Below are 57,671 nucleotides of genomic sequence, written 5' to 3' on the forward strand. Positions count from 1 at the left end.
TTCGCGGTCGAGACCCCGACAGGCCGGCCCTTCGCGAGCAAGCTCGCTCCTACGGCAGGGGCGTGCGGGCCGTGCTAGTCCAGCAGCGCCTTGAGCTCGGCGTAGAGCGCATCCGGGATTTCCACGCCGTCGCGTTGGGTGCGCTCGCGGGCTTCGTAGCGGCGCTGTGACGGCAGCCGCGCGCCCTGGCCCTGGATCGCTTCGAACAGGGCCTCGGCGCGCGCCAGGTGCTGGTCGGCGTCGGGCCCGAGGATGCGTCCGGGGTCGATGGCGATGATCAGCTCGCCGCCAAAGGGCGCCGATTTGGTGCCGGCGTCGAAGGCGATGGACTCGGCGCTGGTCATGTCGCCGATCAGCGGCCCGGCGAGCAGTTCGACCATGGCCGCCAGCGCCGAGCCCTTGTGCCCGCCGAAGGTCAGCATGGCGCCGTTCAGTGCCTCTTCGGCGCAGGTGGTCGGCCGGCCCTCGGCGTCGATGCCCCAGCCTTCCGGAATCGCCTTGCCGGCGCGCCGGTGCAGCTCGATCTCGCCGCGCGCCACGGCGCTGGTGGCGAAGTCGAAGATGAACGGCAGCCCGTCCGGGCGCGGCCAGCCGAAGGCGATCGGGTTGGTGCCGAACACCGGCTTGCGGCCGCCGGCCGGCGCCACCCAGGCGTGGCTTGGGGTGCAGGCGAGCGCCACCAGGCCCTCGGCGGTCAGCGCCTCCATCTCCGCCCAGAGCGCGGAAAAATGCACGCAGTTGTTGATCGCCAGGATGGCGATGCCCTGCTGCCGCGCCTTCTTCACCAGCAGAGGCAACCCGGCGCGGAACGGCACCTGGGCGAAGCCGCCGCCGGCGTCGACGCGCACCACCGAAGGCGCCTGATCGACCACTTGCGGCTCCGCGTCCGCCGACACCTTGCCGGCCTTCAGCGTGGCGATGCAGCCGAGCAGCCGGTAGATGCCGTGGGAGGCGCACTCGTCGCGCTCGCCGGCGACCATGGTCTCGGCTATGGCTTGCACGTAGGGCTCGGAAAAGCCGTGCCGGCGCAGCACGCGCTGGGCCAGGTCACGGACGTCTTGCAGGCTCAATCGGGCCATGCTGTTGCTCCTGTCTGAGGTTCAGGCGAGGGCTTCGCGTGTGCTGCGGCCGTCCACCAGCCGCGCGATGCCCAGCGGGTTGGCATTCTTCAGTGCGTCGGGCAGCAGGGCGTCGGGCATGTTCTGGTAGCACACCGGACGCAGGAAGCGCTCGATCGCCAGGGTCCCGACCGAGCTGCCGCGCGGATCGGAGGTGGCCGGGTAGGGGCCGCCGTGGACCATGGCGTCGCACACCTCGACGCCGGTGGGGTAGCCGTTGACCAGCAGCCGCCCGGCCTTCTGCTCGAGCTGGGCGACCAGCCCGGCGCACCCGCGCAGGTCTTCGGGCTCGGCGATCAGGGTGGCGGTGAGCTGCCCGTGCAGGATCGCCAGCGCGCGCTGCAGCTCGGCCTCGTCGGCCAGCTCGACGACGATCGTGGTCGGGCCGAAGACCTCCTCCTGCAGCAGCGGGTCGCCTTCGAGCAGCAGGCTCGCCTGTGCCTGGAACAGCTGCGGTTCGGCCTGCCCGCCCTGCTGCGGGCGCCCGGCCAGGCGGGTGACGCCCGGGTGTTCGGCCAGCCGCGCGACGCCCTCGGCGTAGTGCCTGAGCGTGCCGGCGTTGAGCATGGTCTGCGCCGGCTGCTCGCCCATCAGCCGGGTCAGGGCCTGCAGGAAACGGCCGAACGCCGGCGAACGCACGCCGAGCACCAGGCCGGGGTTGGTGCAGAACTGGCCGCAGCCGAGCGTCACCGAGGCGGTCAGCTCGTTGGCGATGTTCTCGCCGCGGGTCTCCAGCGCCTGCGGCAGCAGGATCACCGGGTTGATGCTGGACATCTCGGCGAACACCGGGATCGGCTGCGGCCGTGCCGCGGCCAGGTCGCACAGCGCGCGGCCGCCGCGCAGCGAACCGGTGAAGCCGACCGCCTGGATCGCCGGGTGCCTGACCAGGTCCTGGCCGACCCAGTCGCCATAGACCAGATTGAACACCCCGGCCGGCATGACGGTCTTCTCGGCGGCGCGCAGAATGGCGTCGGCCACGCACTCGGCGGTCGCCAGGTGCCCGCCGTGGGCCTTGAACACCACGGGGCAGCCGGCCGCCAGCGCCGCGGCGGTGTCGCCGCCGGCGGCGGAGAAGGCCAGCGGGAAGTTGCTGGCGCCGAATACCGCCACCGGGCCGAGGCCGATGCGGCACTGGCGCAGGTCCGGGCGCGGCAGCGGCTTGCGCTCGGGCAGCGCGCGGTCGATGCGCGCGCCATGGAAATCGCCGCGCCGCAGCACCTCGGCGAACAGCCGCATCTGCCCGCTGGTGCGCGCCCGCTCGCCCTGGATGCGCCCGGCCGGCAGCGCGGTCTCGCGGCAGACCAGGGCGACGAAGTCTTCGCCGAGCGCGTCCAGTTCGGCCGCGATGGCGTCGAGAAATTGCGCCCGGCGCTCGGCCGGCAGGTTGCGGTACGCCGGGTAGGCCGCCGCGGCGGCCTCGGCGGCGGCGCCAACTTCTTCCGGGGTGGCCTCGAGGAACGAATAGGGCAGAGCCTCGCCGCTGGCGGCGTCGAGGCTCTGCAGGGTGACCGTGCTGCGGCCGCTGCGCGCGCCGCCGATGTAGTTGTGGCCGAGGATGTCGGGCATGTCGGTGTCCTCTTTCTTGTCGGTTTCAGAACAGCTGCCGCGGCAGCCAGGTGGCGAGGTCGGGCCAGGCCAGGATGATCGCGAACAGCAGCAGTTGGATGGCGATGAAGGGCAGCACCCCCTTGTACATGTCACCGTATCCCATGTCCGGCGGGGCGATCGACTTCAGGTAGAAGATCGAGGGCGCCAGCGGCGGCGTCAGGTAGGACGTCTGCACCACCACCATGAACATGACCGCGAACCAGATCGGGTCGATCCCGGCCGCCTTGACCAGCGGCATGAAGATCGGCACGAAGATCAGCACGATGGAGATCCAGTCCAGCACCATGCCGGCCAGCAGTACGATCAGCATCAGTGCCAGGATCAGCCAGTAGGGGCCGAGGGCCAGGTCGCGCATGAAGTCGGCGAGCAGCCAGCCGCCGCCGGCGGCGGCGAAGATGCCGGTGAACATGGTGCCGCCGGCGACGATGAGCATGATCATCGCGGTGATGCGGATGGTCGCCACCAGTGCCTCGGCCAGCCGCGCCAGGCTCAGCTCGCGGAAGCACAGCGCCAGCAGCGCGGCGCCGAAGGCACCGACCGCCGCCGATTCGGTGGGCGAGGCGATCCCGGCGAGCATCGAGCCGAGCACGGCGAAGATCAGCAGGAACGGCGGCAGCAGCGCCTGCAGGGTGACCTTCAGCTTCTCGGCCAGCGGCACGGCTTGCAGCTCCGGCACCGGCGGTGCCAGGCTCGGGGTGATCAGGCAGCGCACACCGATGTAGACCAGGAACAGCACCAACATCAGCAGGCCGGGGAACAGGGTCGCGGCGAACAGCTGGCCGATGGAGAGCTGCGCCATCGAGGCGTAGACCACCACGATCACCGACGGCGGGATGATGGTGCCCAGCGAGCCGCCGGCGCAGATGGTGCCGGCGCTCAGCGAGCGGTCGTAGCCGTACTTGGCCATGGCCGGGATCGCCATCATGCCGACCACGATCTCCACCGCGCCGACGATGCCGGAGCTGGCGGCGAAGATGCCGCACATCAGCATGGTGGACACCGCCAGGCCACCGGGGAAACCGCCCAGCCACAGCTGCAGCGCCTGGTACAGCCGGCGCGCCAGGCCGCTGCGCTCGAGAATCGCGCCCATCAGCACGAACAGCGGGATGGCCGACAGGGTGAAGTTGGTCGAGGCCTGCAGCAGCGCGCCGAACATCTGCTGGAAGATGTTCTCGCCGAACAGCAGCAGGCCGAACAGCGCCGAGACGCTGATCAGCGAAAAGGACACCGGGATGCCCAGGAAGATGAACAGGAACAGCAGGGCGAACATCAGCAGCGGCAGGAAATCGCTCATTCCGCTTCTCCCGCGCCGGGCTGCTTGCTGCCGGCGATGAAGTGGCAGGCGTCGATCAGCACCTGCAGCGTCAGCGCCGCCAGGCCGATCGCCAGGGCGCTGTAGAACGGCCACATGACCGGGGCCCAGGGGCTGACATGCTCCACTTCGCCGCTGACGAAGGCATGCCAGGTGCGCTTGCCGGCGACCCAGGTCAGCGCGCCGAGGATGGGCGCCAGCAGCAACAGGTAGAAGGCGGCGTTGATCCCGCGCTGCAGTGCCGGCTTCAGCCGCGTGGCGAGAAAGTCGATGCGCACGTGCGCCTCCACCTTCAGCGCGTAGGCGCAGCCGAGGATGAACATCGCGCCGTTGAGCATGTAGGACACGTCGAACGCCCAGAGCGTGGGGGCATTGAGCACGTAGCGGGAGAACACCTCGTACATCATCGCCAGCACCAGCAGCGCGGCCATCAGCGCCGCGACCCAGAGCAGGGCCGTGGCCGGCCAGTCGAAACAGTCGCGCTTCATGACTCCTCCGTGCCGGCCACCGCTACCGGTGGCCGGGCAATACGGTCAGTGGCGGTAGAGGTAGGACGAGTTCTCGGACCAGCGCTGCATGTAGCCGCGGTAGTCATCGAAGATCGCCTTGGCGTCGGTCTTGCCCTGCGGGCGCGCCTCGATCTGCGCGGCGACCAGCTCGTTGCCGCGGCGCGCCAGCTCCTCGATGACTTCAGGCTGCAGGCGGACGATCTCCACGCCGGCGTCCTTGTAGGTCTGCATGGCCTTCATGTCGGCGTCGAGGAAGTGGATGTAGCTCTGCAGCGTGGTCAGCTTGGCCGCCGCCTCGAGCTTGGCCTGCACGTCCTCGTCGAGCGCGTCCCAGGTCTTCTGCGCCATGAAGAATTCCCAGACGAAGGACGGCTGGTGCACGCCGGGGGTGAGGATGTAGGGCGCCACCTCGTGGAAGCCCTCGGTCAGGTTGGCCCCCGGCGTCGCCCATTCCACCGCGTCCACGCCCTTGCGCTGCAGCAGGGTGTAGATCTCGCCCGGCGGCACCACCGTGGGCGCGCCGCCGACCTGCTTGACCACTTCGGCCCAGGCGCCGGCGGTGCGGTACTTCAGGCCCTTGAAGTCGTCCAGCGACTCGATCTTCTTGTTGGCGTGGGCGAGGATCTCGGTGCTGCCGACGCCGACCACCAGGGTGTGCAGGCCCATCTCCTTCTCGCGATGCTCCTGCAGGTACTTCAGGCCGTTGCCCTCGTACAGCCAGGACAGCGTCTCCTCGCCGGACATGCCGCCCGGGTAGCTGGCGAACACGCTGTTGAGCGGGTCCTGGTTGACCAGGAAGGTGGGCGTCGAATGCCCGGCCTTGAGCACGCCGTTCTGCACCGACTCGTAGACCTGCAGCGCCGGCACGATGACGCCGGCGCCGACCGGGCGGATCTTCACCTCGCCGTCGGTGAGCAGCTCGGCGTTCCTGGCGAAGCGCACCAGGAAGTTCTCGAAGAAGAAGCTGCCTTCCGGCACCGAGGTGGGCACCGTGTAGGTCTCGGCGGCCTGCGTGCCGGCGCAGGCCAGCGCCAGGCCCAGTGCCGCCAGCAGTTTGGTTTTTCTCGTACGCATGGGTGAAACCTCCCTTTGGGTTAGGCGCCTGCCGGCGACGGCCGGCAGGCGTGCAGGCGGGCGCTCAGAGGCCGACGTCGGGCAGCGCCGGGCGGTTGGCCATGGCCTTGGCCATGATCCGCTCGACGAACTGGCGGTCGGCGTCCGGCAGGGCCAGGCGCGGCGGGCGGGTCAGGGCGCTGCCGCGGCCGGCGATGGCTTCGCAGAGCTTGATGCACTGCACTAGGTCGGCGCGGGCGTCGAGGTGGAGGATCGGCATCAGCCATTCGTAGATCGGCATGGCCTCGGCGAAGCGCCCGGCCTTGGCCAGGCGGAAGATGGTCTCGCCTTCCTTGGGGAACACGTTGGACATGCCCGAGACCCAGCCCTCGGCGCCGACCGCGATGCTCTCGAGCACCACGTCGTCGAGCCCGGCGAACAGCACGAAGCGGTCGCCGACCTCGTTGCGCACGTCGATGAAGCGGCGGGTGTCGCCGGAGGAGTCCTTGAAGCAGACCACGTTGTCGCAGTCGGCCAGGGAGATGAGGATGTCCGGGGTGACGTCGTTCTTGTAGATCGGCGGGTTGTTGTAAACCATCAGCGGCACGTCGGCGTTCTTCGCCACGTAGCGGTAGTGCTCGGCGGTCTCGAACGGCTTGGAGCCGTACACCAGCGCCGGCATCAGCATCACGCCGTCGACCCCGGCCTTCTTCACCGCGTTGGCCACCTTGGCCGCCTGCACACTGGTGAACTCGGCGACGCCGCAGATCACCGGCACGCGCCCGGCCGCGGCATCCACCGCGACCTCGGTGACGGCGATCTTCTCTTCGGTGGTCAGCGAGGTGTTCTCGCCGACCGAGCCGCATACCACCAGCCCAGATACCCCGTCACGCACGACGTTGGAAATCACCTGATGGGTCTTTTCCAGGTTGACCGAAAAATCCTCGTTGAACTGGGTGGTCACCGCGGGGAACACGCCGCTCCAGCTTACCGGTCTGCTCATGATTCGTTCTCTCCAGATATAAGGTATTTCGTATACGCATCAATCGGGGCATAAGTGCCCTTGGGTCTTCGATGACGGCCGGCGGGTCGCCGGCCGGGTGGGCCCTCCGCTTGTGGCGGGTGGCCGCGAACTCAGGGTGAACTCAGCTGGCGCCCGCCATCGGCCAGGTGTCGGCGATGCGGTAGCCCTGCGGCCAGGGATCGTCCGGGTCGAGCAGCAGCTGGTGGGTGCCGGTGATCCAGGCGCGCCCGGAAATGCACGGGTAGATCGCCGGGCGGCCGGCCAGCTCGGTCAGCGAGTCGATGTGGCAGTGAAATTCCGAGCCGATGATTGAGCGCCCGACGAAGCGTTCGCCGACCGCCAGCTGGCCCCTGGCGTGCAGCACCGCCATGCGCGCCGAGCAGCCGGTACCGGTCGGCGAGCGGTCGATTTTGCCGGGGCGGATCACCACCGCGTTGGCGCCGGTGACCACGCCGTGCTCGCGCACCACCGGCGCGGCGATCTGGCAGAAGGAGATGTGCGCCCAGTCCGGGTTGGTCGGGTGCACGAAGCCGAGCTGCTCGTTGGCCGCGCGGGTGATCTTCATGCCGATGGCGACCAGGTCGGCGGCCTCGTCGGCGCGGATGGCGAAGCCCAGCGCCTGGGCGTCGGCGATGACGAAGCTGTCGCCGCCGTAGGCGGTGTCGACCTTCAGGGTGCCGAGCCCCTCGACCTCGACATGGGCGTCCAGCCGGTCGGCGAAGGACGGCACGTTGCGCACGGTGACCCGCTCGGTCTTGCCGGCGCGGCACTGGGCGACCACCTCGATCAGCCCGCCGGGCGCCTCCAGGGTCAGCCGGGTTTCCGGCTCGGTCATCGGCAGGATGCCGCTGTCCAGCAGCACGGTGGCCACGCACAGCGAGTTGGAGCCGGACATCGGCGGGGTGTCGGCCGGCTCCATGATGATCCAGGCCATCTGCGCGCGCGGATCCTTGGGCGGCACCAGCAGGTTGACGTGACGGAACACGCCGCCGCGCGGCTCGTTGAGTACGAAGTTGCGCAGCGTCTCGTCCTGCGCGATCCAGCGCGACTGTTCCCATACCGTATCGCCGGGCGGCGGGGCGACGCCACCGACGATGACGTCGCCGACCTCGCCCTCGGCGTGGCAGCTGACCACATGAACGACCTTGCTCGAGCGCACGGCAGTCTCCTAGATGACCGATTTGAGGAAGGCGGCGGTTTCCGGCTTCTGCGGGTTGCCGATAACCTGGTCCGGGGTGCCGATCTCGTGCACCACGCCGTCGCGGAAGAACGCCACGCGGTCGGACACCTCGCGGGCGAAGGGAATCTCGTGGGTCACCAGGACCATGGTCATGCCGTCCTCGGCGAGCATGCGCATGGTGTCCAGCACCTCGCCCACCAGCTGCGGATCGAGCGCCGAGGTGGCCTCGTCGAACAGCATGTAGTCGGGCGACATGGCCAGCGCGCGGGCGATCGCCATGCGCTGCTGCTGGCCGCCGGAGAGCTTGCCGGGAAACACCTTGAGCTTGTCGCCCAGGCCGACGCTCTCCAGCTGCCTGACCGCCATCGCCTCGGCCTCGGCCTTGGACTTGCCGAGCACCTTGCACGGCGCCAGCATCACGTTCTCCAGCACGGTGAGGTGCGGGAAGGCGTTCCACTGCTGGAAGACGATGCCGATCTTCTGCCGCAGCCTGTTGAGGTCGGTGCCGCGCGCATGCACCTCGGTGCCGTCGACGCGGATGCTGCCCTGCTGGATCGGCTCCAGGCCGTTGATGCACATCAGCAGGGTCGACTTGCCCGAGCCCGAGCCGCCGATGATCGACACCACCTCGCCCTTGTTCACCGTCAGGCTGACCCCCTTGACCACCTCGAGGTCGCCGAAGGATTTGTGCACGTTCTCGATCTCAATCATTTTGCTGCCACCTTTTTTCCAGCTGGACGCCCAGGCGCGACACCACCCAGCTCATGAGGTAATAGATCAGCCCGGCGATGCACAGCACCAGCAACGGCTCCTGGATGCGCGTGACGATGGTCTGCGAGGCGCGCAACAGCTCGACGATGCCGATCCACATCACCAGCGCGGTGTCCTTCATCACCGACAGCACCAGGTTCAGCCAGCCGGGGAAGGACACCCGGGTGGCGATCGGCAGCACCACATGACGCAGGTCCTGCCAGTAGCTCAGGCCCAGCGAGCGGCTGGCGCGGCGCAGGCTGAGCGGCACGGCGAGCACGCCGCTGCGCACGATCTCCGTGCAGTAGGCCGCGGCGTAGACGCCGAGCACCACGCAGCCGACGGTGAAGGCGCTCCAGTTCAGCCCGACGATGCTCTTGAGCGAATTGAACAGTACGAACTGGATCAGCAGCGGCACGCTGCGGAACACGTCCAGCAGCCAGGCCAGCGGGATGGTCGCGCGCGGCAGCAGGGCGCGCAGCACGCCGCAGATGACCCCGACCAGGGTGCCGAGCAGGATCGCCCAGAAGGTCAGCAGCAGGGTGACCCAGGCGCCTTCGAGCATGAAGCGCAGGTCGTTGAGGGTGAAGCCGGTGGAGAACATGCGCTTCCTCCTCAGTAGCGGAACAGGCGCCAGCCGAGCAGGCGGGCGGCGAGCACGATGGCCTTGGCGATCAGGTAGTACAGCACCGCGGCGATGGCGAAGTATTCGAAGGTGCGGAAAGTCTTGACGTTGTACGACTGGGTCACCCCCGTCAGGTCGTCGTTCAGTCCGACGATCACCCCCAGGCTGGTCATCAGCACGGCCCAGACCATCTGGTTGGTCAGCGGGTAGAAGACGATGCGCAGCAGCTGCGGCACCACGATCAGCCGGTAGGCCTGGAAGGCGTTCATGCCCAGCGAGCGGGCGGCGCGCATCTGGGTGTCGGGGATGGCCTTGAGGCCGCCGCGGAAGTTCTCCGCCAGGTAGCCGGCGTTGTTGAAGGTGATCCCGGCCAGCAGCGCGAACCAGGAACTGACGTGCAGGCCGAAGGAGCCGAGGCCGAAGTAGAGGATGTAGATCTGGAACAACGACGGGGTATTGCGCGCGATGGAGATCCAGGTGGAAGCGAAGCCGCGCGCCAGCGGGTTGTTCATCTGCCGCATGACCATCAGCAGCAGGGCGATGATGACCCCGAAGATCATCGACAGCGCCGCCGTCTCGAAGGTCACCCAGGCGCCGGAGAGCATGTCCGGCAGCGCCCTGAGCGCCGAACGCCAGCGGAAGGAATAGTCGATACCGAACATGGGTCAGCGATTCCCCTGTTGGAGGGCGATGGCCAGCCAGGCCGGCAGGCCGGCGTCGGCGCGCCCGCTGCAGGCGGCCTCGACGCAGGCGGCCAGGCTGCCGAAACGCACCCGCCGGCCGACCAGGCCCGGGGCGTAGTGGGCGTACTTGCCGGAGTTGGTCATCAGGGTGCGGGCGGTGGTCGGCACCACCGGCTCGGTGAGCATGCACCAGCAGGTGTCGGTGAGGACCTCGACGCCGAACGCCGAGAGTGTCTCCAGCAGCCCGGCCGCGCGCGCCTGGGCGTGGATCTCGCGGCCGCAGGTGACCACCAGGGCGACCTCCGGATGCCGCGAGCGACCGCGGCAGAGGCTGGCCAGGCGGGCCAGCTCGGTCAGCGAGAAGTGCGGATTGCCCAGCGCCACCAGGCCGACCTCGGGCTCCTCGGCGCTGTTCAGCTCCTCCCAGGCCGCCAGCAGCTGCGCCGCGTCGATGGTCACGCGCCGTTGCGGCGCCTGGCCGCCGAGGGCGCGTTCGAGGGTCGGCGCCTCCGGGGTGACGCCGAGGATGTGGAACATCGGCGTGGCCGAGGTGGTGGCGAAGGCGGCGCCGAAGGCCTTGAGGTCGTCGGGCGTCAGCGCCGCCGCTTCCAGCCCGCAGAGCACCGGGATGGCGCTGCCGCAGAGGGCGCCGGCCAGGTGGCCGAGCAGCGGGTAGAAGGCATCGTCGAGCGCGGCCAGCGGCGGCAGCTCGATGACCATGCTGGCGTGCCGCGCCTCGGCGCGGTGGCAGCCGGTGAACGGCGCGCGGCCGGTCAGGGCGATGCAGATGTCGAGGAAGTCCGGGTACTTCAGGGTCCGCGCGCCGAGCACGCTGTTGGCGTAGACCACCGCGTTGGACTCGGCCCAGACCACCTGCTCGCCGGCCGCCGGGGCGCTGTCGAGCAGGTAGGGCGCGCAGGTGAAGCTCGGCCGCGCGCCCATCTCCACATAGGCGTCGCCGAGCGCGCTGGCCGGCTCGCCGAGCGCCGGGGCGATGCCGAGCTGGCGCCAGCGGCGCTGGTCCACGGAAATCGAATTGAGGGTGGTCGGCACCTTCACCCGCGCGCCCCAGTCGCACAGCTGGCGGGCGAAGCGCAGGCTCGCCGGGCCGGTGTAGATGCAGCCGTCGATGTGCGCCTGGGTGATGTCGATCAGCTCGTCGGCGCCCTGCAGCTCGGCCATGCGCAGCAGGATCTGCATGCCGACCTGGGCCGCGCGGCCTTCGCCGCCTTCGAGCAGGCGCCGGTCGGCCGCGGTGAGGCGCACCGTGCTGGCGTCGGCGGCGGGCGGCGCCAGCGGTGGCGGCGCGTCGACGAAGGCAGTATCGGCGAGCGTCAGCCCGGCCTCGCCGATGCGGGCGTAGCGCGCGCCGCGCAGCGTGGCGAAGGCTTCGTGACCTACGCAGAGCACGGGTATCGAGCGGTCGAAGACCACCTCGGCGATCAGCACGCCGAGGGTGAGGATCTCGTCGGGTTCGGCCAGCACCAGCGCCGCCGGCGCATGACCGTTGAGGATGAGTTCGAGCAGCACGCTGCTGCCGGTGCAGGAGCCGCGCCCGCTGGGCAGGGCGAGCACCCGCCCGGCGACGATCTCGCCGCTGAGCGGGTGGTGGCGGTCGATCACCTCGCCGCTGGCCGGGTCGATCCCGCCCCAGAAGCTCAGGCCGGTGTCGCTGTGGAGCAGGGCGCCCTGTGCGGCGCCCCCCGCCAGGCGGCGGCCGGTCAGCTGGACTTCAGGCATCGGGACCCCCGCGTGGCCTATCGAAGCGATGGGTCATCGGTCAGTAGTAGACGCCGGGAACGGTCAGGTTGACCGGCGTGCCGCCGACCCACTTCTCGTACAGCTCGGCGTAGCGGCCGGTGCGCACCTGCTGGTTGACGAACAGGTTCAGGTAGTTGAGCAGGCCGTATTCGCTGCGGCCGGCGGCGAGCGACACGTAGTCGATCACGTAGGGCGCGTCGCCGGCGATCTTCAGGCCCTTGTACTTGCCGGACTTGAGGGTCGAGGCGGCCACGGTGTTGGTCACCACGGTGGCGTCGACGTGGCCCTGGGCGACGGCGAGGATGGTGTCGTTCTGGGTCTGGTAGGCGCGGAAGCTGCCTTCGCCCCACTTCTTCACGTCTTCTTCCAGGGCGATGGCTTCGTAGGTGCCGGTGGTGTTGCCGACCGGGCGGCCCTTGAGGTCGTCGTAGCTGTCGATGCCGGTGTCTTCGCGGGTCAGCACGACCATCTGGAAGGCGAAGTAGGGCACCGTCATGCCGACGGTCTTGGCCCGCTCGAGGGTGTCGGAGGTGGAGGCGACGATGACGTCGGCACGCCCGGAGACCAGCGCCGGGATGCGGTCGGGGAAGGGCGTTTCCACCACTTCGGCGTCGACGCCGAGGATTTTCGCCAGGTCGTTGCAGTAGTCGACGTCGAAGCCGGCGGGCTGGTTCTTGTCGTCACGGAAACCCATCGGCGGGAAGTCCAGGGTCACCGCGCAGCGCAGCTTGCCGGATTCGATGATGTCGTCGAGCTTGTCGGCGTGCGCCGGCAGCGCCGCGGTAGCCAGGAGAGCAGTGCTGAGAGCCAGGGCGTAGGATTTCTTCATACATTCCTCGGTCAGTTGCGTTCGTCGTCGGTGGACAGTTGGCATTTCGTATACGGTATTCGTTATGCAATGCCTGTGCCGCCCCTGGCGACGCTCCCGTGCGAGGGGCGGAAAACGCTCTGACTGGCCCGTTGGCACCGCGATTGGCGGGCTGCGCGCCGGCTGGCGTGGTGCTCGGCCGCGTGGCGGGCGCCGGGGTGGTGCTACAAAGCGGAGCACGCGAAGTTACCCTTGGTTACCGGCTGGCCATTCTGGTGCGCCTGGCGGTAGTCCGAGGGCGACAGCCCGGTGAGGCTCTTGAACTGGCGGCTGAAGGCGCTGTGATCAGCATAGCCGCAACGGTGGGCGATCTCGGTGATCGGGTGATCCTGCAGCAGCAGCCGCGAGGCCTCCTCGAGCCGCGCCTTGTGGATCAGCTGGCGCGGTGTCAGCCCGTAGATGCGCTTGCACAGCCGCTCCAGCTGGGCGGTCGAGAGGCCGGCCAGGGCGGTGAGTTCGGTGAGGGCGATCGGCCGCGAGAAATGTTCGCGGATGTGCGCGTCCACCGCCGCCAGCCGGTGGTAGGCCGGGTGCGAGGACTGTGCGGCCTGCAGGTCGAGCGATACGCCGGCCATGCCGATGATGCGCCCGGCGCGGTCGTACAGTGGCAGCTTGTGGGTCATGCACCAGCCGGGCTCGCGGCCGGGGTAGAGGTGCAGCTCGAGCTTGTCGCTGAGCCGGCGGCCCTGCAGCACCTCGCGGTCCTGCGCGGTGTACTGCGCGCCGAGCGGCGCCGGGAACACCTCCTCGGCGGTGCGCCCGCGCAGCGCCGTGGAATCCGCCAGCCCGCAGCGCTGCGCCAGGGTGCGGTTGGCCAGCAGGTAGCGGGCCGCGGCGTCCTTGACGAAGAAGGTCTGGTCGGCCATGGCATCGAGCAACGGCTGGATCAGCTGCAGGCTGCCGAGGAATTCGGCCAGGTCGCAGGGGGCGGTGAGTCGTTCGAACAGCATGCGCCCGTACTCGGCAGAGGCGGAGGAAGCGGTCTGCCGGTCGCGCGGCAGCCGCTTCACTCTACGGGTTCGCCGGTCGCGCTGGGAAGCGCCGTCTCCTCCAGGCACAGCAGGGTGTCGACCCGCGCCGGCGACAGCGGCAGGCGCGGCCGGGTCGGCGTCCAGCCGAACAGGTAGCCCGCCACGGCACCGCATACCCGGCCCTGGCAGGCGCCCATGCCGCAGCGGCTGGCGAGCTTGGCGCCGACCCAGCCGTCGTGCCCGGCCAGCGCCGAGTAGGGCACGTCCTCGCAGCGGCAGACCAGGGTGTCGGGGCGGGGCAGGTCCTTCAGCGCCGGATCGAGCGCGAAGCTGCGCGCCAGCTGTCGGGCGAATCGCCGCCAGCGCGCGCGTTCGGGCAGCAGCGCCTCGGCCCGGGCGGTCTGCCCGACCGCCGCGTGGCCGGCGATGGCGCCTTCCACCAGGGACAGCTCGGAACCGCCGAAGCCGGTGCACTCGCCGGCGGCGAAGACCTCGGCGAGGCGGGTGCGCTGCAGGTCGTCGACCGCCAGCGCGCCGGCGCGAACCTCGCAGCCCAGCGCCTCGCCGAGCTGGGTGTTGGGCACCAGGCCGAAGCCGCAGGCCAGGCGTTCGCAGGGCAGTTCCTCGCGCCGCCCGCCGCGCTGGATCAGCACCGCTTCCAGGCGCTCGCTGCCGAGCGCGGCGACCACCCGGGCGTTGCAGCGGTAGCCCGGCTGGTGCAGTCCGAGCGCCTGCACGGCCTTGCCCGGCCACTGCAGCAGGCGCGCGGCGAAACCGGCGACCGCGGCATGGGACGCCTGCTCGGCGACCCGCAGCACCTGCGCGCCGGCCTTCTGCGCGGTGGCGGCGCTGGCCAGCAGCAACGGGCCGCTGCCGGCGATCACCACGCGCTCGCCGCGCACCGGCAGCCCGCCCTTGATCAGCGCCTGCAGCCCGCCGGCGCCCGTCACCCCGGGCAGCGTCCAGCCGGGGAACGGCAGCAGCAGCTCGCGCGCGCCGGTGCACAGCAGCAGCTTGCGGTAGCCGATCAGCCGGCCGCTGTCGGCATCCTCCACCAGCAGCCGCCTGTCGTCGGCGCAGGCCACCACCCGCGTGCCGCTCAGCAGGGTGATGTTGGCGTGACGGGCCAGGGCCTCGCGCTGCCGCCGGGCCCGCGCCGGCAGCCGCACGCCCGGGCCATCGCGCCAGATCTGCCCGCCCGGGGCGGGGTTGTCGTCGATCAGCGCGATGGCGAGGCCGCTGTCGGCGGCGGCCAGCGCCGCGGCCAGGCCGGCCGGGCCGGCGCCGACGATGAGCAGGTCATAGCGTTCGCTCATGGCCGGGTCTCCACCTGCATGCCGGGGGCGCAGAGCGTCTGGCAGGCCAGCCGGCGCACGCCGTCGACCGTCACCCGGCATTCCTGGCAGATGCCCATGCCGCACAGCGGCGCGCGCCGGGCGCCGCCGACGGCGGTGCGGCTGGTGCCGTCGCCGCCGATCGCCAGCGCCGCGGCGACCGTGCTGCCGGCGGCCACCCGCACCGGGCGGCCGTCGAGTGTCAGGTCGATCATCGTCCGGCCTCCGAAGGGATGCTTGTCCGCTGCGCGTCGCGGGCCCCGAGAAAACGTTCCGGCAGGTAGGGCTCGGCGGCGAACGGCGGGGTTTCGCCGAACAGCTGCGCGGCCAGCAGCTCGGCGGTGCCCGGCGCGGTGGTGACGCCGAGGCCCTCGTGGCCGACCGCCAGCCACAACCCGGGCCGGCGCGGGTGCTCGCCGATCAGCGGCAGCCCGTCGGGGCTGGCGGCGCGGAAGCCGGTCCAGGCGCGAATGCCGTTGAGCTTGGCCAGGCCCGGCATGTAGTCCACCGCGCGGCGCAGCATGCGCGCCAGCATCGGCCCGTCGACCGCCGGGTCGCTGGTACCGAACTGCCGCGACGAGCCGATGAACAGCTGCCCGGTGGGCCGCGGCTGGATGTTGCAGGCCACCGAAGGCCCGCTGGCGTTGTGCGCGCTGGTGACGTAGCCGAGTTCGATCAGCGTGTGGCTGACCCGCCCCGGGTAGCGGTCGGTGATCAGCAGGTGGCCCTTCTTCGGCTCGATCGGCAGGTCCGGCGCCAGCTCCGGCGCGTGGATGCCGTTGGCCAGTACCACCACCGGGGCGCGCAGCCGCGTGCCGTCGTCGAGCCGCACCTCGTCGGCCTCGATCGCGGCCACCCGGCCCTGCCGCTCGGCGATGCGCCGGCCGCCGCGCGTCAGCAGCCAGCGCGCCGCATTGGGCGCGTAGAGGATGCCGTCGCCGGCGACCTTGAGCGCCCCGGGCAGGCCGTCGCGCAGCTCCGGTTCGGTGGCGCGCAGGGCCTCGGCACCGAGCAGTTCGCAGGCCATGCCGGCCTCGCGCAGGGTCTTCAGCTTGGCTTCGGCCACCGCCATCTCCTGCTCGTTGGCCGCCAGCCAGAGGCTGCCGTTGTTGCGATAGGCGCAGCCCTGGTCCATGTCCCGCGCCCATTCGCGCCAGCGGCCGATCGAGTGGTCGCTCAGCTTCAGCTCGGCGGGGTTGTCGTCCAGCGCCACCAGATGGCCCATGCCGGCCGCCGTGGCGCCGCCGCGCCGGTCGTCCAGCACCAGCACCTCGAGGCCGCGGCGCGCCAGCTCGTCGGCGCAGGCGGCACCGATGATGCCGGAGCCGACGATGATGACGTCGGCATTCACGGGCGGATGCCCCAGGCGAAGGGATCCTCGTCCTCGATCAGCAGGGTCGCTTCGGCGCTCAGGTGGGCGCTGCCGCGGATGGTTGGCACGATGCGTTCGCCGTCGCGCTCGTAGCTCGCCTCGAACTGGCTGCCGATCACGCTCGCCTGGCGCCAGCGCTCGCCGGGCTGCAGCTTGCCGTCGGCGGCCAGGCAGGCGAGCTTGGCGCTGGTGCCGGTGCCGCAGGGCGAGCGGTCGTAGGCCTTGCCCGGACAGAGCACGAAGTTGCGGCTGTCGGCTCGCAGCGAAGCTGCTGCGCTCGATGGGGCGTCGTTGGGAGCAGGCTCAGAATGCTCATTTACGCCATGTAAACTGCGCTTCTTCGTCTGTTCCTGCCTAGCCCCCTCTTCGCTCGCGACGCTTGGCTGCGAGCCTTGCGGCTCTTCGGCGAACAGCTCGATATGGTCTATCAGGCCACCGTCCTCGCCGCGGATGCCCTGCTGCTCCAGCGCCTTCTGGATCGCGCAGGTGAAGGCGGTGAGCGCTTCCAGGTTGTCGCCGGCGATGCGCAGGCCGTGCTCGGAGACGAGGAAGAACCAGTTGCCGCCCCAGGCGATGTCGCCGCTGACGCTGCCGTAGCCGGGCACCTCCACCGCGACCGCCTGGCGGTAGCGGTAGGCCGGCACGTTGCGCACGCTCACCGAGCGATCGGCGTGCAGGGTGGCTTCGACGGTGCCTACCGGCGTCTCGATGCGGTGGGTGCCGGGGCCGATGCGCCCCAGGTGCGCCAGCGACACCACCAGGCCGATGGTGCCGTGGCCGCACATGCCGAGGTAGCCGCTGTTGTTGAAGAAGATCACCCCGGCGCAGGCGGTCGGGTCGACCGGCTCGCAGAGCAGCGCGCCAACCAGCACGTCGCTGCCGCGCGGCTCCAGCACGCAGGCGGCGCGCCAGTCGTCGTGACGTTCGGCGAGCAGCCGGCGGCGCTCGGCCATGCTGCCGCGGCCGAGGTCGGGAAAGCCGTCGAGGACCAGGCGGGTCGGTTCGCCGCCGGTGTGGGTGTCGAGGATCTGGATGCGTTTCATGCCGGCCACCTGCATTCTGTAGGACCCGTGGGAGTGGTCTCGCCCGCGAACGCCTCCCACCCGATCGCGTAGGTTGGGTTGAGGCGCCGTGCGCCGAAGCCCAACGTGCATGCCGGAAGCATGGCCCGGACGGCACCCGCCCGCTTGAGCGTTTTCGCCTGGCGCGATGACGATTTCGGCACAATAGCCGACCGTCCCGTACGGTCCTAGCGGTGCGGCAGGTGGTCGAACAGCGCCTGGCAGACGCCGAGGATGTGCTGCTCGATCAGTCGCACCGAGCGCTCGACGTCGCCGCTGCGGCAGGCCGCGAGGATCTCCAGGTGCTCGAGATTGGCGTCGCGCTTGCCCTCATGGATGCTCATCTGCACCCGCAGGTAGCGCTCCACCTTGTCGTGGATCGAGCGGATCATCTGCAGCATGAACGGCCGCTGCGCCGGCGCATAGAGGCAGGCGTGGAACGCCCAGTTCAGCTCGGACCAGCGCGCGGCGTTGTCCTCGTGGACGAAAGCGGCACAGATGCGTTCGGCCTCGGCGAAGGTCTCCTCGCGCATGTTCGGCACCGCCAGGCGGGTGATCTGCGTCTCCAGCAGCACCCGGACCTCGAACATCTGCGCCAGCTCCGGCTCGGTCAGCACGGTCACCACGGCGCCCTTGTTGCGCTGGAAGAGCACCAGACCCTCGGCCTCGAGGCGCTTCAGGGCCTCGCGCACCGGGATCTTGCTGACGTTGAACAGCCCGGCGATGTCGTCCTGGCGGATCGGCTCGCCTTCGGCGAACTGCCCGGAGACGATGGCGTCGCGCAGGTGCTTGGCGATGACCTCCGAGGCGGTGGGGGTGATGCCCAGGTTGGGGGCGTTGAAGCGTGGTAGAGGCACGGTGTCGCACCGATGGCAAGGGAATGCCGTATATCTTATACGTTATCGCCGGCTCGCAGCAGCGTGCCGATGAACGTAGAGCTTTTGCCTCCGCGGCCCGCTTCGTTGCCCGATTCTGCGAACTTGTTGCCCGGTCCTGCCGATCTGCGCGCCCTGCCGCGACAGCCCGTTTCCCGCCCACTAGAGTGACGCGCCTGGCCTCGTGCGTGCGGGGCGAGCCCGGCAAGGCACGCCGGAATCCTCAGACACCATCAGAACAAGGTGGGCAGACCATGATTACCCTGAACCTCAATGGCAAGGACCATGAGCTGGACGTGGCCGACGACATGCCGCTGCTCTGGGCCCTGCGCGACGTCGCCAACCTCACCGGCACCAAGTACGGCTGCGGCATGGCCCTGTGCGGCGCCTGCACGGTGAACGTGGAGGGGCAGCCGACCCGCTCCTGCGTGACCCCGGTGTCGGCGGTGGCCGGCAAACGCATCACCACCATCGAGGCGATGGGCGAAGACCCCGTGGGCCGGGTGGTGCAGGACGCCTGGCGCCGGCTCGACGTGGTGCAGTGCGGCTATTGCCAGTCCGGCCAGATCATGGCCGCCACGGCGCTGCTCAGCAGCAACAAGGCGCCGACCGACGCCGACATCGACACGGCCATGAGCGGCAACATTTGCCGCTGCGCCACCTATGTGCGGATCCGTGCCGCCATTCACCAAGCCGCCGAGCAACTGGCCTGAGGAGGCGCATCAGCATGGGCAAGATCGAAACCCCCGACAGCGCCGCGCGCGGCATTCTCAACGTCAGCCGCCGCACGCTGCTCAAGGGCGCCGGCGGCCTGGCCCTGGGCATCTTCTTCGCGCCGCTGCTGCGCGGTGTCGATGCACTGGCCGCGAGCCAGCCATTCGGCCCCAACGCCTTCGTGCGCATCGACAGCGATGGCGTGGTGACCGTGCTGGCCAAGCACCTGGAGATGGGCCAGGGCAGCTACACCGGCCTCGCCACCCTGCTCGCCGAGGAGCTGGACGCCGACTGGGACAAGGTGCGCGTCGAAGGCGCGCCGGCCGACGCCAAGCTGTACAACAACAACGCCTTCGGCCCGATGCAGGGTACCGGCGGCAGCACCGCCATGGCCAACTCCTGGGAGCAGATGCGCAATGCCGGCGCCACCGCCAGGGCCATGCTGGTGGCCGCCGCCGCGCAGCGCTGGGGCGTGCCGGCCGGTGAGATCGACGTCGCCCAGGGTGTGGTCAGCCATGCAGGATCAGGCCGGAGCGCCGGTTTCGGCGAGTTGGTCGAGGCCGCCGCGCAACTGCCGGTGCCGCAGCAGGTGCAGCTCAAGGAACCGAAGGACTTCAAGCTGATCGGCAAGCTCGACCTGCGGCGCAAGGACAGCTTCGACAAGACCGACGGCAGCGCCCTGTTCACCCAGGACCTCAAGCTGCCGGGCATGCTGGTGGCGATGGTCGCCTACCCGCCGCGCTTCGGCGGCGTGCCGCGCGCGGTGGACGCCAGCCAGGCCAGGGCCGTGCGCGACGTGGTGGACGTGGTGGAGTTCCGCGACCTGCCCCATGGCCGCGCCGGCGTGGCGGTGCTGGCCAAGAACACCTGGGCCGCCCGCCAGGGGCGCGACGCGCTGGCGATCGAATGGGACGAGAGCCAGGCCTTCACCCTCGGCAGCGAGGAGATCCTCGCCCAGTATCGGGAGGCCGCGGGCAAGCCCGGGCTGCCGGCCACCCGCACCGGCGATGCCGAGGCGGCGCTGGCCGGGGCGGCGAAAACCGTCGAGGCCGAGTACGAATTCCCCTACCTGGCGCATGCGGCGATGGAGCCGATGAACTGCCTGGTCAAGCTGTCCGACGAGCGCTGCGAGATCTGGAACGGCGAGCAGTTCCAGACCGTCGACCAGGCCCTCATCGGTGGCTACCTGGGCCTGGCGCCGGAGCAGGTGTCGCTGACCCAGCTGTATGCCGGCGGCAGCTTCGGCCGCCGCGCCAGCTCCAGGTCCGACTACCTGCTTGAGGCGGTGGCGATCGCCAAGGCGGCTCGTGAAAAGGGCATCGAGGCGCCGGTGAAGATGGTCTGGACCCGCGAGGACGACACCCGTGGCGGTTCCTACCGCCCGATGTACCTGCACCGCGTGCGCATCGGCCTGGACGAGGCCGGCACGCTGCAGGCCTGGCATAACCGCCTGGTCGGCCAGTCGATCATCGCCGGTACGTCGATGGAGGCGGCGCTGGTGCGCGACGGTATCGACCACACCTCGGTGGAAGGCCTGTCCAACCTCGCCTACGCGGTGCCCAACCTGCAGGTCGAGCTGAGCACGCCGGCCAACATCCAGGTGCCGGTGCTGTGGTGGCGTTCGGTGGGCCACACCCACACCGGCTACGTCGCCGAGACCATGATCGACGAAGCCGCCGTGGCCGCGGGCAAGGACCCCTACGCCTTCCGCGACGCACTGCTGGAGAGCCATCCGCGTCACCGCGGGGTGCTGCGGCTGGCCGCCGAGCAGGCCGGCTGGGACAAGCCGCTGGCGCCGGGCGCGGACGGCGAGAAACGCGGCCGCGGCATCGCCGTGCACGAGTCGTTCGGCTCGTTCGTGGCGCAGGTGGTCGAGGTGACGGTGAAGGGCGACGGCAGCTACCGCGTCGATCGCGTGGTCTGCGCGGTGGACTGCGGCATCGCCATCAACCCGGACGTGATCAGGGCGCAGATGGAAGGCGGCATCGGCTTCGCCCTGGCGGCGGTGCGCCACGGCGCGATCACCCTGAAGGAGGGACGGGTCGAGCAGTCGAACTTCCACGACTACCCGGTGCTGCGGATCAACGAGATGCCGCGGGTGGAGGTGCACATCGTGCCCTCGGCCGAGAACCCCACCGGGGTGGGCGAGCCGGGCGTGCCGCCGCTGGCGCCGGCGCTGGCCAACGCGCTGTTCGCCGTCACCGGTGTGCGCCTGCGCAAGCTGCCGTTCCCGGCGCAGGTCATGGCCTGAGCGTCTCCGGTGGCCAAGCTGAGCGGTGTCCTCCACCCTGCGCTTCGAGGCCATAGGGTGGAAAACCGCAAAGCGTTTTCCACCAGCCGGATCGCTGCCCCGTGCCCACGAAGGCATCAGGACGCGGTCAGGCGCGGCGTGGCCTCGAGATCGTCGTGGTGGAGCGGTGTCGGCGCGTGGATCGCCGATTCCCGGTGCCTGAGCATGCCGCCGCGGCGCTGGTTCAGCGCCGCGGTCATCTCGGCGACGATCGCCGTGGCGACGCTTTCCGGCGTGTCGCCGCCGATGTCCAGGCCCAGCGGGTAGTGCAGGCGCCCCAGCGCCGGCAGGTCGGCGCCGGGCGTGCGGATCTCGCCGAGCAGGCGTTCGGTGCGTTCGCGCGGGCCCAGCTGGCCGATGTAGAGGGGATTGCCGCGCAGCACGCCGCCGAGCCAGTGGCGGTCCTGGCTGTAGCTGTGGGTCATCACCGCCACCAGGGCGCCGTCGGTCAGGCCGTGCAGGCCGTAGGGCGGCTGGGCGCTGGCCTGCAGCACGGCGTCGGCCTCGGGGAAGCGTTCGGGGCGGGCGAAGTGGGCGCGGCCGTCGACCACCGTCACGTGCCAGTCCAGCAGTTTGGCCATGTGCACCAGTGGCTGCGCGTCGTGGCCGGCGCCGAACACCACCAGGCGGCGCTGTGGCGCCAGGTACTCGCAGAAGACCTCCACCTCGCCCTGCGCGTCGCGGTAGCTGCGCAGCGAGGAACGGCCCCGGGCCAGGGTGTCGGCCAGGTCGGCGCGTACCCGGGCATCCAGCGCCGGCTCCGGCAGGCGAGCGCCGTCGGGCATCTCCGGATGCAGCAGCAGGCGGTCGCCGACCCGCGCTCGGGCGTCGCCGTCGCTGGCGATGACGGTGGCCAGCGCGCCGGCCCGGCCGCTCTCGCGTACCCGCCGCAGCAGGTCGAACACCGCCAGCGGGCGGTCGGCGCCGTGGCGCTCCAGCAGCACGTACACCGTGCCGTTGCAGCCGAGGCCGAAGGTCAGCGCGGCGTCCTGGTCGTCATCGTCGTCCTGGGTGGCGGTGCTGTAGCGGCGTACCACGGGCCTGCCGCCATCGGTCAGCCACCAGGCCTTCTTCGCCACGTCCGATTCCAGGCAGCCGCCGCTGATGGTGCCCACGGCCGCGCCGTAGAGTGGAATCAGCATGCGTGCGCCGGGGCGGCGATAGGCCGAGCCCTCGACCTTCACCACGGTCGCCAGCACGGCCTGGCCCTGCTCGCGTTCGAGCGTGGCGATGGCGCCAAGCAGGGCGCTGGTTCCGGACAGCATCCGCTTTCTCCCATGAGGTTGCGCGCGCGCCGCGCGCCAGGCTGGCCATGTTCCGTCCGCGCATCGGGACGGGCTAGGCCGATCCTGCGCGATCCTTGCCCGATCCTGCGCGGCCGTTCTGGAAGCCTTCGTCCAGCCTGAGCAGCGCCGCCCGCTCCTGGCGGATGAAGTCGACGAAGGCCTGCGCCACCGGTGACAGCCGCCGGCCGCGCAGATTCACCACGCACCAGCTGCGTTGCAATGGCAGCTCGGCCACCGGCAGTTCGCGCAGCAGGCCGTGCTGCAGCTCCAGGCGCACGGCATGGCGCGGCAGCAGGGCCAGGCCGAGGCCGGCGATCACCGCCTCGCGCTGGGACTCCAGCGAGCCGATCTCCAGGGTCTGGGCGAAGTGCGCGCGCTTCTGGTGGCAGTACTCTTCGCAGGCTCGGCGCGTGCCCGAGCCCTTCTCGCGGACCAGCAGCGGATAGGCGGTGAGGTCCTGCAGCTGCAGGGCGTCCTTCGTGCACAGCGCATGGTCCGGCGGCGCCACGGCGACGATGGGGTTGTTGAGGAAGGGCAGGAAGTCCAGCGCCATGTCCTGCGGCACCTGGCTCATGATCATCAGGTCGTCGCGGCTGAGGGTCAGGCGGCGCACCGCCAGGCTGTGGTTGACCACCGTCAGGTTCAGGCTGACTTCGGGATAGTGGCGGCGAAATTCGGCGAACAGGTGAGGAACGAAGTACTTGGCGCTGGATTCCACGCAGAGGTTGAGCTGCCCCTGCAGCGAGCCCTGCAGGTCCGACAGCTGCATGTCGAGGCTCTCCAGGCGGTCGAAGATGTCGCTGCTGGCGCGCTGCAGCGCCTCGGCGGCGTCAGTCAGGTAGAGCTTCTTGCCGACGTACTCGAACAGCGGCTGGCCGACCAGTTCCTCCAGCTGGCGGATCTGCAGGCTGACCGCGGGCTGGGTCAGCGCCATCTGCTCGGCGGCGCGGCTGTAGGAGCGGCTCAGGCACACCGCATTGAACACCTGCAGCTGGCGCAAGGTCATGCGCATCAGGGACTTGCGCACCGCGGAACCCTCTCTTTCGTGACCTGGCGCACACCGGCGCGCGCCTCGTTGCCTGCCTGTATAAGCAATGCCTTATGCCAAGGCAAACAAATATTGATTTTCGATAATCGACCCGGCAGGCGTAGGGTAAATGACGACCGGGCTGGATGTACGGTCAACCAACGGACCGGCCCCCGGCCGATCCCCTGCTCACTGATCCGAGGAGCTCAGCGTGATCAAGAAGCTGCTGATCGCCAACCGGGGCGAGATCGCCGTGCGCATCGTGCGGGCCTGCGCCGAGATGGGCATCCGCTCGGTGGCGGTCTTCTCCGAGGCCGACCGCATGGCGCTGCACGTCAAGCGTGCGGACGAGTCCTACTTCATCGGCGACGACCCGCTCGCCGGCTACCTGAATCCGCGCAAGCTGGTCAACCTGGCGGTCGAGACCGGTTGCGATGCCTTGCACCCGGGCTACGGCTTCCTCTCCGAGAACGCCGAGCTGGCGGAAATCTGCGCCGAGCGCGGCATCCGCTTCGTCGGGCCGAGCGCCGAGGTCATCCGCCGCATGGGCGACAAGACCGAGGCGCGGCGCAGCATGATCGCCGCCGGCGTGCCCTGCACCCCGGGCACCGAGGGCAACGTTGCCGACCTGGCCGAGGCGCTGCGCGAGGCCGAGCGCATCGGCTACCCGGTGATGCTCAAGGCCACCTCCGGCGGCGGCGGCCGCGGCATCCGCCGCTGCAACTCGAAGGAGGAACTGGAGCAGGCCTATCCGCGGGTCATCTCCGAGGCGACCAAGGCCTTCGGCTCGGCCGAGGTCTTCCTCGAGAAATGCATCGTCGAGCCCAAGCACATCGAGGCGCAGATCCTCGCCGACGCCTTCGGCAACACCGTGCACCTGTTCGAGCGCGATTGCTCGATCCAGCGGCGCAACCAGAAGCTCATCGAGATCGCCCCCAGCCCGCAGCTGACCCCCGAGCAGCGTGCCTACATCGGCGACCTGGCGGTGCGCGCGGCCAGGGCGGTGGGCTACGAGAACGCCGGCACCGTGGAGTTCCTGCTCGCCGATGGCGAGGTGTACTTCATGGAGATGAACACCCGGGTGCAGGTCGAGCACACCATCACCGAGGAAATCACCGGGATCGACATCGTCCGCGAGCAGATCCGCATCGCCTCGGGCCTGCCGCTGTCGGTCAAGCAGGAAGACATCCAGCACCGCGGCTTCGCCCTGCAATTCCGCATCAACGCCGAAGACCCGCGCAACAACTTCCTGCCCAGCTTCGGCAAGATCACCCGCTACTACGCCCCCGGCGGCCCCGGCGTGCGCACCGACACGGCGATCTACACCGGCTACACCATCCCGCCGTTCTACGACTCGATGTGCCTGAAGCTGATCGTCTGGGCGCTGACCTGGGAAGAGGCGCTGGCCCGCGGCTCGCGCGCGTTGGACGACATGCGCGTGCAGGGCGTGAAGACCACCGCTACCTACTACCAGCAGATCCTCGCCAACCCGGAATTCAAGAGCGGCCGCTTCAACACCAGCTTCGTCGACAAGCACCCGGAACTGCTGGACTACTCGATCAAGCGCAAGCCGGGCGAACTGGCCATCGCCATCGCCGCGGCGATCGCGGCACATGCAGGACTTTAAGAAGAAAAGCCGCTCGAGGCTGGAAAGCTAGAGGCTGAACGATAGCCGCTTTTTCCGTCCAGCCTTCAGCCTCTAGCCTCCAGCGAGGAGAAAAACATGAGCACCAGAAAGATCACCGTAACGGACACCATCCTGCGCGATGCCCACCAGTCGCTGCTGGCCACCCGCATGCGCACCGAGGACATGCTGCCGATCTGCGACAAGCTGGACAGGGTCGGCTTCTGGTCGCTGGAAGTCTGGGGCGGGGCGACCTTCGACGCCTGTGTGCGCTTCCTCAAGGAAGACCCCTGGGAGCGCCTGCGGGTGCTGCGCGCGGCGCTGCCCAACACCCGGCTGCAGATGCTGCTGCGCGGGCAGAACCTGCTCGGCTACCGCCACTACAGCGACGACGTGGTCGAGGCCTTCTGCGCTAAGGCGGCGGAGAACGGCATCGACGTGTTCCGCATCTTCGATGCGATGAACGACGTGCGCAATCTGGAAACCGCCATCCGTGCGGTGAAGAAGACCGGCAAGCACGCCCAGGGCACCCTCTGCTACACCACCAGCCCGGTGCACACCGTGCAGGCCTTCGTCGACCAGGCCAAGGCCATGGCCGACATGGGCATAGACTCCATCGCCATCAAGGACATGGCCGGCCTGCTCACCCCGTACGCCACCGGCGAACTGGTCGCCGCGCTGAAGGCGGCGCTGCCGCTGGAGGTGGCGATCCACTCGCACGACACCGCCGGCGTCGCCTCCATGTGCCAGCTCAAGGCGGTGGAGAACGGCGCCGACCGCATCGACACGGCGATCTCCTCGATGGCCTGGGGCACCAGCCACCCGGGCACCGAGTCGATGGTCGCGGCGCTGCGCGGCACGCCCTACGACACCGGCCTGGACCTGGAGGCGCTGCAGGAGATCGGCCTGTACTTCCACGCGGTGCGCAAGAAGTACCACCAGTTCGAGAGCGAATTCACCGGCGTCGACACCCGCGTGCAGGTCAACCAGGTGCCCGGCGGGATGATTTCCAACCTCGCCAACCAGCTCAAGGAGCAGGGCGCGCTGAACCGCATGGGCGAGGTGCTGGAGGAGATCCCGCGGGTGCGCAAGGACCTCGGCTACCCGCCGCTGGTGACCCCGACCTCGCAGATCGTCGGCACCCAGGCGTTCTTCAACGTGCTCGCCGGCGAGCGCTACAAGACCATCACCAACGAGGTGAAGCTGTACCTGCAGGGCGGCTACGGCAAGGCGCCGGGGCAGATCGACGAGAAGCTGCGCAAGCAGGCCATCGGCTCCGAGGAGCTGATCGAATGCCGCCCGGCCGACCTGCTCAAGCCCGAGCTGGACAAGCTGCGCGCGGCCATCGGCGACCTGGCCAAGAGCGAGGAGGACGTGCTGACCTACGCGATGTTCCCGGACATCGGCCGCAAGTTCCTCGAGGAGCGCGAGGCCGGCACCCTGCAGCCCGAAGTGCTGCTGCCGATCCCCGACGGCACCGCCGCCGCGGTCTCCGGCGAGGGCGTGCCGACCGAGTTCATCATCGACGTGCACGGCGAGAGCTATCGGGTCGACGTCACCGGCGTCGGCGTCAAGGGCGAGGGCAAGCGGCACTTCTACCTATCGATCGACGGCATGCCGGAAGAGGTGGTGTTCGAGCCGCTGAACAGCTACGTCGCCGGCGGTGACGGCAAGCGCAAGCAGGCCAGCGCGCCGGGCCATGTCAGCACCAACATGCCGGGCAACATCGTCGACGTGCTGGTCAAGGAGGGCGACACGGTCAAGGCCGGCCAGGCGGTGCTGGTCACCGAGGCGATGAAGATGGAAAGCGAGGTACAGGCGCCGATCGGCGGCACGGTCAAGGCCGTGCACGTGGCCAAGGGCGATCGGGTGAACCCCGGCGAGGTATTGGTCGAAATCGAATGATCGGCAACGCCAGCCCTCACCCCGACCCTCTCCCCGAGGGGAGAGGGGGATGGTTCGGTGTCGGTCGATGGCGCCACGCCGGTCACATTCGCGGTCAAAACCGCTCACGGGGTTGTGCGGACTTTCAGGCCGCACAGGCTTTGCCCTTCTCCCGCCGGGAGAAGGTGGCCCGCAGGGCCGGATGAGGGTGCGCCGTGCAGAGGGAGCCGCAAGGCTCCCTTTTCCGTTGTGTCTGTTCGGATATGGGTGGTCTCAGGTCGCGTTGCACAAGCGTAAGGCAAGGCGGCAGCGCCGGTTCCATTCGCACGCGGGAGCACGCGGGCCTTCAGCCGGATGGATCGATCATCCGCGCCGCGACTGCCGCATCGCCGGGCGAGCCGCTGGCCGCGAGGCCCTGGATCACGCCCTGGCGATCCGCCTCGCGGCGGTTCTGGCTGAGCTTCCACTTGCCCTCCAGCCGAGCGATCGGCATTGCGAAGCCGACGATCGCCCGCAACTGGCTGTCGAGAAAGTCGCGTGGCGCGTCCTCGACCCGCCACGGCTGCGGCCGCCCGGCCTCGTGGCGGTCGCTGAGCCGCCTGAGCAGCGCCAGCAGGCGCTGCGGCTCCTCGATCGTCTCGGCCCGGCCGCGGGCCTGCACGCTGAGGTAGTTCCAGGTCGGCACCACGCGGCCGTGCTCGGCCTTCGACGGATAGAAGGACGGGCTGACATAGGCGTCCGGCCCGGTGAACAGCACCAGCGCCTCGCCGTCGGCCAGATCGCGCCACTGTGGATTGGCCCGCGCGAAGTGCCCGTACAGCGTGCCGAACGGCCCCTCGTCGCGCGCCAGCACCAGCGGCAGGGGGCTGGCCTGCAGGCCCTGCGCGCCGTGGGTGATCAGCGTCGCCAGCCCGGTCCGCTCGATATGCGCATGCAGGGTCGGCAGGTCGTCCTGGCGGAAGGTGCTGGGCAGGTACATGGCGGGCTCCGGACGATTCTCGATCGGTGCAGCTTCGGCCATTTTTCAGCGAAGGTCACGCGTGGGTGGTTGGTGGGCTGAAGCCCACCCTGTTCGGCGCCGCCTTCCTTCGGGCCTGCGCGCCAGTGCGCTGGCCTCAGGCGTCCGCCATCTCGCCACACAGGTCGCGGGTGAACCAGTGCTCCACCTGGTCGGCGGCCAGGCCGGCGCCGAGCAGGGCGAACAGCTTGGCCAGCGCCGCTTCGCGGGTCATGCCGCCGCCGGAGACCAGCCCGGCGGCGCGCAACTGGCTGCCGGCGGCGTACACGCCGAACTCCACGTGGCCGTAGGGGCACTGGCTGATCGCGGCCAGCACCACACCGGCGGCGCGCGCGCGGCGCAGGGCGGCGAGCAGGGCCTGATCGTCGGAGGGTCCGGTGCCGCTGCCGTAGCACTCGATCAGCAGGCCGCGCACGCCGCTGTCGACCAATGCCGCGACCGTCTCGGCGCGTACCCCGGGGTGCAGCGGCAGGACCGCCAGCGGCACCGGCTGGCGCGGCTGGCGGTAGTCCAGCGGCGCCGGCAAGGTGCCGGCATGCTCGGCGTTGCGCGGGCGCGGCAGGCTGTCGAAGGCATCGAAGGCGTCGCTGCGCAGCTTGCTGACGCGGGCGCCGTGCAGCAGCCTGCCGTTGAAGTACAGGTGCACGCCGGGCGGCACGCCGGCCTGCAGCCGGCGCATGGCGCCGAACAGGTTGTCCCAGGCGTCGCTGCCGGGTGCGCCGGCCGGCAGCATGGCGCCGGTCAGCAGCAGCGGGGCCGGCAGGCCGAGCAGCAGGAAGGCGAGCGCTGCGGCGCTGTAGGCCAGGGTGTCGGTGCCGTGCAGCAGCAGCACGGCGTCGCAGCCGTCCGTGTCGACCGCCTGGCGCACGGTCTCGGCCATCTGCAGCCAGTGCGCCTGGGTCATGTTGGCGCTGTCCAGCGGCGGCGACAGTTCGCGGAAGGTCCAGGCCGGCAGTGGCCCGGGCTCCTGCGCCTGCTGCGCGCGCATCCGCGCCTCGAAGCCGGAGGCCGGCACCAGCCCGTCGGGGCCGGCCTGCATGCCGATGGTGCCGCCGGTGTAGAGCACCAGCAGACGTTCGATGGATGTGCTCAAGGGTCTTCCTCACTGCGCCCGGTCGATGACCATAGCGCAAGCGGCGGTGGTCGACGAGGTCGGTGTGATGGTGGTGGTGTGGAGGGGCGGCCTATATTGGTGGGGTGAAGCCCACCCTACGCCGGCGTTGATTCAGGCCGAGCGGCCGTTGGCGGTCGCCCCGGGCAAAAAAAAAAGCGCGCGGAATCGGGAGAGACCGCGCGCCAAAGCCCTGTTTCGGTGGACCGGACAGGGTTCCGGGTTCAGCTGCGGGCGGTGACGCCCGCGGTGGTGTGCTCGCCGCGCTCGGTGGCGTCGACCGCCGGCCAGGCGCTGTGGTCGATGTCCAGGTCGGCGTACTCGGCCGGGTTGAATACCGGTTCCTCGATTCCGGCGCGGACCTGGCGGTCGTAGTCGCGCATCAGCCGCAGGCCGACCTTGAACAGCAGCGCCACGGCGATCAGGTTGGCGATGGCCAGCAGGCCCATGGTGACGTCGGCGAAGGCGAACACGGTGCCCAGGTCCTGCAGCGAGCCCCAGAGCACCAAGGCGATCACCAGCACGCGGTAGGTCACCAGCAGCGCGCGCTTCTCGCTGAAGAAGCCGAGCGCGTTCTCGCCGAGGTAGTAGTTGTAGATCAGGGTGGTGAACACGAAGAGCAGCAGCGCCAGGCTGACGAACACCCGGCCCCATTCGCCCACCACCGCGGCCAGCGCGCTCTGCGTCAGCACCACCCCGGCGATGTCGCTGCCCGGCTCGTAGACGCCGGAGAGCAGGATGATCAGCGCGGTGCAGGTGCAGATGATCAGGGTGTCGATGAACACGCTGAGCGACTGCACGATGCCCTGCGCGGCCGGGTGGCGGACCTGCGCCACGGCGGCGACGTTGGGCGCGCTGCCCAGGCCCGCCTCGTTGGAGAACAGCCCGCGCTTGACGCCCATGATGATGGCCGCGCCGATGCCGCCGGCGAAGGCCGGCTCCAGGCCGAAGGCGCTGCGCACGATCAGGACGAAGGTGTCCGGCACCGCGGAAAGGTTGCCGCCGATGACGAACAGCGCCATGGCCAGGTAGGACACCGCCATGATCGGCACCAGGATGTCGGCGAAGCGGGCGATGCGGCGGATGCCGCCGAAGATGATCAGGCCCACCACCACCACCAGCACCAGGCCGCTGGCGAAGGTCGGCACGCCGAAGGTGTCTTCCATCGAGCTGGCCACGGTGTAGGACTGCAGGGCGTTGAAGCCGAAGCCGAAGGTCACCAGCAGCAGCAGCGAGACGAGCACGCCGAGCCAGCGCTGGCCGAGGCCGTGCTGGATGTAGAAGGCCGGGCCGCCGCGGAAGGCGCCGTCCGGCTCGCGGCGCTTGTACAGCTGCGCCAGCGAGCATTCGAAGTAGCTGGTGGCCATGCCGACCAGCGCCACCAGCCACATCCAGAACACCGCGCCGGGGCCGCCGAGGGTGATCGCCACCGCGACGCCGGCGATGTTGCCGGCGCCGACCCGGCCGGCGACGCTGAGCATCAGCGCCTGGAAGGAATTGATCTGGCCCGGCTGGCGCTCGAAGGCGCGGGAGAAGATGCCGAACATGCTGCCGAAGTAGCGAAACTGCACGAAGCCGGACGCGAGGGTGAAGAGCAGGCCGAGGCCGATCAGCATCACGATCAGCAGCTTGCTCCAGATCAGGTCGTTGAGTAGGTCGAGCATCGGAAGAACCTTCGTCGGTGTTTCTTTTTGTCTGAACTGACGGACCGGCGCGGGTCTCGCCGCGAAGAAGCGCAGGATGGTTCCGCATCCGCCCCTTTGCGGCAATTTCGCGGGTGACCGCGAGTTGGCGCGAGCTGATGCTATAGTCGCGCCGCTCGCATCATCCGGAACCCGTCATGTCAGACCACCTGGGAGCCAACCTGCGGCTCCTCTGCAGCCACTACCGTTCGATCGCCGAGGTCTGCCGCAAGCTGGCGATCAACCGCGCGCAGTTCAACAAGTACCTCAACGGCCAGAGCCAGCCGACGCCGTACAACCTCAAGCGCATCGGCGACTTCTTCGGGGTCGAGGGCTACGAGCTGGGACTGCCGCCGGAGCAGTTCGTGCGCCTGGTCGGCGCCCGTCCGGCGGAAGCTCGGCGGCCGGCGCCGGCCGACCCGCTGGCGTCGTTGCTGCAGCCGCTGCGCCGGCACGCCGGCAGCCTGTCGCGCTACTGCGGCTACTACTTCGAGTACGCCAACTGCATGTCGGTGCCGGGCAGCATCCTGCTGTCGCTGGTGCACCTGCGCGAGGAGGGCGGCCAGTTCCTGTTCGAGCGCCAGGAGCGTCAGGAACGCTCCAGCCCCGGCAGCGGCGAGGCCGAGGACTGGGTGCGCTGCCGCTACCTGGGCGTGGCCTTCGGCCTGCAGGATCGGCTGTTCCTCATCGACTACGAATCGCTGACGCTCAACGAGATCAGCCAGACCATCCTCATCCCCAGCTTCAAGAGCCGCATCACCCGCCTCAACGGGCTCAAGAGTGGCGTCTCTTCCGGCGACCGCCGCACCCCGGCCTGCACCCGGGTGGTCTGGGAATACCTCGGCAGCGAGATCAACCGGGTCAGCGCCTACCGCCAGGTGATGCTCTACAGCCCGGACGACCCGCGCATCGACCCGGACATTCGCGAACGCCTGCGCACGCCGCAGCTGCAGGACGGGTTGTTCGCGGTGGACTGACCCCGGAATCCGCTGCACGCCGGCGCCGCTGCGTAAAGGACAAGCTGGAGCGCCGGTGCTCGTTCAGGTCGTAAAGCCGCCCACGACTCCGGCCGTGCTCCTCAGCGGGGCAGCGGATGGGCGCTGGCCAGGTTGCGTCGCTCGCGGACCAGGTAGCACAGGTCCGGGGTGTCCCGGCAGCCGGCGGAGCCTTCGGCGATGACCGCGTCCATGGCCTTCTGCAGGCGCTGCACCAGGGCGTCCGGGGTGGCCTTGTTCAGCGCCAGGTAGAGCGGTTCGGTGCCCAGGCGCAGGACCACCTTCAGGCCCTTGGCGCCTTCCTGCTCGGCATACTGCCGCCAGACCGGATCGGCGGTGGCCCAGAGGTCGATCTCGCCATCGAGCAGCTTGCGGATGTTGGCGCTGTCGCTCAGCGCGTCGACGGTCTGCACGCCCTGCGCGGCCAGCCGTTCGCTCGGCCCGCCGAACTTGTAGCCGCCGATGCGCCGGCCGCGCACCTGCTCGAGCGAGGCCGGGGCGAGCGTCGAATCCGCGGTGGCCACCAGCACGACGTCGTAGTGGGCGATCGGCCCCACCCATTTGAACTGGTTGCGCCGCGCATCGCTCATGACCGTGGAATACAGGCCGTGCCCGGCCTGCTGCAGGGCCTGCTGGTAGAGACGTTCCCAGGGGAAGCGCAGGGTGATGCTGTAGGACACGCCGGCGCGGCGGAACACCTCGCGCAGGGTTTCGGTGCTGACGCCACGCACGCCGTCGTCGCGGGCGAAGTTCTTGCCGCCCTGCGTCACGCTGAACGGCGGGAGGCTCTGGGTCAGCAGGACGATTTCCGCCGTCTGCGCCCGGGTGGTGGCGGCGGTGACGAGCAGGGACAGCAGTAGCAGTGTTCTTGTTATTGGCAGAGTCATCGGCTCCCTCCATGGGTGCTGAATGCACGGCCGGCGCCAGCTTCTTTCGGCGGGTCGGGCCGCCGCCGGCGATGCCCATGGGCACTTCCGGGCGGCAACGGCCGTGGAGACCCCGCGAGTATAGTGACGCGTCCGCCGAGCGCCATGCCGGGGCCAGGGACGCATCCGGCTATGTGATATGCGTCACGCCTTGAGGGCCACCAGACGCGGCGCGATCATGTTTTCCGGCCGCAGGATGTCGGCCAGCAGGCCGGCGTCGAGCAGGCCTTCCTCGCGCACCAGCTCCAGCACCCCGCGGCCGCTGATCAGCGCCTCGCGGGCGATGCGGGTGCTGTTCTCGTAGCCGATGTAGGGGTTGAGGGCGGTGATCAGGCCGATCGAATTCTCCACCAGCTCGCGGCAGCGCGCCTGGTTGGCGCTGATGCCCTCGATGCAATGCTCGCGCAGCATGTCCATGGCCCGCTGCAGCAGGCGGATGGAGTCGAACAGCTTGTAGGCGATCAGCGGCTCCATGACGTTCAGCTGCAATTGCCCGCCCTCGGCCGCCAGGGTCAGCGCCAGGTCGTTGCCGATCACCTCGAAGGCCACCTGGTTGACCGCCTCGGGGATCACCGGATTGACCTTGCCGGGCATGATCGAGCTGCCCGGCTGGCGCGGCGGCAGGTTGATCTCGTTGAGCCCGGTGCGCGGGCCGCTGGAGAGCAGGCGCAGGTCATTGCAGATCTTCGACAGCTTGACCGCCAGGCGCTTGAGCATGCCGGAGAAGAGCACGAAGGAGCCCATGTCCGAGGTCGCCTCGATCAGGTCCGCCGCCGGCCTGACCGGCTGGCCGCTGATCTCGGCCAGGCGCTGCACGGCGATCGCCTGGTAGCGGGGGTCGGCGTTGATGCCGGTGCCGATCGCGGTGCCGCCGAGGTTCACTTCCAGCAGCAGTTCCGGGGCGAAGCGGCGCAGGTGCGCCAGGTCTTCGCCGAGCGTGTTGGCGAAGGCCTGGAATTCCTGGCCGAGGGTCATCGGCACGGCGTCCTGCAACTGGGTGCGGCCCATCTTGAGCACCCCGGCGAAGGCCTCGCCCTTGGTCGCCAGCGCCTGGCAGAGGCGCTCCAGGCTGGCCAGCAGGGTGTCGTGGCCGAGCAGCAGGCCGAGGCGGATGGCGGTGGGGTAGGCGTCGTTGGTCGACTGCGCCATGTTCACGTCGTTGTTCGGGTGCAGGAAGCCGTATTCGCCCCGCGCATGGCCCAGGTGTTCCAGGCCGACGTTGGCGATCACCTCGTTGGCGTTCATGTTGGTCGAGGTGCCGGCGCCGCCCTGGATCATGTCGACCACGAACTGGTCGTGGAACTCGCCGGCGGCGATGCGCCCGCAGGCCTCGCCGATCGCCGCGTGCTTGGCCGGCGGCAGGTAGCCCAGCTCGCGGTTGGCGTCGGCCGCGGCCTGCTTGACCATGGCCAGCGCGACCACCAGCTTGGGATAGTGCGACAGCGGCACGCCGGTCAGGCGGAAGTTGTGCAGCGCGCGCAGGGTCTGGATGCCGTAGTAGGCGTCCCGGGGGACTTCGAGGCTGCCGAGCAGATCCTTCTCGATGCGAAATGATGCAACAGACGACATGACGAGGCTTTCGGGTGGCGCGGCAACAACGCCGCAATGCCGCAAGACTAAGGGTCTGCGGCGATCCGCGGCCAATGCCGTTCCCCTCTGGATCATGCAGGATCAGCATAACGCGGGCGTGACTCGCCATCCTCGGCGGACGCTATCGAACACGCCTCATGGACGCTGGCTTCACGCCGCCGGGATTGATCGGCCGCAGGCGGGGCCGGAGCATGTCCGGCACACCGGGCCGCCGGCCCGCCCCGCCGGAGATCGCCGATGACCGCGCCGCGCACGCTCTACGACAAGTTTCTCGACAGCCACACGGTGAGCCGCCTGGACGACAACGGCAACCTGCTGCTGTACATCGACCGCCAGGTGCTCAACGAATACACCAGCCCGCAGGCCTTCAGCGGCCTGCGCGAGGCCAGCCGGCAAGTCTGGCGGCCGCGCAGTGCCCTGGCGGTGGTCGACCACGTGAACCCCACCGCGCCCGAGCGGATCGCCGCCATGCCCGACGCCGGCGGCGCCCGGCAGGTGGACTACCTGGCGCAGAACTGCCGCGACTTCGGCATCGAACTGTTCGACGTGCTGGACGCGCGCCAGGGCATCGAGCACGTGGTCGCCCCCGAGCAGGGCTTCATCCTGCCCGGCATGGTGGTCGCCGCCGGCGACAGCCACACCACCACCTACGGCGCGCTGGGCGCCTTCGGCTTCGGCATCGGCACCTCGCAGATCGAGCACCTGCTGGCCACCCAGACGCTGGTCTACAAGCGCCTGAAGACCCTGCGCGTCAGCGTGCGCGGGGCGCTCGGCCCGGGGCTGGTGTCCAAGGACATCGTCATGGCGCTGATCCGCGAGATCGGCGCCGACGGCGCCACTGGCTACGTCATCGAATTCGCCGGCCCGGCGATCGACGCGCTGAGCGTCGAGGCGCGCATGACCGTCTGCAACATGGCGGTGGAGGCGGGCGCCCGCGGCGCCTTCATGGCGCCGGACGAGAAGGTCTTCGCCTACCTGGCCGACAAGCCCCGCGCGCCCCGCGGCGAGCACTGGGAGCGGGCGCTGGCGTCCTGGCGCGAGCTGCGCAGCGACGAGGGCGCACGCTTCGACCGCGAGGTGGCGCTCGACGCCTCGGCGCTGCAGCCGATGGTCACCTGGGGCACCAGCCCGGACCAGGCCGACGTCATCGGCGGGCGCGTGCCCGACCCGGCCGCCGAGGCCGACCCGATCCGCCGCGCCGACCTGCAGCGCGCGCTGCGCTACATGGGCCTGGAGCCCGGCCAGAGCCTGGCCGGGCTGCCGATCAGCCACGCCTTCATCGGCTCCTGCACCAACGCCCGCATCGAGGACCTGCGCCAGGTGGCGGTGGTGGTCGAGGGCCGCCGGGTGGCGGACGGCGTGAGGGCGATGATCGTGCCCGGCTCGACCCGGGTCCGCGCCCAGGCCGAGCGCGAGGGGCTGGCCGACATCTTCCGCGCCGCCGGCTTCGAATGGCGGCAGTCCGGCTGCTCGATGTGTCTGGCGATGAACGACGACGTGCTGGCGACCGGCGACCGCTGCGCCTCCAGCACCAACCGCAACTTCGAGGGCCGCCAGGGCGCCGGTGCCCGCACCCACCTGATGAGCCCGGCGATGGTCGCCGCCGCCGCCCTGGCCGGCCACCTCATCGACGTCCGCACCCTGAGCCGGGAGGCCTGAGCATGCAACCTTTCGTCCGCGTCTCGGGCGTCGCCGCGCCCTTTCTCGCCGCCAACGTCGACACCGACGTGATCATGCCCAAGCAGTTCCTCAAGGGCATCGACCGCAACGGGCTGGACCGCGGCCTGTTCTTCGACCTGCGCTGGAATCCCGACGGCTCGCCGAACCCGGAGTTCGTGCTCAACCGCCCCGGCTGGCAGGACGCCTGCTTCCTGGTGGTGGGCCCTAACTTCGGCTGCGGCTCGAGCCGCGAACACGCGGTCTGGGGCCTCAAGCAGGTGGGCATCCGCGCGCTGATCGGCACCAGCTTCGCCGGCATCTTCGACGACAACTGCCAGCGCAACGGCCTGCTCACCATCGCCCTCGACCCGGCGTCGCACCGGCAGCTGGCCGAGCGCGTGCAGCAGGCGGAGACGGCACGGATCGAGGTCGACCTGCAGGCGCAGCGGATCCGGCTGGCCGACGGCGCCGAGCTTGCCTTCGAGATCGACGGCCTGCGCAAGCAGGCGCTGCTGGAAGGGCTCGATGCGATCGGCAGTACCTTGCGCCAGGCCGAACGGATTCGAGCGTTCGAGGAGAAGTATCTGGCGGAGCGGCCCTGGTTGGCTTGAGTTCGAGGCGTTGGCGCTTCGCAGGGGCGAGTCGGCTGGTCCTCGTCAGCGACCGACCTGCATGAGTACGGGCCGCGTGCCATGCCGGAGTATCCGTGGGAGCGGTCTTGACCGCGAACGGATCTGGCGCGGGGCTATGTGCTTGTTTGCCGCGCTTTCCTCGGCCCGAGCCATGCGGTTCGGTGCATACCAGGCTTGTACAGGCTGTGTGAAAACTACTGCGCTCGGTCATGCTGCGTTGAAAACAGGCTCAAAATGCTCATTTACCACTTGTAAACTGCGCTTTTTCGCCTGTTTTCGCCTTGCCTGACCTTCGCTCGCGACGTGTTCACACGGCCTGTGTAGGAGCGAGCTTGCTCGCGAATGGGATTGGCACAGGGTTGCGTGCTTGCTCGCCGCATCTTCCTCTGCTGCGACTACAGGTGGCGCCTTGCACGGCGCGTCACTTTTCTTGTCTGCGGATCGCCGCCCGGGCCAAGAACAAGTAACCAAAAAGAAGGCCACCCCGACATCCGGTCTTCGCTACGCGAAGACTTCCCTCGCTCCGGTGCCGCTCCGGGGGCCGGGCTGGGCGCCCCCTCACGAAGGGACGTCCCTGCCTGGGCGGCCCCGTCCTTCGTTCCTCGCTCGGCGTCCATGCCTCGCGTCCCCGGCGCGGCCCCTGCGCTCGGCCTCCTGATGGGGAACAGGTCCGAGTCGCCTGAGGTCTCGTGCAAGACCGTAGGGTGGAAAACCGCGCAGCGTTTTCCACCACGCTCCGGTGACCATCGACCCGGCACACGCCAGCGTTAGCCGAACCCGGCGCGTGGATGAGGCTGCGCCGTCATCCACCCTACGCCGCTGGGGTGTGGCTCCCACCTTTCTCGCATGGAAACGCAATTGGTAGGGTGCGCATGCGCGCCTTGGCCCTCCGGTTCAGCTCCCAGCCACCGTGCCCCCCACGACCATCCCCCCCTGCACCTCGCGAAAATGCGCCTCGAGAAATTCCACGCAGGCCCGCAGCTTGCCCGAGTGCTCCAGTCGCGACGGATACAGCGCCCAGACGTCCGCCGGCTGGGTGTATTCGGGCAGCAGGCGCACCAGCCGGCCCTCGCGCAGCAGCGGGGCGACGTCCCACAGCGAGCGTAGCAGGATGCCGCGGCCGTCCAGCGCCCATTGCAGGGCGACCTCGCCGTGGTTGCTCGACAGCGGCCCGCGCACCCGTACGCTGTGGGCCTGGCCGTCGCGCTCCAGGGCCCAGATGCCGAAGGCGTTGTCGCGTTCCTTGATCACCAGGCAGTCGTGCCGCTCCAGCTCCTCCAGCGCCTGCGGGGTGCCGCGGCGGGCCAGGTAGTCCGGCGCGGCGCAGAGCACCCGGCGGTTGTGCAGCAGGCAGCGGCCGATGTGCTGCGGGGGAATGTCGGCGCCGACGCGGATCTCCAGGTCGAAGCCTTCGCCGACCAGGTCCACCGCGCGGTCGAACAGTTCCAGGCGGATCTCCAGCTCCGGATAGCGCTCGGCCAGCCGCGACAGCGCCGGCGCCACGTGGTTGCGGCCGAAACCGAAGCTCGAGCACAGGTGAAGGGTGCCGCGCGGGCGCGCCCAGGCCTCGGAGAGTTCTTCGCCCAGCTGCTGGAAGTCCTCGAGGATGCGCAGCGCCCAGCGCCGGGTGCGCTCGCCGTCGTCGGTGAGCGCCAGGCGGCGGCTGGTGCGGTGCAGCAGGCGGGTGCCGAGGGTCGTCTCGAGCACGCGGATGCGCTTGCTGACGTAGGCGGGCGACTGGCCCAGTTCGTCCGCGGCGGCGGCGAAGCCAGACTTGCGGATCACCGTGAGGAACACCCGCAGGTCTTCGGGCAGCGGCAGGACGGGCGGTGTGGGCATGGGGCGACGGGCGGCTGGTGGGATGCCGCGCAGCATAGCACCCGGCCCTCGTCCCGCCTGACGGCGGCCGCTCATCCCTGCAGGAAGGGCAGCACCTCGGCGAGCAGCGCCTCGGGAATCTCCTCGGCCAGGTAATGCCCCGCGGGCAGGGCGCCTCCGCGCACGTCGCGAGCCACGGCGCGCCATTCGGCCAGCGGGTCGAAGCAGCGCCCGACCGTGCCCTCGGCGCCCCAGAGCACCAGCAGCGGGCATTCCACCTGGCGCCCGGCGTCGCGGTCGGCCTGGTCGTGTTCCAGGTCGATGCCGGCGCTGGCGCGGTAGTCCTCGCAGATGCCGTGCGCCGTGCCGGGCTGGCTCAGGCAGCGCTGGTACTCGGCCAGCGCCTCGTCGCTGAACGGCCGCATGCCGGCGCTGCGCGCGCCCATCACGCTGCGCAGGTAGAGCGCCGGGTCCGCCTCGATCAGGGTTTCCGGCAGCGGCGCCGGGCGGATCAGGAAGAACCAGTGCCAGTAGGCGCGGGCGAAGGCCTCGCTGGTCTGGCGGTACATGGACAGGGTCGGCGCGATGTCCAGCAGCGCCATGCGCCGCACCGCCTGCGGGTGGTCGAGGGCGAGCCGGTGCGCGGCTCGGGCGCCGCGGTCGTGGGCGAGCACGTCGAAGCGCTCGAAGCCCAGCGCGCGCATCAGCTCGAGGCCGTCGCGGGCCATCTCGCGCTTGCTGTAGGCGGCGTGGTCGTCGCCGCCTTCGGGCTTGCCCGAGTCGCCGTAGCCGCGCAGGTCGGCGGCGACCACGGTGAAGTGGCGGGCCAGCGTCGGCGCCACCCGGTGCCAGATCACGTGGGTCTGCGGGTGGCCGTGCCAGAGCAGCAGCCCGGGGCCGCTGCCGCCGATGCGGTAGGCGATGCGCACGCCGTTGACCTCACGCTGCGCCAGCTGGAAATCGGTGAACATCTGTCGGCTCTCCTGTACGGGACAACGGCATGCTAGGCGCTCCTGGCGGGGGAGCAAGACGACGGGCGTGGGCCCAGGGTTCACGTTTCATGCATCGTGGCGCTTGGCAGCCGGCGTGTCGCGGCCGATGCTGTGCGTCCCGACGCCTGCGGAGCCCCGCGTGAATCTCGAAAGCAAATGGCTGGAGGACTTCTGCGCCCTGGCCGCCACCCGCAGCTTCTCCCGCGCCGCGCAGAAGCGTTTCGTCACCCAGCCGGCGTTCAGCCGGCGCATCAGGGCGCTGGAAGAAGCCCTGGGCCTGACCCTGGTGAACCGCGCCCGCACGCCCATCGAGCTGACCGAGGCGGGGCAGCTGTTCCTGGTCACCGCGCGCAACGTCACCGAGCAGCTCGGCGAAGTGGTGCGCCACCTGCACCACCTCGAGGGCCAGCAGGGCGAGGTACTGCAGATCGCAGCCGCGCACTCGCTGGCGCTGGGCTTCTTCCCCGGCTGGCTCGCGGCGTTGCGCGCCCAGGGCCTGAACATCGCCAGCCGGCTGGTGGCGAGCAATGTCGGCGACGCGGTGCACGCCCTGCGCGACGGCGCCTGCGACCTGATCCTCGCCTACTACGACCCGGACGCCGCGCTGCAGCTCGACCCGGAGCTGTTCCCCTCGCTGCATCTGGGGGCGACGCAGATGCTGCCGGTCTGTGCGGTGGGCGCGGACAGCCGGCCGCTGTACGACCTCGACGGCGGCCAGAGCGTGCCGCTGCTGGCCTACAGCGCCGGCGCCTTCCTCGGCCGTTCGGTGAACCTGTTGCTGCGCCAGCGTGCCCTGCGCGCGACCACGGTGTACGAGACCGCCATGGCCGACAGCCTCAAGAGCATGGCGCTGCAGGGGCTGGGCATCGCCTGGGTGCCGCGGCTGTCGGTGGAGCCCGAGCTGCAGCGCGGCGAACTGGCGGTGTGCGGCGACGAGCACTGGCAGGTGCCGCTGGAGATCCGCCTGTACCGCTGCGCCCTCATGCGCAAGGGCGCGGTGCGCCTGCTGTGGCGCAAGCTGGAGGCCGGGCTGGGCAGCGGGCAGGCTTGACGGGCCGTGGAACCCCGTCGGCAAGGCGGCCGGCGAATTTCGTGTGGGAGTGAGCGCTGCTCGCGAATGCCTCCTGCCTATCCGGCACGGTAGCGGCTACGCCTGACGGCAAACGACCGGTGGCGGCGGGCTTTTCCTTTTCCCTGCGGGAGAAGGTGGCCCGTAGGGCCGGATGAGGGAGGCCGCTGCACCAGCCCTCACCCCCGGCCCGGGGGAGCGGGAGTGGTTCGGCGTGGGTATGGAGGCAGATGTGCGGGCCGCGGTCGCAGGCAGAGCCTGCTCCTACAGGTGCCGAGCGGGGCCTTTGCGTAGGAGCGAGCTCTGCTCGCGAATGCCTCCAGGCCCTTCGGCACGGCAGCGGCTACGCCTGACGCCAAACGACCGGTGGCGCCGGGCTTTTTCCCTTCTCCCCGCGGGAGAGGGTGGCCCGCAGGGCCGGATGAGGGAGGCTGCTGCACACCAGCCCTCACCCCGGCCCGGGGGATCGGGAGTGGTTCGGCGTGGGTATGGAGGCAGATGTGCGGGCCGCGGTCGCAGGCAGAGCCTGCTCCTACAGGTGCCGCGCGTGGCCTTTGCGTAGGAGCGAGCTCTGCTCGCGAATGCCTCCGTGCCTATCCGGCACGACAGCGGCTACGTCTGACGGCAAACGACCGGTGGCGCCAGGCTTTTCCCTTCTCCCCGCGGGAGAAGGTGGCCCGCAGGGCCGGACGAGGGAGGCCGCTGCACCAGCCCTCACCCCCGGCCCGGGGGAGCGGGAGTGGTTCGGCGTGGGTATGGAGGCAGATGTGCGGGCCGCGGTCGCAGGCAGAGCCTGCTCCTACAGGTGCCGAGCGCGGCCTTTGCGTAGGAGCGAGCTCTGCTCGCGAATGCCTCCAGGCCCTTTAGCTCGGCAGCATCTGCGCCTGGCGCCAAACGACCGGTGGCGCCGGGCTTTTCCCTTCTCCCCGCGGGAGAAGGTGGCCCGCAGGGCCGGATGAGGGAGGCCGTGCACCAGCCCTCACCCCGGCCCGGGGGAGCGGGAGTGGTTCGGAGTGGCTATGGAGGCAGATGTGCGGGCCGCGGTCGCAGGCAGAGCCTGCTCCTACAGGTGCCGCGCGTGGCCTTTGCGTAGGAGCGAGCTCTGCTCGCGAATGCCTCCAGGCCCTTCAGCACGGCAGCGTCTGTGCCTGGCGCCAAACGGCCGGTGGCGCCGGGCTTTTCCTTCTCCCAGCGGGAGCAGGGCGGACCGGCGTCGGCCTGGCGCTGTGCCGCCGGCGCCGCACCGGAACAAGGCACAGGCTCGCGGGGTCCCAAACGAGTCGTGTCCCGCCGTGGCAGCAGTTAGACTGCACGCCCTTGTCGCGGCCCACGAGATCGCGACGGGGAATCAGAAAAACAACCAGAAGGAGAGATCCCATGAAAGGCAAATCCTTGGCATGGGTCCTGTCTGCCGCGCTGGCGGGTACCACCCTGACCAGCGTCGCACAGGCGCAAACTCAATTCGTTACCATCGGCACGGGCGGTCAGACGGGTGTCTACTACGTCGCCGGCCAGTCGATCTGCCGCTTCCTCAACCGCAACGCACAGGACATCAAGTGCAACGCCCCGGCCAGCGGCGGCGGCGTGGCCAACGTCAACGGCCTGCGCAGCGGCGAGTTCAACTTCGGGGTCATGCAGTCCGACCACCAGTACAAGGCCATGAAGGGCCTCGAGCCGTTCAAGAAGGAAGGTCCGATGGAGGACCTGCGCGCGGTGTTCTCGCTGCAGGACGAGGTGTTCACCGTGCTCGCACGCAAGGACGCCAACATCGCCGGCTTCGACGACCTCAAGGGCAAGCGCGTGAACATCGGCAACCCTGGTTCCGGCCAGCGCGACACCCTCGACGAGATCATGCGCGTCAAGGGCTGGGACAAGTCGGCCTTCTCCCTCGCCGCCGAACTCAAGCCGGCCGAGCAGGCCAGTGCGCTGTCGGACAACAACATCGACGCCATGACCTATTTCGTCGGCCACCCCAACGGCGCGATCCAGGAAGCCACCACCACCGTCGACGCGGTGCTGGTGCCGGTGACCGGCCCGGACATCGACAAGCTGCTGGCCGACAAGCCCTACTACACCAAGGCGGAGATCGCCGGCGGGCTGTACAAGGGCAACGACCAGCCGACCCCGTCGATCGGTGGCAAGGCGGTGCTCTCGACCTCGGCCAAGACCGATCCGGAGGTGGTCTACCAACTGGTCAAGTCGGTGTTCGAGAACATCGAGCGCTTCCAGCGGCTGCACCCGGCGTTCGCCAACCTCAAGCCCGAGGACATGATCAAGGTCGGCCTGACCGCGCCGCTGCACGAGGGCGCCGAGCGCTACTACAAGGAGCGTGGCTGGCTGTAAGCTGGCGGCCTCCGGGCCCCGCATGACCGCTCCCGAACCGGAACCCGCGCGCCGTGAGGCCGCGGGTTCCGCCGTATCCGTCTCCCCTACGGACGCCACCGATGTCTGACAACCAACTTTCGACCGAGGAGCTGATCGCCCAGGACGTGGGCGCACGCTCCCCGGAAGGCGCGATGGCCAAGGCGATCGCCGCCATCGCCCTGCTCTGGTCGCTGTTCCAGCTGTGGATCGCCTCGCCGCTGCCGTTCATCCTGCGCACCGGCGTGCTCAACGATACCGAGACGCGGGCGATTCACCTGGCCTTCGCGCTGCTGCTGGCCTTTCTGGCCTATCCGGCGTTCAAACGCTCGCCGCGCGACCGGGTGCCGCTGGCCGATTTGGCGCTGGGCCTGGTGGCCGCGGCCAGCGCCGCCTACCTATTCGTCTTCTACGAGCAACTGGCCGGTCGTCCGGGCAGCCCGACCACGTTCGATCTGGCCACGGCCTGCATCGGCATCCCGCTGCTGCTGGAGGCGACCCGCCGGGCGCTGGGCCCGCCGCTGGCGATCATCGCCCTGCTGTTTCTCGTCTACAGCCTCGCCGGCCCCTGGATGCCGGGCCTGCTGGCGCACCGTGGGGTGAGCTTCGAGGCGCTGGCCAATCACCAGTGGATCACCACCGAGGGCGTGTTCGGCATCGCCCTGGGCGTCTCCACCAGCTTCGTCTTCCTCTTCGTGCTGTTCGGCGCGCTGCTCGAGCGCGCCGGCGCCGGGCACTACTTCATCCAGCTGGCCTTCAGCCTGCTCGGCCACATGCGGGGCGGGCCGGCCAAGGCCGCGGTGGTCTCCTCGGCGCTGACCGGGATGATCTCCGGCTCGTCGATCGCCAACGTGGTGACCACCGGCACCTTCACCATCCCGATGATGAAGAAGGTCGGCTTCTCCAAGGAGAAGGCCGGCGCGGTGGAAGTCGCCTCCTCGGTCAACGGCCAGATCATGCCGCCGGTGATGGGCGCGGCGGCGTTTCTGATGGTCGAGTACGTCGGCATGCCCTACGTCGAGATCATCAAGCACGCCTTCCTGCCGGCCACCATTTCCTACATCGCGCTGCTCTACATCGTCCACCTCGAGGCGCTGAAGCTCGGCATGCAGCCGATCGGCAGCGGTCAACCCAGGCCCTGGCTGCGCCGGCTGACCGGCTTCGCCTTCGGCGCCGCGCTGATCAGCGGCCTGTCGCTGGCGGTGTACTACGGGCTGGGCTGGCTCAAGCCGGTGCTCGGCGACTCCGCGCTGCCGGTGATCGGCGCGCTGCTGGCAGTGGTCTACCTGGCGCTGCTGAAGGTCGCGGCGAGCAACCCGCCGCTGCCGCCGGAGGACCCGAACGCGGCGCTCGAGGAGCTGCCGGAGACACGCCCGGTGCTGCTCTCGGGCCTGCACTTCCTGCTGCCGGTGGTGGTGCTGGTCTGGTGCCTGATGGTCGAGCGCCTGTCGCCCGGGCTGTCGGCCTTCTGGGGCACGGTGATGCTGGTGGTCATCCTGCTCACCCAGCGCCCGCTGCTGTCCTGGATGCGCAAAGACGGAACGCACGACCACGGCACCTTCATGGATGGTGTGGTCGACCTGCGTGAAGGCCTGATCGCCGGGGCACGCAACATGATCGGCATCGGCATCGCCACCGCGGCGGCCGGGGTCATCGTCGGCGCGGTGTCGCAGACCGGCGTCGGGCTGGTGCTGGCCGACCTGGTCGAGCTGCTTTCGATGGGCAATCTGCTGCTGATGCTGGTGCTGATCGCAGTGTTCAGCCTGATCCTCGGCATGGGCCTGCCGACCACCGCGAACTACATCGTGGTGTCCAGCCTGCTGGCGCCGGTGGTGGTCGCGCTGGGGCAGCAGAACGGGCTGATCGTGCCGCTGATCGCGGTGCACCTGTTCGTCTTCTACTTCGGCATCATGGCCGACGTGACGCCCCCGGTGGGGCTGGCCTCGTTCGCCGCCGCGGCGGTGTCCAAGGGCGACCCGATCAGGACCGGCCTGACCGCCTTCTACTACAGCCTGCGCACCGCCGCGCTGCCGTTCCTGTTCATCTTCAACACCGACCTGCTGCTGATCGACGTGGACTTCTGGCACGGCGTGCTGATCTTCATCGTCGCCACCCTGGCGATGCTGATCTTCGCCGCCGGCACCCAGGGCTATTTCCTGGTGCGCAACCGCTGGTACGAGGGCGTGCTGCTGTTGCTGGTGGCTTTTACGCTGTTCCGCCCGGGCTTCTGGATGGACATGCTGCACGACCCCTACCGCGACATCCCGCCGGCCGAACTGGCGCAGGCGCTGGACAGCGTGGAAGAGGACAGCCAGCTGCGCCTGCGCATCCGCGGCGAAGATGCCGTTGGCGATCCGCGCGAGTTCACCCTGCTGCTGCCGATTCCGGAGGGCGCCAGCGGGCAGGAGCGGCTGGAGAAGCTCGGGCTGATGCTCTACGAGGAAGACGGCAAGGTGCTGGTCGACAGCGTCACCTTCGGCAGCCTGGCCGAGCAGGCCGGCCTGGAGTTCGACCAGGAGATTCTCAGCGTGCGCGCGCCCACCGACCGCTGGGCCAAGGAATGGATGTGGATTCCCGGCCTGCTGCTGTTCGGCCTGGTGGTGTGGCTGCAGCGCCGGCGCGCCCCGGGTGCGCTGGCAGCCCCGGCCTGAGCTGTGGATAACCCTGTGGGCAAGCTGTGAGCCGTCCCCGGCGCGCAGCGCCCGTTCAGCCCCCGTATTCGAGCATCCAGCGCCGCACCTCGCGGCGTTGCCGGCGGCTGCACAGCTGGTGCGTCAGCGGGCTCTCCGGCACCAGCGTGCATTCGCCTTCGGCCGCGTCCTGCAGGCGGAAGCGGCGCAGCACGCCCAGCGGGTGGCGGTCGGAGCCGTAGAAGGCCACCGCGCGGATCTCCAGGGTGTGGAAGGTCCAGTCGCCCTGCGGCTGGTGCCCGTCGAGGGCGATGCCATGCTGCTCGGCGACCCGCCGGATCAGCGACTGGAAGGTGCCGATGTGGCTGTACTCGCCGCTGCGCAGCGGCCCCTGGCGCGTGGTCTGGTACAGCGACAGGTCAGGCGGCGCCTCGTCGCCGAGGCCGTCGCGGATGTCGGTGACGTCGCCCATCAGCGGCCCGCGCGAGGTGTCCAGGCGTACCAGCAACTGGTTGATGAACATCGGCTCGGCGCTCATGTTCGACAGCAGGCACAGCGAGCCCAGGCCCTTGCCGGCGCCGCGGTTGATGATCAGGTTCGGCCGCCGCTGGCGCTTGAAGTTGGCCAGCAGCAGGTGCGCGTAGAAGATCCACACCAGCAGCGTGCAGGTGGAGATCACCAGGGCCAGCAGCGAGTGGTAGCGCAGTATCCAGTCAAGCATTGGAGCCTCGTCTCGGGGGCGCGGCTGCCTGTGCCGCGCGCGGCGCTAGAGCGTGCGGCCCGGGGTGCCGGCCACCGGGCCCGTGGGCTCGTGCAGCGGCTGCGAGGCATCTTCCCGGCGATGCCGTGGCGTGGCGGGCTCGGTGTTCTCGAGCGCGGCGTAGGCAGTGCTGCAGAACAGCGAGTTCAGCCGCTTCATGTCGGCGATCAGCTCCAGGTGCACCGAGCTGGTTTCAAGACTCTCGACCACGCCGTGGTGCAGGCGTTGCACGTGGGCATGCGCCATGCGTCGTTCATCGCGGCGGAAATGGCGCTTGTGCTCGATCAGCTGCCTGGCGCCTTCGGCGTCGCCGGAGAGAAACACCGACAGCCCCAGGCGCAGGTTCGCCACCAGTTGCGCGTGCAGGCTCTGCAGTTCCTCAAGGCCGTCCTCGGAGAACGAGCGGCGGCTGGAGGTCTTCAGGTTGCGCACCTTGGCGAGCATGTGCTCGATGCCGTCGCCGGCCTGTTCGAGGTTGATCGCCAGCTCGATGATCTCGGCCCAGCGGCGCTGCTCCTCCTCGGCCAGGTCCTCGCGCGGCATGCGCGCCAGGTAGAGCTTGACCGCGCTGTAGAGCGCGTCGACGTCGTCGTCCAGGCGGCGGATCTCCTCGGCCGGTTCGGGGCGGTCCTCGCGCAGCACTTCCAGCAGCCGGGCCAGCATGGCGTCGATCAGGTCACCGATGCGCAGGGTCTCGCGCACCGCGTTGGCCAGCGCCAGGCTCGGCGTTTCCAGCGCGCCCGGGTCGAGGTGGCGCGGGCGCGCCACGCCGTTCTGCTCGACGCGCTCGGGCAGCAGTTGCCGGCACAGCCGCGTCATCGCCCCGACGGTGGGCAGCAGCAACAGGCAGCGCAGTGTGTTGTAGGCCAGGTGGAAGCCGATCACCAGGGTCTGCGGGCTGTAGCCGAGCGTGCCCATCCAGGCCACCAGCGGGTCGATGAAGGGCACCACCATGGGCAGCCCGACCAGCTTGTACAGCAGGTTGCCGAGCGCCACCCGGCGCCCGGGGACGGACTGCACGCTGGCGTTCAGCCAGGCCAGCACGCCGCTGCCGATGTTGGCGCCGATCACCACGCCGAGCGCCACCGGCAGGCCGATCAGGCCGGCGCCGGCGAGGGTGGCGATGAGCAGCACCGCCGCCAGGCTGGAGTAGGACAGCAGCGCGAAGAGCGCGCCGACCACCACCGCCAGCAGGGTGTCGCCAGCCAGCGAGGCGAACAGCACGCGCATGCCGCGCGCCTCGGTGATCGGCTCGGCGGCGTCGACGATCAGCTGCAGGGCCAGCGTGATCAGCCCGAGGCCGATCAGCACCCGGCCGAGCTGCCCGGCGCGGGTCTGCTTGCGCGACAGGAACAGGGTCACCCCGACCAGCGTCAGCAGCGGCGACAGCCACGACAGGTCGAGCGTCAGCACCCGCGCCATCAGCGCCGTGCCGACGTCGGCGCCGAGCATGATCGCCAGCGCCGTGCCGAGCGCCATCAGCCCCTGCGAGACGAAGGAAACCACCAGCAGCGCGGTGGCGTTGCTGCTCTGCACCAGCGCGGTGACGCCGATCCCGGCGAAGAAGGCCAGCGGCGTGTGCGCCGTGCTGCGGCCAAGCACCCGGCGCAGGTGCGAGCCGTACACGCGCATGATTCCGGTGCGCACGATGTGTGTGCCCCAGACCAGCAGGGCGATGGATGACAACAGGTGCAACAGCGTGGGCATGGCGGTATCCGGTGAACAACGGCGACGACCGGCTCGCCGCGCAACGGCCGGTTCATTTCAAAACGGTTACAGGGTTGACCCGGCCGCGCCGCAGGCGTTCTCGGCCTTCGTCGGATGAGCGCGACACAGTCCGTCGCCCACGCATGCCAGACTGGCTCCTGATACGCTTGTTTCCTTCCTCGCCCACGGTCCGTTCATGCTCAGCCTCTACCACGCCCCCGACCTGGAAACCCTCGGCACCCTGGCCACCACGCTGCTGGCCCAGCCGCAGCGCGACCCCTTCGCACCGGCGCGGGTGGTGGTGCCGAGCCAGGGCATGGGGCGCTGGCTGACGCTCGAGCTGGCGCGCCGGCAGGGCGTCGCCATGCAGGTGGAGACGCAGCTGCCGGCGCGTTTCGTCTGGGAACTGAGCCGGCAGGTGCTGGGCCAGCTGCCCGAGCAGTCGGCCTTCGCCCCCGCGACCCTGACCTGGCGCCTGTACGACTGGCTGTGCGAGCCGGCGCAGCTGGCCCAGGCGCCGCGCCTGGCGCGCTACCTCGACGGCGGCGACGAGCGCCGGCGCCTCGGCCTGGCCGCGCGGATCGCCGACACCTTCGACCAGTACCTGCTCTACCGCGACGACTGGCTGGCCGCCTGGGAGCGCGGCGAGCTGCTCGACCTGGGCCCCGACGAAGCCTGGCAGGCGCTGCTCTGGCGCGAGCTCACCCGCGACGGCCACCCGCACCGCGCCCGCCTGCTGGGCGACCTGCTGGCGCGGCTGCACGGCGCCGCGCCGCTGGCAGAGTTGCCCGAACGGCTGCTGGTGTTCGGCATCAGCAGCCTGCCGCCGCACCACCTGCGGGTGCTCGAAGGGCTGGCCCGGCACGTCGACGTGGTGGTCTGTGCGCTGAACCCGAGCCGCGAGGCCTGGGGCGACATTCGCGATATCCGCGAGGTGGCGCGGCAGCAGGCCGGCTCGGAGGCCCTCGCCGACGACTGGTACCTGGACGTCGGCCATCCGCTGCTGGCCAGCCTCGGCAAGCAGGGCCGCGACTTCTTCGACAGCCTGTTCGCGCTGGAAGGCGACGAGATCGGGCTCTACGCCGAAGACCCCTCGCTGCACGACGACAGCCTGCTGCATGCGCTGCAGAACGACATCCTGCGGCTGCGCACGCGCCTGCCCGAGGAGCGCATGATCCTGCGCGAGGACGACCGCTCGCTGGAGGTCCACATCGCCCATTCGCCGCTGCGCGAAGTGGAGATCCTGCACGACCAGCTGCTCGCCCGCTTCGCCGCCGACCCGGGCTTAAGCCCGGATCAGGTGGTGGTGCTGACCCCCGACATCGAGCGCTATGCGCCCTTCATCGAAGCGGTGTTCGCGCCCCGCGAGGGCGTTCCGCGGGTGCCCTACAGCCTGGCCGACCGCAGCCTGCGCGCGGAGCTGCCGCTGATCGAGGCCTTCCTCGAGCTGCTGGCCCTGCCGCAGAGCCGCTTCACCGCCGAAGAGGTGCTGGCCTGGCTCGAGCAGCCGGCCATCGCCCGCCGCGCCGGGGTCGAGGCCGAGGACCTGCCGCTGATCCGCGACTGGCTGCGCGAGGCCGGGGTGCGCTGGGGCCGTGACGGCGAGCAGCGCGCCCGCCTGGGCCTGCCGGACGAGCCGGCCTTCACCTGGCGGCAGGGCCTCGACCGGCTGCTGCTGGGGTTCGCCGCGCCGCCGCAGCTGGCCGGCGACTGTGCGCCGCTGCTCGGCGAGCACTGGCCGCTGGATGCACTGGAAGGCGCCCGCGCGCAGCTGCTCGGGCGGCTGGTGGAGTTCGTCGAGCGGCTCGGCGGCCTGGCCGACCGCCTGGCCGCGCCGCGCCCGCTTGCACAGTGGGCCGACGATCTGCAGGCGCTGATCGACGGCCTGTTCGACGAGCGCGAGGCCGGCGACACCCTGCTGTTGCTGTCTCAGGCCTGCGCCGCGCTGCGCGATCAGGCGCAGGCCGCCGAAATGCAGCGGCCCGTCGAGCTCGAGCTGGTGCGCCAGCAACTGGCCGCGGCACTGGAGCAGGGCGGCGGCGCCACCGGCTTTCTCACCGGCGCGGTGACCTTCGGCACCATGGTGCCGATGCGCAGCCTGCCGTTCCGCCTGGTCTGCCTGCTCGGCCTGGACGATGGCGCCTTCCCGCGGCGCACGCCGGCCGCCGGCTTCGACCTGATCGCCCGCCACCCGCGCCGCGGCGATCGCGCCCGGCGCCTGGACGACCGCTACCTGCTGCTGGAAACCCTGCTCTCGGCGCGCGAGGCGCTGTACCTGTCCTATGTCGGCCGCGACCCGCGCGACAACGCCGTGCTGCCGCCGTCGGTGTTGCTCAGCGAACTGCTGGAGGCGGTCGACCTGACCGCCGTCGTGGCCGACTCGACCCCGGCCAGCGAACGGCTGACGATCGCGCACCCGCTGCAACCCTTCGCCCCCGGCAACTTCGCCGGCGGCCGCTGCGCCGGCTTCGCCGCGCCCTGGTTCCGCGCCGCGCAGCGTCTCGCCGCGGCGCCGGAGCGAACGCCGGCGGTCTTCGCCAGTCGTCTGCCGGAACCCGACGAGGCCTGGCTGACGCTGGAACCCTCGCAGCTGCTGCAGTGCTTCCGTCATCCGGCACGCTTTCTCCTCGAGCAGCGGCTCGGGTTGCGGCTGGCCGAGGCCGGCGAGGCCCTGGCCAGTGACGAGCCCTTCGAACTGGAGCGGCCGGCCTGGAACGGCCTGCGCCGGCTGGCGCTCGAGGCCTGCGAGCACGGCTGGAGCGATGAGGACGAGCGGCGCCTGGCCTGCGCCGCCGGCTGGCTGCCTCCCGGCGAGCTGGGCCAGGCGCTGTGGGGCAGGCTGCGCGGCCCGGTGCGTACCTTCGCCCCGCGGCTGTTCGAGCTGCGCCCGGAGGCGGTGCCGCAGCCGCTGGCGGTGGACGTCACCCTGGCCGGCGTGCGCGTGCATGGCTGGCTCGATGGCGTGACGCCGGACGGGCTGTTCGGCTGGAAGCTCAGCCGCCTGGGCGAGTGGGACCTGGCGCCGTTCTGGCTGCGGCATCTGCTGCTCAACCTCTCGGCGTCGGCCGGCATCGAGCGCAACAGCCTGCTGCTGTCGCCGGCCGGCGACTGGCAGCTCGGCCCGCTCGACAATGCCGCCGCGCTGCTCGAGGGCTGGCTGGCGGCCTATCGCAGCGCCATCTGCGAGCCGCTGCCGTTGCTGTCGCGCAGCAGCCACGCGTTCGTGCGCGGCTATCGGCAGCCGAGCCGCGGCAGCGAACCGCTCGAGTGCGGCCGCAAGCGGGCCCGCGAGGCCTGGCTCGGTGGCGAGTTCAGCCCCATCGCCGGCGAAGCCGAAGACCCCTGGAACGTTCTGGCCTTCCGTGAGCGCGACCCGCTCGGCGAGCGTTTCGAGGCCCTGGCGCTGGAACTGTACGGCCCGGCGTTCGACGCCCTGGCCGGCTCCGAGGAGGATGACGCATGAGCCTGAATCTGCTCGATTCGCCCTTCGACGGGCGCCGCCTGATCGAGGCCAGCGCCGGCACCGGCAAGACCTGGACGCTGACCGCGCTCTACGCGCGCCTGCTGCTGGAGCGGCAGCTGTCGGTGGGGCAGATCCTCGTGGTCACCTACACCACCGCGGCTACCGCCGAGCTGCGCGAGCGCATCCGCGCCCGGCTGGCGGAGCTGCTGGCGGTGTATGACGGGGCGCCGAGCGAGGATGCCTTCCTCACCGCGCTGCACGCGCGCTTTCCCGACGAGGCCTCGCGCCGCCGCTTGCTGCTGGCGGTGCACGGCTTCGACGAGGCGGCCATCTTCACCATCCACGGTTTCTGCCAGCGGGCGCTGCAGGACGCCGCCTTCGAGGCCGGCGGCGACTTCGACAGCGAGCTGACCACCGACGACCGCGAGCTGATCGACGCGCTGCTGGCCGACGCCTGGCGCAGCGAGCTGGCCGGCGCCGACCCGGCCTGGGCGCGCTTTCTGGCCAAGAGCCGGATCACGCCGGCCGGCCTGCGCCAGCAGCTGCGCAGCCACCTGGGCAAGCCGTACCTGCGGGTCGAGCCGCGGGACACGCCGGCGCCGGCCGACCTGTCCGGGCTGGACGCGGCCTGGCGGGAGGCCGCCGATCTGTGGCGCGAGGCCGGGCCGGACTGGGTCACCGAACTCGGCCAGCACCGCGGGCTCAGCCAGAGCACCCACAAGGCGCTCAAGTTTCCCCTGTGGCAGGGCGAACTGGACGCCTACTTCGCCGATCCTGCGGCAATGTACGAGATACCGGACGGCCTGCTCAAGTTCGGCGCGCGGGCGATGGCCAAGGCCTGCAAGAAGGGCCATGACGCACCGACCTGCGCGCTGGCCGAGGCGCTGGACCGGCTCGCCGATGCCCTGGCCGAGGCCATGCCGGCGGGCAAGCGGCGCCTGGTCGGCCTGCAGGTCGCGCTGCTCGAGCGGCTCAACCGGGAGCTGCCGCAGCGCAAGGTTGCGCAGCGGCTGCTGGCCTTCGACGACCTGCTCAATCGCCTGCACGACGCCCTGCACGGGCCGGCCGGCGACGACCTGGCCGCCGCGCTGCGGCAGACCTACCCGCTGGCGCTGATCGACGAGTTCCAGGACACCGACCCGATCCAGTACGCCATCTTCGACCGCATCTATGCGCCGGGCAGCGCCGCCTCGCTGTGCTTCGTCGGCGATCCCAAGCAGGCGATCTACGCCTTCCGCGGCGCCGACCTGGCGACCTATCTCAAGGCCCGCGAGCAAGCCGAGGCGCCGTACAGCCTGCCGACCAACTACCGCTCGACGCCCGCCCTGATCGATGCGCTGAACCGCCTGTTCGACCATCCGCAGCCCTTCGCCCAGCCCGAGTTGCGCTACCCGCCGGTGGGCGCGCCGCAGCGGCCGCGGGCGCGACTGGTGCTGCCGGACTCGAGCGGGGCCGCGCCGCTGTCGCTGGTCTGGCTCGGCGACGCGCCGGTGGGCAAGGGCGAGGCCAGCGAACAGGCGGCACGCGACACGGCGCGGCGGATCGCCGGTCAGCTGGCCGCGGCGGCCGAGGGCCGTGCCGGCTTCGAGAAGGACGGCCGCTTCGTGCCGCTCAAGGGGGGCGACATCGCCGTGCTGGTGGCCAACCATCGGCAGGCCGGGCTGATCGCCGACGAACTGGCCGCCCGCGGCGTACCCAGCGTTCGCCGCGGGCGCGACAGCGTCTGGCGCTCCGAGGAGGCGACCGAGCTGGCCGCGGTGCTGGCGGCCTATGCCGAGCCGGGCCGCGAGGGCCTGCTGCGCTACGCGCTGGCGACCCGGCTGCTCGGCCGCAGCGCCGCCGACCTGGCGCGCTGCCAGGACGATCAGCAGCAGTGGGACGCCGAACGCGAGGCCGCCGAGCGCTACCACCAGCTCTGGCAGCAGCAGGGGTTCATGCGGGTGTTCCGCGCCTGGCTGGACGAGCAGGGCGTGCCGGAACGGCTGCTGGCGCGGGTGGACGGCGAGCGCCGGCTGACCAACCTGCTGCACCTGGGCGAACTGCTGCAGGCCGAGAGCCAGCAGCGCCCCGGCCTCGAGCCGCTGCTGGCCTGGTTCAACGCCCAGCGCGGCAGCGAAGGCGGGGGCGAGGAGGCGCTGCTGCGGCTGGAAAGCGATGCCGAGCGGGTGCAGATCGTCACCATCCACACCAGCAAGGGCCTGGAATATCCGCTGGTGTACTGCCCCTTCCTGTGGGACGGCCGGTTGCTCGGCAAGCACCGTGACAGCGCCAGCTGCCACGCCGAGGACGGCCAGCCGCTGCTGGACCTCGGCAGCCCGGAACTGGAGGCGAATCTGGCACGGGCCCGGCGCGAGGTGTTCGCCGAGCAGCTGCGCCTGGCCTACGTCGCCCTGACCCGGGCGCGTGACCGGCTGTGGCTGCACTGGGGGCCCGTCAGCCTGCCGAAGGCGAAGAAGGATGGCGGCCTGCCGGACGAGGGCCTGCACACCAGTGCCCTGGCCTGGTTGCTGCACGGTCGCGAGCAGCCGGGGGCGGAGCCGCTCGCCGAGCTCGGCACCCATCTGGCGGGGCTGGATGCCGCCGGGCTGCGCGCGGCCCTGGAACGCCTGGTGGCGCAGAGCGCGCCGGGCATGGCGCTGCTGGCAGCGGAAACCGCCGAGGCGAGCGCCGACGGCAGCGGCCGCGCAGCGGCGCCGGCGTACCTGGCGCAGCTGGGACGCAGCCTGCACAGCGCCTGGCGCATCGGCAGCTTTTCCGGGCTGGCCGCGGGCATGCACATGGAAGCCCCGGACCGCGACAGCCTGGCGATGCCCGATCCCGCCGAGCCGGGCAGCGGCTTCTTCGCCTTCCCCCGCGGCGCGCGCGCCGGCACCTGCCTGCACGCCATCCTCGAGGACTGGGCCCGCGGCAAGGCGCCGCTGGCCGAGCTGGTCGGGCCGGCGCTGCAGGCCCACGGCCTGCCGCCGGACTGGGCGCCGGTGGCGCGCAGCCACCTGCAGCGCGTGCTGGACACCGAGCTGGATGGCGCCGGCCTGACCCTCGCCAGCCTGGAGGGGAGCCGGCGGCTGCCCGAGCTGGGCTTCACCTTCCCGGTCGCCGAACTGGACGTCGAGCGCCTGCGCGCGCTGCTCACCGACCCGGCGCACGGCCTGGCCGAACCCCTGCGCCAGGCCGCCGCGCGGCTGGAGTTCGAGCGCCTGCAGGGCTTTCTCAAGGGCTTCATCGACCTGACCTTCGAACACCGCGGGCGCTGGTACATTCTCGACTACAAGTCCAACTGGCTCGGCCCGGACGCCGGCTACTACGGCGGCGACCGGCTGCTGCAGGCGCTCGCCGCCGAGCACTACTACCTGCAGTACCTGATCTACCTGGTGGCGCTGCGGCGCTTCCTGCGTCAACGCCTGTCCGACTACGACGACGCCTGTCTGGGCGGTGCCTACTACCTGTTCTTGCGCGGCATGCCGGAGGCCGGCGTGTACTTCGCCCGACCCGGCGACGGCCTGCTGGATGCGCTGGACCGGCTGTTCGAGGGAGGACGGTGATGCTGTCGCTGTTCGTTCGCGGTCGAGACCACTCCCACCAAGAGCCGTGCTCGGACCTTGGCCGATATCGCCGCGAGGGCGCGCCTCCCACAGGGGCCGGTGTAGCTCCGCTGCTTTTGTGGAAGGCCAGAGTTCGGGGCGATGCTTTTTGTGGTCTCGACCGCGATCCGCCCTCGCCATCGTTTTTCCCGAGGAGCCGCCAATGACCCTCGCCGATCTGCCCTTCGGCCCGCTGGAGCGCGCCTTTCTCGCCAGCCTGCAGCGCCTCGATCCACAGGCGGGCGAAAGCGTGCTGCTGGCCGCGGTGCTGTGCTGTGAGGCGCTCGGGCGCGGCGACGTCTGCCTGCCACTGGCCCGCGTCGCCGGCACGCGGCCCTGGCCGGAAGTCGATTACGACCTGCCGCCGCTGCCGGCCTGGCGCGACGCGCTGGACGCCAGCGCGCTGGTCGGCCGCCCGGGCGACTACGCGCCGCTGATCCTCGACGGCGAGCGGCTCTACCTGGCGCGCTACCAGGCCTACGAGACGCAGCTCGCCGAGCGCCTGCTGGCCCGCGCGGCGCTTGCGCCGACGGTGGACGAGGCGCGGCTGCAGGACAGCCTGGCGCGGCTGTTCGACTTCAACCGCCAGCGCCCGGACTGGCAGCGCCTGGCCGCCGCGCAGGCGGTAAGGCGCAACCTGGCGGTGATCTCCGGCGGCCCCGGCACCGGCAAGACCACCACCGTGGTGCGCCTGCTCGCGGCGCTGCTGGAGCAGGGCGGCCCGAGCCTGGCGATCGGTCTCGCCGCGCCGACCGGCAAGGCTGCCGCGCGCATGGCCGAGGCGATCCGCCAGGCCAAGGCCGGCCTGCCGGTGGACGATGCGATCAAGGCGGCGCTGCCCGACGAGGCGCGCACGCTGCACCGCCTGCTCGGCAGCCGCGGCGACAGCCCGCGGGTGCGCCACGACGCCGACAATCCGCTGCCGCTGGACGTGCTGGTGGTCGACGAGGCCTCCATGGTCGACCTGGCGCTGATGGCCAAGCTGGTCGCCGCGCTGCCGCCGCGGGCGCGGCTGATCCTGCTCGGCGACAAGGACCAGCTGGCCGCGGTGGAAGCCGGCGCGGTGTTCGCCGAACTCTGCGAGGGCCGTGGCTTCGACGCACGGGCCGCGGCCGAGCTGGAGCGACTGACCGGCCAGGCGGTGCCGGTCGAGCCGCCGCGCTCGCGGCTCGGTGAGGCCGTGGTGCTGTTGACCCACAGTCACCGCTTCGCCGGCGACAGCGGCATCGGCGAGCTGGCGCGGCGCATCAACGCCGGCGATGCGGCCGGCACCCTGGCACTGCTGCGGGAGGCACGCAGCGATCTGGCGTGGAATCCGGAGCCGGCGGCCAGCGCCCTGGTCGAGCGTCTGGAGCAGGGCTACCTGCCCTATCTCCAGGCCGCCCGCGCCGGCGAGCCGACTGCCGCCTTCGAGGCTTTCAACGGCTTCCGTGCGCTGACCGCCCAGCGCGAGGGGGCGTTCGGCGTCAACGGCCTCAACGAGGCGCTGGAAATGCGACTCAAGCGGCGCCTCGGCGTGCCCGCGCGCGAGCGCTGGTACCCCGGGCGGGCGGTCATGGTGCGGCAGAACGACTATGCCCTCGGCCTGTTCAACGGCGACGTCGGCCTGTGCCTGCAGACGCCGCAGGGCCTGCGGGTGTTCTTCGAGAGCGACGAGGGGGCCGGCCAGGGCCATCGCGGCTTCGCGCCGGCACGGCTGCCGAGCCACGACAGCGCCTTCGCCATGACCGTGCACAAGAGCCAGGGCTCGGAGTTCGCCGAAGTGCTGCTGGCGCTGCCGGAGCAGCCGAGCCCGCTGTTGACCCGCGCGCTCTTCTACACCGGCATTACCCGGGCCAAGCGCAAGGTCGAAATCTGGGCGCTGCCGGCCCGCCTGGCCGAGGCGGTGGAGACCCGCGCCGAGCGCGCCGCCGGCCTGGCCGCTCGGCTCGCCCTGGAGCCCGGCCAGCTACCTGCCTCGCCGCCGCCGGTTCCGACTCGCGATGACCAGCTAAGCCTGTTCTAGCGGCAACGCCAGGCTTTTCCCTTCTTCCCGCGGGAGAGGGTGGCCCGCAGGGCCGGATGAGGGAGGCTGCTGCACCAGCCCTCACCCCGGCCCGGGGGAGAGGGAATGGTCCGGAGTGGTATGGAGGCAGATTGCGGGCCGCGGTCGCAGGCAGAGCCTGCTCCTACAGGTGCCGAGCGCGGCCTTTGCGTAGGAGCGAGCTCTGCTCGCGAATGCCTCCGTGCCTATCCGGCACGGTAGCGGCTACGCCTGACGCCAAACGACCGGTGGCGCCGGGCTTTTCCCTTGCGCGTCAAAGCAGGGCCATCACCAGCGGCAGGCTGGCGGCGGCGAGCAGGGTCTGCAGGGTGATGATGCCGGCCATCAGGTGGCTGTCGCCACCCAGCTGGCGGGCCAGCACGTAGGCGGTCGGGGCGGTGGGCAGGGCGAAGAACACCACCAGCAGCCCGCTTTCCAGCGGCGGCAGGTGCAGCAGCCGGGCCACGCCCCAGGCCAGCAGGGGCATGGCGATCAGGCGTATGAGGCAGTTCCAGCCGAGCGCCGGGACTTCCCCGCTCAGCTCCTGCGGCTTGAGCGCCGCGCCGACGCAGAGCAGGCCCAGCGGCAGGCTGGCGGCGGCCAGCAGGCCGAGCAGGCGGTCGCTGCCGCCGGGCAGGCCGAGGCCGGAGAGGTTGAACAGCACGCCGGCGATGCAGGCCAGGATCAGCGGGTTCTTCAACATTGGCAGCAGCAGCCCGCGGACG

At 70.4% G+C, this 57,671-nt stretch carries 43 protein-coding genes (1 of these 43 running past the window's edge); 13 read left to right on the plus strand and 30 right to left on the minus strand.

All coding sequences use genetic code 11. The annotated features are described in order from the left end of the window. Positions 1 to 74: 74 nt before the first annotated feature. The 18 genes from H610_RS0105600 to H610_RS0105685 all read right to left on the minus strand — a co-directional run bounded on the left by H610_RS0105600 (position 75) and on the right by H610_RS0105685 (position 18,086). Entirely contained in the window at positions 75 to 1,079 is a 1,005-nt protein-coding gene (locus H610_RS0105600) for an Ldh family oxidoreductase (protein WP_028238768.1), read from the minus strand. A gap of 21 nt (positions 1,080 to 1,100) precedes the next feature. Further along, complete coding sequence (locus H610_RS0105605) at positions 1,101 to 2,684, minus strand: aldehyde dehydrogenase (NADP(+)) (protein WP_028238769.1); 1,584 nt, start codon at positions 2,682 to 2,684, stop codon at positions 1,101 to 1,103. A gap of 25 nt (positions 2,685 to 2,709) precedes the next feature. Next, positions 2,710 to 4,020: a TRAP transporter large permease gene (locus H610_RS0105610; RefSeq protein WP_028238770.1), complete on the minus strand. Its 1,311-nt coding sequence runs from the start codon at positions 4,018 to 4,020 to the stop codon at positions 2,710 to 2,712. After that, on the minus strand, positions 4,017 to 4,526 hold the full coding sequence (locus H610_RS0105615; RefSeq protein ID WP_028238771.1) for a TRAP transporter small permease subunit: 510 nt from the start codon (positions 4,524 to 4,526) through the stop codon (positions 4,017 to 4,019). Before H610_RS0105615 ends, H610_RS0105610 begins: the two co-directional genes overlap by 4 nt. A 45-nt stretch (positions 4,527 to 4,571) precedes the next feature. Continuing rightward, entirely contained in the window at positions 4,572 to 5,621 is a 1,050-nt protein-coding gene (gene dctP, locus H610_RS0105620) for a TRAP transporter substrate-binding protein DctP (RefSeq protein WP_028238772.1), read from the minus strand. 64 nt (positions 5,622 to 5,685) lie between these two features. Beyond that, positions 5,686 to 6,603: a dihydrodipicolinate synthase family protein gene (locus tag H610_RS0105625; protein ID WP_028238773.1), complete on the minus strand. Its 918-nt coding sequence runs from the start codon at positions 6,601 to 6,603 to the stop codon at positions 5,686 to 5,688. 142 nt (positions 6,604 to 6,745) lie between these two features. Continuing rightward, positions 6,746 to 7,783 (minus strand): trans-3-hydroxy-L-proline dehydratase, encoded by a 1,038-nt coding sequence (locus tag H610_RS0105630; protein ID WP_028238774.1) that lies wholly within the window; start codon positions 7,781 to 7,783, stop codon positions 6,746 to 6,748. A gap of 9 nt (positions 7,784 to 7,792) precedes the next feature. Beyond that, a complete protein-coding gene (locus H610_RS0105635; RefSeq protein WP_028238775.1) occupies positions 7,793 to 8,515 on the minus strand; it encodes an amino acid ABC transporter ATP-binding protein in 723 nt (240 codons plus the stop codon). Beyond that, positions 8,508 to 9,158 (minus strand): amino acid ABC transporter permease, encoded by a 651-nt coding sequence (locus H610_RS0105640; protein ID WP_028238776.1) that lies wholly within the window; start codon positions 9,156 to 9,158, stop codon positions 8,508 to 8,510. Before H610_RS0105640 ends, H610_RS0105635 begins: the two co-directional genes overlap by 8 nt. 11 nt (positions 9,159 to 9,169) lie before the next feature. Further along, on the minus strand, positions 9,170 to 9,841 hold the full coding sequence (locus H610_RS0105645; protein ID WP_028238777.1) for an amino acid ABC transporter permease: 672 nt from the start codon (positions 9,839 to 9,841) through the stop codon (positions 9,170 to 9,172). Between the two features lie 3 nt (positions 9,842 to 9,844). After that, positions 9,845 to 11,602, minus strand: coding sequence for a cis-3-hydroxy-L-proline dehydratase (gene lhpI / locus H610_RS0105650; protein ID WP_028238778.1), 1,758 nt, complete (start codon positions 11,600 to 11,602; stop codon positions 9,845 to 9,847). A 40-nt stretch (positions 11,603 to 11,642) separates the two neighbouring features. After that, positions 11,643 to 12,452 carry an ABC transporter substrate-binding protein gene (locus H610_RS0105655; RefSeq protein ID WP_028238779.1) on the minus strand — a complete coding sequence of 270 codons (810 nt, stop codon included), beginning with the start codon at positions 12,450 to 12,452 and terminating at the stop codon, positions 11,643 to 11,645. Between the two features lie 203 nt (positions 12,453 to 12,655). Further along, entirely contained in the window at positions 12,656 to 13,441 is a 786-nt protein-coding gene (locus tag H610_RS23295; RefSeq protein ID WP_051231524.1) for an AraC family transcriptional regulator, read from the minus strand. A gap of 56 nt (positions 13,442 to 13,497) precedes the next feature. Further along, positions 13,498 to 14,778 (minus strand): NAD(P)/FAD-dependent oxidoreductase, encoded by a 1,281-nt coding sequence (locus H610_RS0105665; RefSeq protein ID WP_028238780.1) that lies wholly within the window; start codon positions 14,776 to 14,778, stop codon positions 13,498 to 13,500. Continuing rightward, complete coding sequence (locus tag H610_RS0105670; RefSeq protein WP_028238781.1) at positions 14,775 to 15,011, minus strand: (2Fe-2S)-binding protein; 237 nt, start codon at positions 15,009 to 15,011, stop codon at positions 14,775 to 14,777. Before H610_RS0105670 ends, H610_RS0105665 begins: the two co-directional genes overlap by 4 nt. Then, the gene (locus tag H610_RS23300; RefSeq protein ID WP_051231516.1) at positions 15,008 to 16,147 is read right to left on the minus strand and encodes an NAD(P)/FAD-dependent oxidoreductase; all 1,140 of its coding nucleotides are present in this window, start codon (positions 16,145 to 16,147) and stop codon (positions 15,008 to 15,010) included. Before H610_RS23300 ends, H610_RS0105670 begins: the two co-directional genes overlap by 4 nt. Beyond that, on the minus strand, positions 16,144 to 17,211 hold the full coding sequence (locus tag H610_RS25915; RefSeq protein WP_028238782.1) for a proline racemase family protein: 1,068 nt from the start codon (positions 17,209 to 17,211) through the stop codon (positions 16,144 to 16,146). Before H610_RS25915 ends, H610_RS23300 begins: the two co-directional genes overlap by 4 nt. A 206-nt stretch (positions 17,212 to 17,417) precedes the next feature. Continuing rightward, complete coding sequence (locus H610_RS0105685; RefSeq protein ID WP_028238783.1) at positions 17,418 to 18,086, minus strand: GntR family transcriptional regulator; 669 nt, start codon at positions 18,084 to 18,086, stop codon at positions 17,418 to 17,420. A 272-nt stretch (positions 18,087 to 18,358) separates the two neighbouring features. On the opposite strand from H610_RS0105685, the gene H610_RS0105690 reads away from it, so the two are divergent. After that, entirely contained in the window at positions 18,359 to 18,817 is a 459-nt protein-coding gene (locus H610_RS0105690) for a (2Fe-2S)-binding protein (protein WP_028238784.1), read from the plus strand. Between the two features lie 14 nt (positions 18,818 to 18,831). Further along, complete coding sequence (locus tag H610_RS0105695; RefSeq protein ID WP_028238785.1) at positions 18,832 to 21,069, plus strand: xanthine dehydrogenase family protein molybdopterin-binding subunit; 2,238 nt, start codon at positions 18,832 to 18,834, stop codon at positions 21,067 to 21,069. Between the two features lie 116 nt (positions 21,070 to 21,185). On the opposite strand, the gene H610_RS0105700 is transcribed toward H610_RS0105695, so the two are convergent. Both H610_RS0105700 and H610_RS0105705 read right to left on the minus strand, forming a co-directional pair. Further along, the gene (locus H610_RS0105700) at positions 21,186 to 22,373 is read right to left on the minus strand and encodes an XdhC family protein (RefSeq protein ID WP_028238786.1); all 1,188 of its coding nucleotides are present in this window, start codon (positions 22,371 to 22,373) and stop codon (positions 21,186 to 21,188) included. A 73-nt stretch (positions 22,374 to 22,446) separates the two neighbouring features. Beyond that, positions 22,447 to 23,421 (minus strand): LysR family transcriptional regulator, encoded by a 975-nt coding sequence (locus tag H610_RS0105705; protein WP_028238787.1) that lies wholly within the window; start codon positions 23,419 to 23,421, stop codon positions 22,447 to 22,449. Between the two features lie 211 nt (positions 23,422 to 23,632). Here H610_RS0105705 and H610_RS0105710 point away from each other — a divergent pair, with 211 nt between their 5' ends. Both H610_RS0105710 and oadA read left to right on the plus strand, forming a co-directional pair. After that, positions 23,633 to 25,048 carry an acetyl-CoA carboxylase biotin carboxylase subunit gene (locus H610_RS0105710; RefSeq protein WP_028238788.1) on the plus strand — a complete coding sequence of 472 codons (1,416 nt, stop codon included), beginning with the start codon at positions 23,633 to 23,635 and terminating at the stop codon, positions 25,046 to 25,048. Between the two features lie 96 nt (positions 25,049 to 25,144). Beyond that, on the plus strand, positions 25,145 to 26,950 hold the full coding sequence (gene oadA / locus H610_RS0105715; protein ID WP_028238789.1) for a sodium-extruding oxaloacetate decarboxylase subunit alpha: 1,806 nt from the start codon (positions 25,145 to 25,147) through the stop codon (positions 26,948 to 26,950). 325 nt (positions 26,951 to 27,275) lie between these two features. Here the strand turns inward: oadA and H610_RS0105720 are convergent, their stop codons facing one another. From H610_RS0105720 to H610_RS23305, 3 genes are all read right to left on the minus strand, one after another. Further along, complete coding sequence (locus H610_RS0105720) at positions 27,276 to 27,908, minus strand: FMN-binding negative transcriptional regulator (RefSeq protein WP_028238790.1); 633 nt, start codon at positions 27,906 to 27,908, stop codon at positions 27,276 to 27,278. Positions 27,909 to 28,044: 136 nt separating this feature from the next. Then, on the minus strand, positions 28,045 to 29,040 hold the full coding sequence (locus H610_RS0105725; protein WP_028238791.1) for an asparaginase domain-containing protein: 996 nt from the start codon (positions 29,038 to 29,040) through the stop codon (positions 28,045 to 28,047). 242 nt (positions 29,041 to 29,282) lie between these two features. Beyond that, positions 29,283 to 30,722, minus strand: coding sequence for an alanine/glycine:cation symporter family protein (locus tag H610_RS23305; protein WP_051231518.1), 1,440 nt, complete (start codon positions 30,720 to 30,722; stop codon positions 29,283 to 29,285). 176 nt (positions 30,723 to 30,898) lie between these two features. Here H610_RS23305 and H610_RS0105740 point away from each other — a divergent pair, with 176 nt between their 5' ends. Next, a complete protein-coding gene (locus H610_RS0105740) occupies positions 30,899 to 31,717 on the plus strand; it encodes a helix-turn-helix domain-containing protein (RefSeq protein WP_028238793.1) in 819 nt (272 codons plus the stop codon). Positions 31,718 to 31,818: 101 nt separating this feature from the next. Here the strand turns inward: H610_RS0105740 and H610_RS0105745 are convergent, their stop codons facing one another. Both H610_RS0105745 and H610_RS0105750 read right to left on the minus strand, forming a co-directional pair. Next, positions 31,819 to 32,622: a substrate-binding periplasmic protein gene (locus tag H610_RS0105745; protein WP_043237735.1), complete on the minus strand. Its 804-nt coding sequence runs from the start codon at positions 32,620 to 32,622 to the stop codon at positions 31,819 to 31,821. Between the two features lie 183 nt (positions 32,623 to 32,805). Further along, on the minus strand, positions 32,806 to 34,230 hold the full coding sequence (locus H610_RS0105750) for an aspartate ammonia-lyase (RefSeq protein ID WP_028238795.1): 1,425 nt from the start codon (positions 34,228 to 34,230) through the stop codon (positions 32,806 to 32,808). Positions 34,231 to 34,488: 258 nt separating this feature from the next. Between H610_RS0105750 and leuC the strand changes: the two genes are divergently transcribed. Both leuC and leuD read left to right on the plus strand, forming a co-directional pair. After that, positions 34,489 to 35,910, plus strand: coding sequence for a 3-isopropylmalate dehydratase large subunit (gene leuC, locus H610_RS0105755; RefSeq protein WP_028238796.1), 1,422 nt, complete (start codon positions 34,489 to 34,491; stop codon positions 35,908 to 35,910). Next, entirely contained in the window at positions 35,907 to 36,521 is a 615-nt protein-coding gene (leuD, locus tag H610_RS0105760; RefSeq protein WP_028238797.1) for a 3-isopropylmalate dehydratase small subunit, read from the plus strand. Before leuC ends, leuD begins: the two co-directional genes overlap by 4 nt. A gap of 915 nt (positions 36,522 to 37,436) precedes the next feature. Here leuD and H610_RS23310 read toward each other — a convergent pair. Together H610_RS23310 and H610_RS0105770 are read right to left on the minus strand one after the other, a co-directional pair. After that, positions 37,437 to 38,381: a LysR substrate-binding domain-containing protein gene (locus H610_RS23310; protein WP_169338850.1), complete on the minus strand. Its 945-nt coding sequence runs from the start codon at positions 38,379 to 38,381 to the stop codon at positions 37,437 to 37,439. A 71-nt stretch (positions 38,382 to 38,452) separates the two neighbouring features. Next, positions 38,453 to 39,331 (minus strand): alpha/beta fold hydrolase, encoded by an 879-nt coding sequence (locus H610_RS0105770; protein WP_028238798.1) that lies wholly within the window; start codon positions 39,329 to 39,331, stop codon positions 38,453 to 38,455. Between the two features lie 160 nt (positions 39,332 to 39,491). Here H610_RS0105770 and H610_RS0105775 point away from each other — a divergent pair, with 160 nt between their 5' ends. From H610_RS0105775 to H610_RS0105785, 3 genes are all read left to right on the plus strand, one after another. Continuing rightward, on the plus strand, positions 39,492 to 40,403 hold the full coding sequence (locus tag H610_RS0105775; protein ID WP_028238799.1) for a LysR substrate-binding domain-containing protein: 912 nt from the start codon (positions 39,492 to 39,494) through the stop codon (positions 40,401 to 40,403). A 1,395-nt stretch (positions 40,404 to 41,798) separates the two neighbouring features. Further along, complete coding sequence (locus H610_RS0105780) at positions 41,799 to 42,764, plus strand: TAXI family TRAP transporter solute-binding subunit (protein WP_028238800.1); 966 nt, start codon at positions 41,799 to 41,801, stop codon at positions 42,762 to 42,764. Positions 42,765 to 42,865: 101 nt separating this feature from the next. Further along, positions 42,866 to 45,433 carry a TRAP transporter permease gene (locus tag H610_RS0105785; protein WP_028238801.1) on the plus strand — a complete coding sequence of 856 codons (2,568 nt, stop codon included), beginning with the start codon at positions 42,866 to 42,868 and terminating at the stop codon, positions 45,431 to 45,433. Positions 45,434 to 45,488: 55 nt separating this feature from the next. Here the strand turns inward: H610_RS0105785 and H610_RS0105790 are convergent, their stop codons facing one another. Together H610_RS0105790 and H610_RS23315 are read right to left on the minus strand one after the other, a co-directional pair. Then, entirely contained in the window at positions 45,489 to 46,133 is a 645-nt protein-coding gene (locus H610_RS0105790) for a hypothetical protein (RefSeq protein ID WP_028238802.1), read from the minus strand. 45 nt (positions 46,134 to 46,178) lie between these two features. Next, positions 46,179 to 47,879, minus strand: a complete 1,701-nt coding sequence (locus H610_RS23315; protein ID WP_051231522.1) for a Na/Pi cotransporter family protein — start codon at positions 47,877 to 47,879, stop codon at positions 46,179 to 46,181. 196 nt (positions 47,880 to 48,075) lie between these two features. Between H610_RS23315 and recC the strand changes: the two genes are divergently transcribed. The 3 genes from recC to recD all read left to right on the plus strand — a co-directional run bounded on the left by recC (position 48,076) and on the right by recD (position 56,928). Then, positions 48,076 to 51,342, plus strand: coding sequence for an exodeoxyribonuclease V subunit gamma (recC, locus tag H610_RS0105800; protein ID WP_028238803.1), 3,267 nt, complete (start codon positions 48,076 to 48,078; stop codon positions 51,340 to 51,342). Next, positions 51,339 to 54,884, plus strand: coding sequence for an exodeoxyribonuclease V subunit beta (gene recB / locus H610_RS0105805; protein WP_028238804.1), 3,546 nt, complete (start codon positions 51,339 to 51,341; stop codon positions 54,882 to 54,884). The genes recC and recB overlap by 4 nt, the downstream gene beginning before the upstream one ends. A gap of 202 nt (positions 54,885 to 55,086) precedes the next feature. Beyond that, positions 55,087 to 56,928 carry an exodeoxyribonuclease V subunit alpha gene (gene recD / locus H610_RS0105810; protein WP_028238805.1) on the plus strand — a complete coding sequence of 614 codons (1,842 nt, stop codon included), beginning with the start codon at positions 55,087 to 55,089 and terminating at the stop codon, positions 56,926 to 56,928. Positions 56,929 to 57,220: 292 nt separating this feature from the next. On the opposite strand, the gene H610_RS0105815 is transcribed toward recD, so the two are convergent. Beyond that, a protein-coding gene (locus H610_RS0105815; protein WP_028238806.1) for an AEC family transporter crosses the window boundary here: on the minus strand, positions 57,221 to 57,671 show its 3' end. The gene runs 452 nt beyond the window's last position; only the last 451 of its 903 coding nucleotides appear in the window; its start codon lies off the right edge, out of view; the stop codon is at positions 57,221 to 57,223.

The organism is Stutzerimonas azotifigens DSM 17556 (genome assembly GCF_000425625.1).
Classification (GTDB): domain Bacteria; phylum Pseudomonadota; class Gammaproteobacteria; order Pseudomonadales; family Pseudomonadaceae; genus Stutzerimonas; species Stutzerimonas azotifigens.

What these genes read in the sequence shown, in the direction of transcription:
- H610_RS0105605 (WP_028238769.1), bottom strand. Translation starts at nt 2,684, where the DNA reads ATGCCCGACATCCTCGGCCACAACTACATCGGCGGCGCGCGCAGCGGC.
- H610_RS0105770 (WP_028238798.1), bottom strand. Translation starts at nt 39,331, where the DNA reads ATGTTCACCGATTTCCAGCTGGCGCAGCGTGAGGTCAACGGCGTGCGC.
- leuC (WP_028238796.1), top strand. Translation starts at nt 34,489, where the DNA reads ATGACCGCGCCGCGCACGCTCTACGACAAGTTTCTCGACAGCCACACG.
- H610_RS0105745 (WP_043237735.1), bottom strand. Translation starts at nt 32,622, where the DNA reads ATGACTCTGCCAATAACAAGAACACTGCTACTGCTGTCCCTGCTCGTC.
- H610_RS0105610 (WP_028238770.1), bottom strand. Translation starts at nt 4,020, where the DNA reads ATGAGCGATTTCCTGCCGCTGCTGATGTTCGCCCTGCTGTTCCTGTTC.
- H610_RS0105720 (WP_028238790.1), bottom strand. Translation starts at nt 27,908, where the DNA reads ATGTACCTGCCCAGCACCTTCCGCCAGGACGACCTGCCGACCCTGCAT.
- H610_RS23295 (WP_051231524.1), bottom strand. Translation starts at nt 13,441, where the DNA reads ATGCTGTTCGAACGACTCACCGCCCCCTGCGACCTGGCCGAATTCCTC.
- H610_RS0105785 (WP_028238801.1), top strand. Translation starts at nt 42,866, where the DNA reads ATGTCTGACAACCAACTTTCGACCGAGGAGCTGATCGCCCAGGACGTG.
- H610_RS0105700 (WP_028238786.1), bottom strand. Translation starts at nt 22,373, where the DNA reads ATGCTGTCCGGAACCAGCGCCCTGCTTGGCGCCATCGCCACGCTCGAA.
- H610_RS0105635 (WP_028238775.1), bottom strand. Translation starts at nt 8,515, where the DNA reads ATGATTGAGATCGAGAACGTGCACAAATCCTTCGGCGACCTCGAGGTG.
- H610_RS0105695 (WP_028238785.1), top strand. Translation starts at nt 18,832, where the DNA reads ATGGGCAAGATCGAAACCCCCGACAGCGCCGCGCGCGGCATTCTCAAC.
- dctP (WP_028238772.1), bottom strand. Translation starts at nt 5,621, where the DNA reads ATGCGTACGAGAAAAACCAAACTGCTGGCGGCACTGGGCCTGGCGCTG.
- H610_RS0105750 (WP_028238795.1), bottom strand. Translation starts at nt 34,230, where the DNA reads ATGTCGTCTGTTGCATCATTTCGCATCGAGAAGGATCTGCTCGGCAGC.
- H610_RS0105655 (WP_028238779.1), bottom strand. Translation starts at nt 12,452, where the DNA reads ATGAAGAAATCCTACGCCCTGGCTCTCAGCACTGCTCTCCTGGCTACC.
- H610_RS0105640 (WP_028238776.1), bottom strand. Translation starts at nt 9,158, where the DNA reads ATGTTCTCCACCGGCTTCACCCTCAACGACCTGCGCTTCATGCTCGAA.
- H610_RS23310 (WP_169338850.1), bottom strand. Translation starts at nt 38,381, where the DNA reads ATGCCCACACCGCCCGTCCTGCCGCTGCCCGAAGACCTGCGGGTGTTC.
- oadA (WP_028238789.1), top strand. Translation starts at nt 25,145, where the DNA reads ATGAGCACCAGAAAGATCACCGTAACGGACACCATCCTGCGCGATGCC.
- H610_RS0105790 (WP_028238802.1), bottom strand. Translation starts at nt 46,133, where the DNA reads ATGCTTGACTGGATACTGCGCTACCACTCGCTGCTGGCCCTGGTGATC.
- H610_RS0105670 (WP_028238781.1), bottom strand. Translation starts at nt 15,011, where the DNA reads ATGATCGACCTGACACTCGACGGCCGCCCGGTGCGGGTGGCCGCCGGC.
- H610_RS0105740 (WP_028238793.1), top strand. Translation starts at nt 30,899, where the DNA reads ATGTCAGACCACCTGGGAGCCAACCTGCGGCTCCTCTGCAGCCACTAC.
- recB (WP_028238804.1), top strand. Translation starts at nt 51,339, where the DNA reads ATGAGCCTGAATCTGCTCGATTCGCCCTTCGACGGGCGCCGCCTGATC.
- H610_RS0105645 (WP_028238777.1), bottom strand. Translation starts at nt 9,841, where the DNA reads ATGTTCGGTATCGACTATTCCTTCCGCTGGCGTTCGGCGCTCAGGGCG.
- recC (WP_028238803.1), top strand. Translation starts at nt 48,076, where the DNA reads ATGCTCAGCCTCTACCACGCCCCCGACCTGGAAACCCTCGGCACCCTG.
- H610_RS0105665 (WP_028238780.1), bottom strand. Translation starts at nt 14,778, where the DNA reads ATGAGCGAACGCTATGACCTGCTCATCGTCGGCGCCGGCCCGGCCGGC.
- H610_RS25915 (WP_028238782.1), bottom strand. Translation starts at nt 17,211, where the DNA reads ATGAAACGCATCCAGATCCTCGACACCCACACCGGCGGCGAACCGACC.
- H610_RS23305 (WP_051231518.1), bottom strand. Translation starts at nt 30,722, where the DNA reads ATGCTCGACCTACTCAACGACCTGATCTGGAGCAAGCTGCTGATCGTG.
- H610_RS0105780 (WP_028238800.1), top strand. Translation starts at nt 41,799, where the DNA reads ATGAAAGGCAAATCCTTGGCATGGGTCCTGTCTGCCGCGCTGGCGGGT.
- recD (WP_028238805.1), top strand. Translation starts at nt 55,087, where the DNA reads ATGACCCTCGCCGATCTGCCCTTCGGCCCGCTGGAGCGCGCCTTTCTC.
- H610_RS0105600 (WP_028238768.1), bottom strand. Translation starts at nt 1,079, where the DNA reads ATGGCCCGATTGAGCCTGCAAGACGTCCGTGACCTGGCCCAGCGCGTG.
- H610_RS23315 (WP_051231522.1), bottom strand. Translation starts at nt 47,879, where the DNA reads ATGCCCACGCTGTTGCACCTGTTGTCATCCATCGCCCTGCTGGTCTGG.
- lhpI (WP_028238778.1), bottom strand. Translation starts at nt 11,602, where the DNA reads ATGCCTGAAGTCCAGCTGACCGGCCGCCGCCTGGCGGGGGGCGCCGCA.
- H610_RS0105615 (WP_028238771.1), bottom strand. Translation starts at nt 4,526, where the DNA reads ATGAAGCGCGACTGTTTCGACTGGCCGGCCACGGCCCTGCTCTGGGTC.
- H610_RS0105625 (WP_028238773.1), bottom strand. Translation starts at nt 6,603, where the DNA reads ATGAGCAGACCGGTAAGCTGGAGCGGCGTGTTCCCCGCGGTGACCACC.
- H610_RS0105690 (WP_028238784.1), top strand. Translation starts at nt 18,359, where the DNA reads ATGATTACCCTGAACCTCAATGGCAAGGACCATGAGCTGGACGTGGCC.